56 protein-coding genes (1 of these 56 only partly in view) are annotated in these 53,478 nt (G+C 71.7%); 25 read left to right on the top strand and 31 right to left on the bottom strand.

The window, feature by feature from the left end:
- A protein-coding gene (locus QZV97_RS06300) for a fumarylacetoacetate hydrolase family protein (RefSeq protein WP_295640201.1) crosses the window boundary here: on the bottom strand, positions 1 to 584 show its 5' portion. Its footprint begins 181 nt before the window's first position; only the first 584 of its 765 coding nucleotides appear in the window; the start codon lies at positions 582 to 584; its stop codon lies beyond the left edge, outside the window.
- On the bottom strand, positions 581 to 1,747 hold the full coding sequence (locus QZV97_RS06295; RefSeq protein WP_295640198.1) for a substrate-binding domain-containing protein: 1,167 nt from the start codon (positions 1,745 to 1,747) through the stop codon (positions 581 to 583). The genes QZV97_RS06300 and QZV97_RS06295 overlap by 4 nt, the downstream gene beginning before the upstream one ends.
- A 101-nt stretch (positions 1,748 to 1,848) precedes the next feature.
- On the opposite strand from QZV97_RS06295, the gene QZV97_RS06290 reads away from it, so the two are divergent.
- Genes QZV97_RS06290 through QZV97_RS06275 form a run of 4 tightly spaced genes read left to right on the top strand, consistent with a single transcriptional unit; the run spans position 1,849 to position 4,961 of the window.
- The gene (locus QZV97_RS06290) at positions 1,849 to 2,610 is read left to right on the top strand and encodes an ABC transporter permease (protein ID WP_295640195.1); all 762 of its coding nucleotides are present in this window, start codon (positions 1,849 to 1,851) and stop codon (positions 2,608 to 2,610) included.
- Positions 2,603 to 3,316, top strand: a complete 714-nt coding sequence (locus QZV97_RS06285) for a phosphate ABC transporter ATP-binding protein (RefSeq protein ID WP_295640192.1) — start codon at positions 2,603 to 2,605, stop codon at positions 3,314 to 3,316. The genes QZV97_RS06290 and QZV97_RS06285 overlap by 8 nt, the downstream gene beginning before the upstream one ends.
- 29 nt (positions 3,317 to 3,345) lie before the next feature.
- The gene (locus QZV97_RS06280) at positions 3,346 to 4,146 is read left to right on the top strand and encodes a substrate-binding domain-containing protein (protein WP_295640342.1); all 801 of its coding nucleotides are present in this window, start codon (positions 3,346 to 3,348) and stop codon (positions 4,144 to 4,146) included.
- The gene (locus tag QZV97_RS06275; RefSeq protein ID WP_295640188.1) at positions 4,143 to 4,961 is read left to right on the top strand and encodes a molybdate ABC transporter substrate-binding protein; all 819 of its coding nucleotides are present in this window, start codon (positions 4,143 to 4,145) and stop codon (positions 4,959 to 4,961) included. Before QZV97_RS06280 ends, QZV97_RS06275 begins: the two co-directional genes overlap by 4 nt.
- A gap of 13 nt (positions 4,962 to 4,974) precedes the next feature.
- Here QZV97_RS06275 and QZV97_RS06270 read toward each other — a convergent pair whose 3' ends face one another.
- Entirely contained in the window at positions 4,975 to 6,213 is a 1,239-nt protein-coding gene (locus tag QZV97_RS06270) for a GGDEF domain-containing protein (RefSeq protein ID WP_295640185.1), read from the bottom strand.
- 174 nt (positions 6,214 to 6,387) lie between these two features.
- On the opposite strand from QZV97_RS06270, the gene QZV97_RS06265 reads away from it, so the two are divergent.
- Entirely contained in the window at positions 6,388 to 7,200 is an 813-nt protein-coding gene (locus QZV97_RS06265) for a TIGR00266 family protein (RefSeq protein ID WP_295640183.1), read from the top strand.
- A gap of 15 nt (positions 7,201 to 7,215) precedes the next feature.
- On the opposite strand, the gene QZV97_RS06260 is transcribed toward QZV97_RS06265, so the two are convergent.
- Positions 7,216 to 8,556, bottom strand: a complete 1,341-nt coding sequence (locus tag QZV97_RS06260) for an ATP-binding protein (protein ID WP_295640180.1) — start codon at positions 8,554 to 8,556, stop codon at positions 7,216 to 7,218.
- Positions 8,557 to 8,788: 232 nt separating this feature from the next.
- Here QZV97_RS06260 and QZV97_RS06255 point away from each other — a divergent pair, with 232 nt between their 5' ends.
- Positions 8,789 to 9,472, top strand: coding sequence for a hypothetical protein (locus QZV97_RS06255; RefSeq protein ID WP_295640177.1), 684 nt, complete (start codon positions 8,789 to 8,791; stop codon positions 9,470 to 9,472).
- An 11-nt stretch (positions 9,473 to 9,483) separates the two neighbouring features.
- On the opposite strand, the gene QZV97_RS06250 is transcribed toward QZV97_RS06255, so the two are convergent.
- The 6 genes from QZV97_RS06250 to QZV97_RS06225 form a co-directional block, all read right to left on the bottom strand.
- Positions 9,484 to 11,301 carry an aminopeptidase P family protein gene (locus QZV97_RS06250; RefSeq protein WP_295640174.1) on the bottom strand — a complete coding sequence of 606 codons (1,818 nt, stop codon included), beginning with the start codon at positions 11,299 to 11,301 and terminating at the stop codon, positions 9,484 to 9,486.
- A gap of 87 nt (positions 11,302 to 11,388) precedes the next feature.
- A complete protein-coding gene (locus tag QZV97_RS06245; RefSeq protein WP_295640171.1) occupies positions 11,389 to 12,741 on the bottom strand; it encodes an NAD(P)/FAD-dependent oxidoreductase in 1,353 nt (450 codons plus the stop codon).
- Between the two features lie 63 nt (positions 12,742 to 12,804).
- Positions 12,805 to 14,169, bottom strand: a complete 1,365-nt coding sequence (locus tag QZV97_RS06240; RefSeq protein ID WP_295640168.1) for a TAXI family TRAP transporter solute-binding subunit — start codon at positions 14,167 to 14,169, stop codon at positions 12,805 to 12,807.
- A 60-nt stretch (positions 14,170 to 14,229) separates the two neighbouring features.
- A complete protein-coding gene (locus tag QZV97_RS06235) occupies positions 14,230 to 16,851 on the bottom strand; it encodes a diguanylate cyclase (RefSeq protein WP_295640165.1) in 2,622 nt (873 codons plus the stop codon).
- Between the two features lie 80 nt (positions 16,852 to 16,931).
- Positions 16,932 to 17,282: an FKBP-type peptidyl-prolyl cis-trans isomerase gene (locus QZV97_RS06230; protein WP_295640162.1), complete on the bottom strand. Its 351-nt coding sequence runs from the start codon at positions 17,280 to 17,282 to the stop codon at positions 16,932 to 16,934.
- Between the two features lie 61 nt (positions 17,283 to 17,343).
- A complete protein-coding gene (locus QZV97_RS06225; RefSeq protein WP_295640159.1) occupies positions 17,344 to 17,865 on the bottom strand; it encodes a hypothetical protein in 522 nt (173 codons plus the stop codon).
- Between the two features lie 207 nt (positions 17,866 to 18,072).
- Between QZV97_RS06225 and QZV97_RS06220 the strand changes: the two genes are divergently transcribed.
- Positions 18,073 to 19,809 carry a long-chain fatty acid--CoA ligase gene (locus QZV97_RS06220; protein WP_295640155.1) on the top strand — a complete coding sequence of 579 codons (1,737 nt, stop codon included), beginning with the start codon at positions 18,073 to 18,075 and terminating at the stop codon, positions 19,807 to 19,809.
- Positions 19,810 to 20,634 carry an alpha/beta hydrolase gene (locus QZV97_RS06215; protein ID WP_295640152.1) on the top strand — a complete coding sequence of 275 codons (825 nt, stop codon included), beginning with the start codon at positions 19,810 to 19,812 and terminating at the stop codon, positions 20,632 to 20,634.
- A 6-nt stretch (positions 20,635 to 20,640) separates the two neighbouring features.
- On the opposite strand, the gene QZV97_RS06210 is transcribed toward QZV97_RS06215, so the two are convergent.
- Both QZV97_RS06210 and QZV97_RS06205 read right to left on the bottom strand, forming a co-directional pair.
- Positions 20,641 to 21,033 (bottom strand): PPC domain-containing DNA-binding protein, encoded by a 393-nt coding sequence (locus QZV97_RS06210; RefSeq protein ID WP_295640148.1) that lies wholly within the window; start codon positions 21,031 to 21,033, stop codon positions 20,641 to 20,643.
- Between the two features lie 21 nt (positions 21,034 to 21,054).
- Entirely contained in the window at positions 21,055 to 21,588 is a 534-nt protein-coding gene (locus tag QZV97_RS06205; RefSeq protein ID WP_295640145.1) for a hypothetical protein, read from the bottom strand.
- Between the two features lie 55 nt (positions 21,589 to 21,643).
- Here QZV97_RS06205 and QZV97_RS06200 point away from each other — a divergent pair, with 55 nt between their 5' ends.
- A complete protein-coding gene (locus QZV97_RS06200) occupies positions 21,644 to 22,945 on the top strand; it encodes a hemolysin family protein (protein ID WP_295640142.1) in 1,302 nt (433 codons plus the stop codon).
- 251 nt (positions 22,946 to 23,196) lie between these two features.
- Here QZV97_RS06200 and QZV97_RS06195 read toward each other — a convergent pair whose 3' ends face one another.
- The 4 genes from QZV97_RS06195 to QZV97_RS06180 are packed head-to-tail and all read right to left on the bottom strand — an operon-like array spanning position 23,197 to position 25,105.
- The gene (locus tag QZV97_RS06195; RefSeq protein ID WP_295640139.1) at positions 23,197 to 23,475 is read right to left on the bottom strand and encodes a GNAT family N-acetyltransferase; all 279 of its coding nucleotides are present in this window, start codon (positions 23,473 to 23,475) and stop codon (positions 23,197 to 23,199) included.
- Between the two features lie 7 nt (positions 23,476 to 23,482).
- Complete coding sequence (locus QZV97_RS06190; RefSeq protein WP_295640136.1) at positions 23,483 to 24,016, bottom strand: chromate transporter; 534 nt, start codon at positions 24,014 to 24,016, stop codon at positions 23,483 to 23,485.
- 58 nt (positions 24,017 to 24,074) lie between these two features.
- Entirely contained in the window at positions 24,075 to 24,668 is a 594-nt protein-coding gene (locus tag QZV97_RS06185) for a chromate transporter (protein WP_295640133.1), read from the bottom strand.
- Positions 24,669 to 24,703: 35 nt separating this feature from the next.
- Positions 24,704 to 25,105 (bottom strand): DoxX family protein, encoded by a 402-nt coding sequence (locus tag QZV97_RS06180; RefSeq protein ID WP_295640130.1) that lies wholly within the window; start codon positions 25,103 to 25,105, stop codon positions 24,704 to 24,706.
- A gap of 179 nt (positions 25,106 to 25,284) precedes the next feature.
- On the opposite strand from QZV97_RS06180, the gene QZV97_RS06175 reads away from it, so the two are divergent.
- Positions 25,285 to 25,812, top strand: a complete 528-nt coding sequence (locus QZV97_RS06175; protein WP_295640127.1) for a hypothetical protein — start codon at positions 25,285 to 25,287, stop codon at positions 25,810 to 25,812.
- Positions 25,813 to 25,834: 22 nt separating this feature from the next.
- Here the strand turns inward: QZV97_RS06175 and QZV97_RS06170 are convergent, their stop codons facing one another.
- Positions 25,835 to 26,371: an SRPBCC family protein gene (locus QZV97_RS06170; protein WP_295640124.1), complete on the bottom strand. Its 537-nt coding sequence runs from the start codon at positions 26,369 to 26,371 to the stop codon at positions 25,835 to 25,837.
- A 133-nt stretch (positions 26,372 to 26,504) separates the two neighbouring features.
- Between QZV97_RS06170 and QZV97_RS06165 the strand changes: the two genes are divergently transcribed.
- A complete protein-coding gene (locus QZV97_RS06165) occupies positions 26,505 to 27,524 on the top strand; it encodes a methionine synthase (RefSeq protein ID WP_295640338.1) in 1,020 nt (339 codons plus the stop codon).
- Between the two features lie 67 nt (positions 27,525 to 27,591).
- Here QZV97_RS06165 and QZV97_RS06160 read toward each other — a convergent pair whose 3' ends face one another.
- Positions 27,592 to 27,801 (bottom strand): cold-shock protein, encoded by a 210-nt coding sequence (locus QZV97_RS06160; RefSeq protein WP_295640334.1) that lies wholly within the window; start codon positions 27,799 to 27,801, stop codon positions 27,592 to 27,594.
- 247 nt (positions 27,802 to 28,048) lie between these two features.
- Here QZV97_RS06160 and QZV97_RS06155 point away from each other — a divergent pair, with 247 nt between their 5' ends.
- A complete protein-coding gene (locus tag QZV97_RS06155; RefSeq protein ID WP_295640121.1) occupies positions 28,049 to 28,525 on the top strand; it encodes a cupin domain-containing protein in 477 nt (158 codons plus the stop codon).
- A 9-nt stretch (positions 28,526 to 28,534) separates the two neighbouring features.
- Here QZV97_RS06155 and QZV97_RS06150 read toward each other — a convergent pair whose 3' ends face one another.
- Positions 28,535 to 29,281 carry a Crp/Fnr family transcriptional regulator gene (locus QZV97_RS06150; RefSeq protein ID WP_295640118.1) on the bottom strand — a complete coding sequence of 249 codons (747 nt, stop codon included), beginning with the start codon at positions 29,279 to 29,281 and terminating at the stop codon, positions 28,535 to 28,537.
- 90 nt (positions 29,282 to 29,371) lie between these two features.
- Here QZV97_RS06150 and QZV97_RS06145 point away from each other — a divergent pair, with 90 nt between their 5' ends.
- On the top strand, positions 29,372 to 29,770 hold the full coding sequence (locus tag QZV97_RS06145) for a BLUF domain-containing protein (protein ID WP_295640116.1): 399 nt from the start codon (positions 29,372 to 29,374) through the stop codon (positions 29,768 to 29,770).
- A gap of 9 nt (positions 29,771 to 29,779) precedes the next feature.
- Here the strand turns inward: QZV97_RS06145 and mnmH are convergent, their stop codons facing one another.
- Together mnmH and QZV97_RS06135 are read right to left on the bottom strand one after the other, a co-directional pair.
- Positions 29,780 to 30,823, bottom strand: a complete 1,044-nt coding sequence (gene mnmH, locus QZV97_RS06140; protein ID WP_295640113.1) for a tRNA 2-selenouridine(34) synthase MnmH — start codon at positions 30,821 to 30,823, stop codon at positions 29,780 to 29,782.
- A gap of 10 nt (positions 30,824 to 30,833) precedes the next feature.
- Positions 30,834 to 31,409, bottom strand: a complete 576-nt coding sequence (locus tag QZV97_RS06135; protein ID WP_295640109.1) for an SRPBCC domain-containing protein — start codon at positions 31,407 to 31,409, stop codon at positions 30,834 to 30,836.
- Between the two features lie 128 nt (positions 31,410 to 31,537).
- Here QZV97_RS06135 and QZV97_RS06130 point away from each other — a divergent pair, with 128 nt between their 5' ends.
- From QZV97_RS06130 to rsgA, 4 genes are all read left to right on the top strand, one after another.
- Positions 31,538 to 32,713, top strand: a complete 1,176-nt coding sequence (locus QZV97_RS06130) for a glycerophosphodiester phosphodiesterase (protein WP_295640106.1) — start codon at positions 31,538 to 31,540, stop codon at positions 32,711 to 32,713.
- 117 nt (positions 32,714 to 32,830) lie between these two features.
- Positions 32,831 to 33,136, top strand: a complete 306-nt coding sequence (locus tag QZV97_RS06125) for a high-potential iron-sulfur protein (protein ID WP_295640103.1) — start codon at positions 32,831 to 32,833, stop codon at positions 33,134 to 33,136.
- Positions 33,137 to 33,342: 206 nt separating this feature from the next.
- Positions 33,343 to 33,573, top strand: coding sequence for a hypothetical protein (locus QZV97_RS06120; protein WP_295640100.1), 231 nt, complete (start codon positions 33,343 to 33,345; stop codon positions 33,571 to 33,573).
- Between the two features lie 386 nt (positions 33,574 to 33,959).
- Positions 33,960 to 35,072 (top strand): ribosome small subunit-dependent GTPase A, encoded by a 1,113-nt coding sequence (gene rsgA, locus QZV97_RS06115; protein WP_295640097.1) that lies wholly within the window; start codon positions 33,960 to 33,962, stop codon positions 35,070 to 35,072.
- A gap of 19 nt (positions 35,073 to 35,091) precedes the next feature.
- Here the strand turns inward: rsgA and QZV97_RS06110 are convergent, their stop codons facing one another.
- Entirely contained in the window at positions 35,092 to 35,832 is a 741-nt protein-coding gene (locus QZV97_RS06110) for an SDR family NAD(P)-dependent oxidoreductase (RefSeq protein WP_295640094.1), read from the bottom strand.
- Positions 35,832 to 37,049 carry an MFS transporter gene (locus QZV97_RS06105; RefSeq protein ID WP_295640091.1) on the bottom strand — a complete coding sequence of 406 codons (1,218 nt, stop codon included), beginning with the start codon at positions 37,047 to 37,049 and terminating at the stop codon, positions 35,832 to 35,834. The genes QZV97_RS06110 and QZV97_RS06105 overlap by 1 nt, the downstream gene beginning before the upstream one ends.
- Before the next feature lie 73 nt (positions 37,050 to 37,122).
- On the opposite strand from QZV97_RS06105, the gene QZV97_RS06100 reads away from it, so the two are divergent.
- Complete coding sequence (locus tag QZV97_RS06100) at positions 37,123 to 38,160, top strand: phospholipase A (protein WP_295640088.1); 1,038 nt, start codon at positions 37,123 to 37,125, stop codon at positions 38,158 to 38,160.
- An 18-nt stretch (positions 38,161 to 38,178) separates the two neighbouring features.
- On the opposite strand, the gene QZV97_RS06095 is transcribed toward QZV97_RS06100, so the two are convergent.
- Positions 38,179 to 38,904 (bottom strand): Crp/Fnr family transcriptional regulator, encoded by a 726-nt coding sequence (locus QZV97_RS06095; RefSeq protein WP_295640331.1) that lies wholly within the window; start codon positions 38,902 to 38,904, stop codon positions 38,179 to 38,181.
- Positions 38,905 to 39,104: 200 nt separating this feature from the next.
- On the opposite strand from QZV97_RS06095, the gene QZV97_RS06090 reads away from it, so the two are divergent.
- The 3 genes from QZV97_RS06090 (at position 39,105) to thpR (ending at position 42,555) form a co-directional block, all read left to right on the top strand.
- Entirely contained in the window at positions 39,105 to 41,318 is a 2,214-nt protein-coding gene (locus tag QZV97_RS06090; RefSeq protein ID WP_295640084.1) for a molybdopterin cofactor-binding domain-containing protein, read from the top strand.
- 11 nt (positions 41,319 to 41,329) lie between these two features.
- Positions 41,330 to 41,788 (top strand): (2Fe-2S)-binding protein, encoded by a 459-nt coding sequence (locus tag QZV97_RS06085; protein WP_295640080.1) that lies wholly within the window; start codon positions 41,330 to 41,332, stop codon positions 41,786 to 41,788.
- 233 nt (positions 41,789 to 42,021) lie between these two features.
- On the top strand, positions 42,022 to 42,555 hold the full coding sequence (gene thpR / locus QZV97_RS06080) for an RNA 2',3'-cyclic phosphodiesterase (protein WP_295640077.1): 534 nt from the start codon (positions 42,022 to 42,024) through the stop codon (positions 42,553 to 42,555).
- On the opposite strand, the gene QZV97_RS06075 is transcribed toward thpR, so the two are convergent.
- From QZV97_RS06075 to QZV97_RS06050, 6 genes are all read right to left on the bottom strand, one after another.
- Positions 42,540 to 43,142: a flavin reductase family protein gene (locus tag QZV97_RS06075; RefSeq protein WP_295640074.1), complete on the bottom strand. Its 603-nt coding sequence runs from the start codon at positions 43,140 to 43,142 to the stop codon at positions 42,540 to 42,542. The two genes, thpR and QZV97_RS06075, sit on opposite strands and share 16 nt — an antisense overlap.
- Before the next feature lie 14 nt (positions 43,143 to 43,156).
- Positions 43,157 to 43,801 (bottom strand): RluA family pseudouridine synthase, encoded by a 645-nt coding sequence (locus QZV97_RS06070; RefSeq protein ID WP_295640071.1) that lies wholly within the window; start codon positions 43,799 to 43,801, stop codon positions 43,157 to 43,159.
- Positions 43,798 to 44,445 carry a protocatechuate 3,4-dioxygenase gene (locus QZV97_RS06065; RefSeq protein ID WP_295640068.1) on the bottom strand — a complete coding sequence of 216 codons (648 nt, stop codon included), beginning with the start codon at positions 44,443 to 44,445 and terminating at the stop codon, positions 43,798 to 43,800. The genes QZV97_RS06070 and QZV97_RS06065 overlap by 4 nt, the downstream gene beginning before the upstream one ends.
- Positions 44,446 to 44,512: 67 nt before the next feature.
- Entirely contained in the window at positions 44,513 to 45,331 is an 819-nt protein-coding gene (locus QZV97_RS06060; RefSeq protein WP_295640066.1) for a PhnD/SsuA/transferrin family substrate-binding protein, read from the bottom strand.
- A gap of 139 nt (positions 45,332 to 45,470) precedes the next feature.
- A complete protein-coding gene (locus QZV97_RS06055; protein ID WP_295640063.1) occupies positions 45,471 to 47,483 on the bottom strand; it encodes a prolyl oligopeptidase family serine peptidase in 2,013 nt (670 codons plus the stop codon).
- An 84-nt stretch (positions 47,484 to 47,567) separates the two neighbouring features.
- Positions 47,568 to 48,038 (bottom strand): tyrosine-protein phosphatase, encoded by a 471-nt coding sequence (locus QZV97_RS06050; protein ID WP_295640060.1) that lies wholly within the window; start codon positions 48,036 to 48,038, stop codon positions 47,568 to 47,570.
- A 149-nt stretch (positions 48,039 to 48,187) separates the two neighbouring features.
- Between QZV97_RS06050 and QZV97_RS06045 the strand changes: the two genes are divergently transcribed.
- Genes QZV97_RS06045 through QZV97_RS06035 form a run of 3 tightly spaced genes read left to right on the top strand, consistent with a single transcriptional unit; the run spans position 48,188 to position 50,542 of the window.
- Positions 48,188 to 49,150 (top strand): MBL fold metallo-hydrolase, encoded by a 963-nt coding sequence (locus tag QZV97_RS06045; RefSeq protein WP_295640057.1) that lies wholly within the window; start codon positions 48,188 to 48,190, stop codon positions 49,148 to 49,150.
- Positions 49,151 to 49,169: 19 nt separating this feature from the next.
- Positions 49,170 to 50,015, top strand: coding sequence for a quinoprotein dehydrogenase-associated SoxYZ-like carrier (locus QZV97_RS06040; protein ID WP_295640054.1), 846 nt, complete (start codon positions 49,170 to 49,172; stop codon positions 50,013 to 50,015).
- Positions 50,012 to 50,542, top strand: a complete 531-nt coding sequence (locus QZV97_RS06035) for a thioredoxin family protein (protein ID WP_295640051.1) — start codon at positions 50,012 to 50,014, stop codon at positions 50,540 to 50,542. The genes QZV97_RS06040 and QZV97_RS06035 overlap by 4 nt, the downstream gene beginning before the upstream one ends.
- A gap of 14 nt (positions 50,543 to 50,556) precedes the next feature.
- Here the strand turns inward: QZV97_RS06035 and QZV97_RS06030 are convergent, their stop codons facing one another.
- Positions 50,557 to 51,564: a metal-dependent hydrolase gene (locus tag QZV97_RS06030; RefSeq protein ID WP_295640048.1), complete on the bottom strand. Its 1,008-nt coding sequence runs from the start codon at positions 51,562 to 51,564 to the stop codon at positions 50,557 to 50,559.
- Positions 51,565 to 51,954: 390 nt separating this feature from the next.
- Between QZV97_RS06030 and QZV97_RS06025 the strand changes: the two genes are divergently transcribed.
- Positions 51,955 to 53,478, top strand: a 1,524-nt coding sequence (locus QZV97_RS06025; protein WP_295640044.1) for an ABC transporter ATP-binding protein, incomplete at its 3' end; no start/stop codon positions are given.

Here is a 53,478-nt window from a genome sequence, read left to right as displayed (position 1 = left end):
GCGTAGTTCTGCCGCTCGCGGCCGCCGACTCGCGTGCGCAGCGTCGCCCGCGCGAAGTCGAAGTCGGTCTCGATCACCGGACCGAAGACGCCGAACCCGTCGAAGCTCTTGGCGCGCGCCCATTGCGGGAAGCTCGGGTCGCGGCCGATCAGCTCCATGGCCGTCACGTCGTTGGCGCAGGTGTAGCCGAAGACATGCGACGCCGCGGCGTCGATCGACACGGCGCGTGCCGTGCGGCCGATCACGACGGCGAGTTCGCCTTCATAGGCGATGCGCCCCACGTCGCCGGCCGGCGCGCGGATCGTGGCGCCGTGTGCGGCGAAGCTGCTGGACGCCTTGAGGAAGTACAGCGGCTCGGCGGGTCGTGCCCAGCCGTTCTTCTCGGCCAGCGCCTGGAAGTTGTTCCACAGGCCGATCATCTTGCCGGGGCTGCAAGGCGTCAGCCACTCGACGTCGGACACGGGCAGTCGTTCGCCGGTGTCGCGCGGCGTAGCGAACAGGTCGCCCTCGTGGATGCGCACGTGCCCCTCGTCCAGGGTCCCGAAGCCCACCCGGTCCGCGTGCCGGAAGCGCAACCACTTCATGCCGATCTCCTTCGAGCGACGATGCCTGCGCCAGGGCGCTCGTTGCGATAGTTCCACCACGGCAGCACCTTGGTCAGCGCCAGCACCGCCCCGGGCTCGGTCGCCCGGTAGCCGGGCAGCGCCGACAGCGTCTGTGCCCAGGCGGTCGATCCGAGCAGCGCGACCAGCCGCTGCACGGCGGGCAGATCGAGGCTGCTCTTCAGCGTCACGAGGAAGTAGCGCTCGTGGGCCAGTGGCACGAAGTCCAGGCCGGCGCTGCGCGCCGCGGCCTCGAGGCCGAAGGCCACGTCGGCGGCGCCGCTGGCAACCGCCTGGGCGGCGGCGACGTGCGACGGTTCGATCAACGCATAGTCGGCGCCGAGGTCCAGGCCGTCGCGCTGCGCCAGCTCCTCGAGCAGGACTCGCGTGCCGGTGCCCTCGGGCCGGCCGACCCGGCGCAGGCCGGGCCGTACGAAGTCGGCCAGCGCGGCGAGGCCGAGCGGATTCCCCGCCGCCACCATCAGGCCCTGGGCGCGCTGCGCGAACCCGATCAGCTTGTGATGGCCCGGCCGCAGACGGGCCCGGTAGGCCCGGGCGCTGACCGAGCGACTGGCGACACCGTCCAGCACATGAAAGCCCGCGAGCAGGCAGCGGCCGGCATCCAGCGCACGCAAGGCGTCCAGGCTGCCGGCGAACTCGATGTCCAGGTGCAGTTGCTCGGCGAGCGCCAGCTCGCGCAGCAGCGGCAGCGCCTGGTCGTGGCTGGCGCAGACCGAGAGCACATCGACGCGGTCGTCGAAGGCGTCGGCAAAGGCGCGCTCCAGCTCCATCCGCAGCGCCTCGATCTGCGGAGCCAGCCGGGCCTGGGCGCGTCGTTCGGCCCACAGCAGCTTCTCGCCGAAAGGGGTCAGCAGCGCGCGCTGCCCCTTGTTCCAGACGATCAGTGAGCGGCCCAGGGTGGTCTCCCAGCGCTTCAGTTCGCCCCATACGTGGCGGTAGGACAGGCCCAGCGCCTTCGACGCCGCCAGCACCGAGCCGCCGCCGTGCAGCGCGTCCAGCAAGGCCAGCAAGGGGTGGTGGACCGGCTGCTGGCTGCCGTCGTCGCCCAGGCTGTAGGTCAGCTGGACGCGGTGCGCGGCGCGGCCGCGCAGGGGCAGGGGTCGGTGGGAGTCGTCGCTATGCATGCTTGTTCATATCGCCGGCGCTCGGGGGTCTCCATAGCATCGCGGGCGTCGCAGTGTGCCGCAAAGGCGTGAGCGCGAAGTCCGCAAGTCGAGTCCCCGGAATGGATGCCTTTGTCGAGAGTCTGCGCACGGCCTGGTTGCTGATCCTGCACGCCGATGCGCAATTGCTGCGGGTGGTCGGCCTGTCTCTCGGAGTCAGCGGCACGGCCTGCCTGCTGGCGGCGGGCCTGGGCCTGGCCGGCGGGGCCGCGCTCGCCGTGGCCCGCTTTCCCGGGCGGCGCAGCGTGCTGGTGGTCCTGAACACGCTGCTCGCGCTGCCCTCGGTGGTGGTCGGACTGGTGGTCTACCTGCTGCTGTCGCGATCGGGTCCGCTCGGGTCCTGGGGGCTGCTTTTCACGCCGGGCGCGATGGTGATCGCGCAGACGGTGCTGGTGGTGCCGGTCGTGGCCGCCCTGACGCGCGAGGCGATCGCCGACAGCTGGAAGCAGAACGGTGAGCAGCTCACGTCCCTCGGCGCGAGCCGCTGGACCGCCGGGCTGCTGCTGTTGTGGGACGAGCGCCTGGCGCTGCTGACGGTGCTGCTGGCGGCCTTCGGCCGGGCCATCTCCGAAGTCGGCGCGGTGATGATCGTCGGCGGCAACATCGACGGCCACACCCGCGTCATGACCACGGCCATCGCGCTCGAGACCAGCAAGGGCGACCTGCCGCTGGCGCTGGCGCTGGGCATGGTGCTGCTGGGCGTGGTGTTGCTGCTCAACGTGCTGATCGCGCTGGTGCGCTGGTGGGCGACCCACCACCCGGGCGGTTCGAGTGGCCCGGCGACCGACGCCGTGCCGGTGGCGGGAGGGGCGGCCAATGGCTGAGCCCTTGATTTCGCTCGACGCGGTCGGCTTGCGCTACGGCACGCTCGACGCGCTGCGCTCGGTCAACCTGCGCATACAGGCCGGCGAGCGAGTGGCCTTCATCGGTGCCAACGGATCGGGCAAGAGCACGCTGCTGCGCGTGCTGCACGGCCTGCTGCCGCCGACCAGCGGCGAGCGGCGCCAGGCAACGGGCGTCGACGGTCGGCCGTTGCGCATCGCGATGCTGTTCCAGCGGCCCTTCCTGCTGAGGCTCTCGGTCCTGGGCAACGTGAAGCTGGCCCTGTGGCTGGCGGGCGTGCGCGGTGACGCGGCCCGGACGCGCAGTGTCGAGGCCCTCCAGCGTGTCGGGCTGGCCGATCAGGCCCAGCGGCCCGCGCGCGCTCTCTCGGGCGGCCAGCAGCAGCGGCTGGCTCTGGCGCGGGCCTGGGCGCTGCAGCCCGACGTCCTGCTGCTCGACGAGCCGACCGCGAGCCTCGACCCCAGCGCCAAGCGCGAGGTCGAGCACCTGCTCGGCGAGTTCGCCGACCAGGGGCTCGCGCTGCTGATCGCATCGCACAACCTCGGCCAGGTCAAGCGCCTGGCGCAGCGCGTGGTCTATCTGGAGCAGGGGCGTGTGCTGGCCGACGTGCCGGCCACCCAGTTCTTCGACGGGGCGGTGCTGCCGCCCGAAGCCAAGTTGTTTCTCAAGGGAGAGTTGCCATGGTGAACGAGAACAGGCGCGCGGTGTGGCGCGTCATGGGTGCGGCGCTGACGGGTCTGGCGCTGTCGGGGGCAAGCTGGGCGCAGGACAGGAACATCGTCATGGCGTCGACCACCTCCACCGAGCAGTCCGGCCTGTTCGCACACCTGCTGCCGGCCTTCAAGAAGGCCAGCGGCATCGACGTGAAGGTGGTCGCGCTGGGGACCGGGCAGGCGCTGGACATGGGGCGGCGCGGCGATGCCGACGTGCTGTTCGTCCACGACCAGGCGGCCGAGGAGAAGTTCGTCGCCGACGGCTACGGCCTCAAGCGCCAGCCGGTCATGTACAACGACTTCGTGCTGGTCGGACCCAAGGCCGATCCGGCTGCGGTGAAGGGCACCGACATCGTCGCGGCACTCGGCAAGCTGGCCAAGGGCGGCAGCGCCTTCGTCTCGCGCGGCGACAAGAGCGGCACCCACGCGGCCGAGCTGCGCTACTGGAAGGCCGCCGGCATCGAGTCGCCCAAGGCCGGATACGCCGCCTACCAGGAGTGCGGCTGCGGCATGGGGCCGGCGCTCAACATCGCGGCGTCGAGCAATGCCTACGCGCTGGCCGATCGCGGCACCTGGCTGTCGTTCAAGAACCGCGGCGACCTGGCCATCCTGGTCGAAGGCGACCAGCGGCTGTTCAACCAGTACGGCGTGATCGTCGCCAATCCGGCCAAGCATCCGCACACGAAGACCGCGCTGGCGCAGGCCTTCGCCGACTGGGTCGTCTCCGCCGAAGGCCAGGCGACGATCGCGAGCTACCAGATCGGCGGTCAACAGCTGTTCTTCCCGAACGCGGGCACGAAGTGAGGCGCGGCGACCTCGCACGTGCGCTGGCGATGGCGATGGGCGTGGGGCTCGCGGGCGGGGCGGCGGCGCAACCGGCCGAGCTCGTCGTCTACGCTGCCGGCAGCCTGCGCGCCGCGCTGACCGAAGTCGGCCGGCGCTACGAGGCCCTGCCCGAGGTCGGCAAGGTCCGCTTCGTGTTCGGCGCGTCGGGCCTGCTCAAGGACCGGCTGGTGGCCGGCGAGGAGGCGGACCTGTTCGCGTCCGCCAACATGCAGCACCCGCAGGCCCTGGCCGATGCCGGCAAGGCGGGCGCGGTGCAGCGCTTTGCACGCAATCGCCTGTGCCTGCTGGCCCGCCCCGAGGCCCGGGTCACGACCGACAACCTGCTGGGGCGGCTGCTCGACCCGGCCGTGCGTGTCGGCACCTCCACGCCCAAGGCCGATCCGTCGGGCGACTACACTTGGGAGATGTTCCGCAAGCTCGCGGCGCGAGGCGGTCCCTACGCCGGGGCCTACGAGACGCTGGACCGCAAGGCGCTGCAGCTGACGGGCGGGCCGGGCTCGCCGCCCCCGCCCACCGGGCGCAGCGTGTACGGCGCGCTGCTGGAAGGCGGTCAGGCCGACGTCTTCGTCACCTACTGCACCAATGCCTTGCAGGCGCGGCAGGAGGTTCCGGGGCTGCAGCTGCACGACCTGCCGGACGACGTGAACGTGGCGGCCGACTACGGGGTGGTGCGGTTGGGCGCGTCGGGCGCCCGGGCGCAGCGCTTCCTCGATCTGCTGCTGGGCGCCGAGGGCCAGGCGATCCTGCGGCGCCAGGGCTTCGCCGAGCCCTAGAACCGCCGCGCCGTCACTGCGGCTCGAAACCCAGGGAGCGGCTCTCGCCGAACACCGTGTCCGGCCCGCGCAACGCGGCCGGCACGGCGCGGCGGCGGCCCTGGCGCTTGGCCTCGTAGAGCGCCTGGTCGGCGCGGTGCTGGGCCGACTCGAGCGCTTCGCTGGGTTCGATCTGCACGACACCGAAGCTCAGGCTCAGCGGCAGGGGCAGGTTGCTGCGCTGCGCATCGAGCCGGCGCGTGATGCGCTCGGCCACCAGCAGCGCGTCGTCGACGCTCGCGCCGGGCAACAGCAGCATGAACTCGTCGCCGCCGACGCGCCCCATCACGTCGCGGGTGCGCAGCGTCTCGCGCGTGCAGCGTGCGACCAGTCGCAGCGCCTCGTCGCCGACGGCGTGCCCGAGCGTGTCGTTGATGCGCTTGAAGTGGTCGATGTCGAACAGCACCAGCACGGCCGAGGGGGCCCCGCTGCGGCCGACGATCGCGGTGGCCAGCTCCTCGAAGTGACGACGGTTCGGCACCTGCGTCAGCATGTCGATGTCGGCCAGCACGCGCAGCTGGCGCTGCGTCTCGCGCAGGTCGCGCACCGTGCGCTCGTGCGTCAGCACGAGGCACAGGTAGACGGTGAACAGCATGCCGATCAGCAGCGGCAGCACCACGCCGGCCGCCACCAGCGGACGCGCCGGCAGGTCGCCGGCGCCGGCCATGCCGACCAGCGCCACCACGCGCAGCAGCGGCACGGCGGCCATCGCGATCATCAGCAGCACCAGCAGCTTGAGGGCCGGGCTGCGCCGGCGTTCCTCGATCCGGTAGAGGAAGACGGCCGCGTACAGGTAGAGCAGCAGCGAGGACAGGCTGAACGCCGTCGAGCGCACCAGCTGCGGCATGTCGCCGACCCAGCAGGCCAGCCAGGCCGCATAACAGAGCGCGAACGCGGTCGCGTCGATGGCCGGGCTGGAGAACAATCGGTCGCGTGCGAAGAAGCGCCGCACGCCGGTAACGATCAGCATCGGCCACACCAGCACCAGGAAGATGCCCGGCACCACGGCCTCGGGCCAGACGCCGCGCACCGCGTGCAGCACCGCGCCGGCCGCGGCCAGCCACATCGCGCCGGTCCACCACCAGTAGCCGCGGTAGACGCGCTGGCTGATGCCGAAGATGGTCATGATGGCCGCGGCCGCGCTCATGACCACGACCGACATGAGCATCAGCGTGGGCAGGTGCAGGGCGAAGGAGGCGGGGGAGTCCGGCATGGCGTCTGGAGGTCGACTCGATTCTCCGGGGCCGATCTTCGGGGGGATCCCCCCAAAGGTGGGTGAGGCCAACAGCGATTGTCGAAGAACGCCGCGCCGCGCAGAACTACGTCACGACGCTTCGTTACCATGCCGCGCTGGCAAACGTGCGCTATCGCACTGATGGAGATCGAGATGGCAATGGACGTGGTCGACTACGAGATCAAGGGCGCGGAGATGCAGTTCGTCGAGGTCGAGCTCGACCCCGGCGAAGCGGCGATCGGCGAGGCCGGCAGCATGATGTTCATGGACGCCGGCATCGGCATGGACACGGTGTTCGGCGACGCCTCGGCGCAGCAGGGCGGCATCTTCGGCAAGCTCCTGGGTGCCGGCAAGCGGCTGATCACCGGCGAGTCGCTGTTCACGACGGTCTACACCAACAACGCTGCCGCCAAGCAGCGCGTCGCCTTCGCGGCGCCCTATCCGGGCAAGATCCTCGCGATGGACCTCAAGGCGCTGGGCGGCACGCTGATCTGCCAGAAGGACGCCTTCCTGTGCGCGGCGCGCGGCGTGAGCCTGGGCATCGCGTTCCAGCGCAAGCTCGGTGTCGGCTTCTTCGGCGGCGAGGGCTTCATCATGCAGAAGCTCGACGGCGACGGTCTCGCCTTCGTGCACGCCGGCGGCAGCATCCTCAAGCGCGAGCTGCAGCCCGGCCAGACCCTGATGGTCGATACCGGCTGCGTGGTGGCCTACACGCAGCACACCGCCTTCGACATCCAGTACGTCGGCAAGATCAAGACCGCGCTGTTCGGCGGCGAGGGCCTGTTCTTCGCCAGGCTGACCGGACCCGGCACGGTGTGGCTGCAGAGCCTGCCGTTCTCGCGCCTGGCGAGCCGCGTGTTCGCTGCCGCGCCGCAGCGTGGCGGTTCGCGCGAGGAGGGCTCGGTGCTCGGCGGCTTCGGCGCGGGTGGCCTGCTCGGTTCGGTGCTGGGCGGCGACGAGGAGTGAAGTCTCCCCGGCGGGCTAGCGCGTGCCTTGCGCTGCCGGACAGAGCCGTCGATCGATCTCGCGCAGCAGCATGTCGACCGCGAGCGGCTTGACCAGGTAGCCGTCGAATCCCGCCCGCATCGCTGCGTCGATCTCCTCGGGCATGGCGTTGGCCGAGATCGCGATGCAGGGCAGGCCGCGCAGCGTCTCGTCGGCCCGCACCGCGGCCAGAACGTCGAGCCCGCTCATGCCCGGCATCATCATGTCGATGAGCAGCAGGTCCGGCGGCGCTGCGCGCGCCATCGCGATGCCCTCGTGCCCCGAGCCGGTCGACTGCAGACGGACGGCGGGGCGGGCCGCGAGGTAGGCTTGCATCAGGATGCGATTGGTCTCCTCGTCGTCGATGTAGATCACCGCGCCGGCGCCGGGAGGTGCCGCGGCCTGGGGAGCCGGCTCCGGGCCGCCGGAATGCTCGCCCGCGGCCTCGCGCGACGGCGACAGCGGCAGTTCGACGTGGAAGTCGGTGCCGACGCCCGGCGCGCTCACCACCTCGAGCCGCCCGGCCATCAGCTCGACGAGGCTGCGCGTGATGATCAGGCCGATGCCGGTGCCCGGGATGTCGCCGCCTTCACGGCCCAGCCGGTTGAAGGGCTGGAACAGCTGTTCGACCTGCTGCGGCGTCAGTCCCGGTCCGGTGTCGGTGACCCGCAGGTGCAGCATGCCGTCGCCGGCGCTCAGGGTGAGCGTGACGCGGCCGCCCGGGCGGTTGTACTTGACCGCGTTCGACAGCAGGTTCAGCACCACCTGCCGCAGGCGCGTGCGGTCGGCGTGCACCGCGGGCAGGGCTTGCGCCGGGACCTCGAGCTCGATGGAGATTCGACGCGCCTCGGCCTGCGCCGCCATCTGCCGCATCGCATCGCGCACGACGTCGGCGGCATCGACCTCGGTCAGGTCGAGGCGCAGCGTGCCCGCCTCGACGCGGGACAGGTCCAGCAGGTCGTCGATCAGCGACAGCAGGTGATGACCCGCGTGCAGCACGTGCTCCAGCTCGCGCTGCTGCGCCGGGACCAGCGTGCCGGGCGTGTCGCGCTGCAGGATCTGCGTGAAGCCGAGGATGGCGCTCAGCGGCGTGCGCAGCTCGTGGCTCATCCGCGCCATGAACTCGGTCTTGGTGCGGTTCGCATGCTCGGCCAGACGCTTCTCGACCATGGCGGCCTCGGCGCGGCGGCGCTCGGCTTCGAGCGCGAGCTGGCGGGTGCGCAGCACGCGCTGGGCGGTCGCGCCGGCGACCGCCAGCAGGGCGAGCAGCAGGAAGGGCACCCGCACGGCAGCCCACCAGCCCTGCCAGTAGACCGAGAGCGGCGTGGCGACGAACATCGTCAGCGGGTAGTTCTCCAGCCGCTGGAAGGCATAGCCGCCCGCCAGGCCGAGGATCGACGACTCGCCCTGCGCGTAGCCGCTGCGCGTAGCCGCTGCGCGAGGCTCCGCTGCCGCCGCGCGGCACGACCCCCGTGCGCGGACTGCCGTAGATGCTGTCCTGCGTCGACTGGGGCGGCGCCGGGAACAGGCTGATGAGGTAGCCGTCGTCGCGGATCATGCCCAGCGACGAATGGGCGACCACCGGCGCGTCGCTCCAGAAGCGCTGCAGCACGTCGGCCGGCAGCGTGGCCGAGATGAAGGCGACCGGCCGGCCGTCCGCGCCGCGCAGGACGTGGCGCATCGGGACGAACCAGCCGGGCGCGACGGTCGCACGCAGGGGTCGCCCGAGGTCGAACTTGGTCTGCGGCGTCAGGCTCTCGAGGAACTCGACCCACGATGGCCCGCGCACGCGCGTCACGCGCGGCAGCATCGCGCGATCCGGCGAAACCGCCGCAGCGACGATCCGGCCGTCGACGTCCAGCAGGTTGATCGCCGTGAAGGTGGGGTGCAGGTCGCGAAAGCGCCGGATCAGGGTCGACGCGCGGGGCATGTCCTCGAGGCCGGGGCCGGCCTGCAGCGCGTCGCCCAGTCCTTCGATGGACGCCTCGAGCTCGACGAAGTAGCTGTTGGTGGCTTTCTGCGCGATCTCCAGCACGGTCTGCATGCGGGCGATCTGCTCGGCGCGCACCGCGTTCCACGCGAGCACGCCGTAGACCAGTGCGCCGACGCACAGGACCCCCCCACCGATGGCGGCGAGAGGGTGGCTGGTCGGCAATCGCAGCGGTGTCATGGCGAGGCGCGCCCGGCAGGCGTCGCTTCCGTTGTAACCCGGATTGCCGCGCGCCGGAGTGGTGGAACCACCCCGGATCGCTGACGGTTGGCGCGCTACAAGGCCTCGGTGCGGGCCTCCAGCCACGCTCGGGCGCTGCCGTGCGTCAGCGGCGCCAGTCGCTCGCGCACCCGTGCGTGGTAGCCGTTCAGCCAGGCGATCTCGTCCTCGCGCAGCAGGCTGCGGTCGATGCAGCGGGTGTCGATCGGGCACAGGCTCAGGGTCTCGAACTCGAGGAAGTCGCCGAACTCGTCGGCCGGCGCGGCGACGTTCATCACCAGGTTCTCGATCCGCACGCCCCAGCGGCCCGGCCGGTACAGGCCCGGTTCGATGCTGGTGACCATGCCGGCTTCCATCGCCATCTCGGGCGCGGGCACGGCCTTGCTGATGGACTGCGGGCCTTCGTGCACGTTGAGGAAGTAGCCGACGCCGTGGCCGGTGCCGTGACCGAACTCCAGGCTCTCGGCCCACAGCGGCGCGCGCGCCAGCGCGTCCAGCATGGGGCTGGGCGTGCCGCGCGGAAAGCGCGCGCGCGACAGCGCGATCGTGCCCTTGAGCACCAGCGTGACGTCGCGCTTCATGGCGGCGCTCGGCGTGCCGATCGGCCACACGCGCGTGATGTCGGTGGTGCCGCCGAGGTACTGCGCGCCGGAGTCGATCAGCAGCAGGCCGTCGGCCGCGACTCCGTCGGGGCGGGAGACGATGGCGTGCGAGTCCGGCGTGGCGCGGTAGTGCGGCATCGCACCGTTGGCATTGAAGCCGGCGATCACCGGGAAGCTCAGGCTGACGTAGCCGGGCTGCTTCTGGCGTTCCGCGCTCAGGCGCTCGGCGATCGTCAGCTCGGTGATCGTCTCGCGGCCGAGCGCCTGCTCGAACCAGGCGTAGAAGGCGCACATCGCGGCGCCGTCGCGCGCCATGGCTTCGCGGATGAAGCCGGCTTCGGCGGCGGTCTTGCGGCTCTTGGCCAGCGTCGACGGGTTGATCGACTCGACGATGCGCACGCCGACCGCCACCGCCTCGCGCAGGCCGAGGGTGACGCGTCGCGGGTCGATCAGCAGCGTCGCGTCGGCGGGCAGCGCGCCGAGCGTCGCGCGGGCCGCGTCGTAGGGCCGCAACTGCACGCCGTCGGCGGCCAGCGTCGCGGCCAGTGCCGCGTCGATCTTGCCGTCGCCGACGAAGAGCTGCACGCCGCCCGGCGCGACGATCGCGTGTGCCAGGAACACCGGGTTGTAGTCGACGTCCGCGCCGCGCAGGTTGAAGAGCCAGGCGATGTCGTCGAGCGTCGAGACCAGGTGGTGGCTCGCGCCGTGCTGCGCCATGGCCGTCCGCAACAGTGACAGCTTGTCGGCGCGGGAGGTCGGTGCCTCGGGCGCGCGGTGCTCGTAGACGCCGGCCGTCGGCAGGGTCGGCCGCTCGGGCCAGGCGCCGGCCAGCGGGTCGGTGTCGGTGCGCAGCGCGATGCCGGCTGTCGCCAGCGCGGCGCGCAGCGACTGCGCCGCCGCCAGGCCCAGCACCGCGCCGTCGACCGCGAGCGTCTGCCCGGGCTTCAGCTGCGCGACCAGCCAGTCGACATGCGCGGCCGAACTGCCGGTCGCGATCTTCACGAGCTCGACGCTGCTGCCGGTGAGCTCGGCCTCGGCCTGGACCCAGTAGCGGCTGTCGGCGAACAGGGCGGCGCGATCGGCCAGCACGACCAGCGTGCCCATCGAGCCGGTGAAGCCCGAGAACCATTCGCGGCCCTGCCAGTGGCCGGGCAGGTACTCCGACAGGTGCGGGTCGCTGGACGGCAGCAGCACGGCGTCGAAGCCGTTCGCGGCCATGCGGGTGCGCAGCTGCTCGAGCCGCAGGCGGGCGGGGTGGGTGCGGGTGTCCATCGGCTTCCTGGGTCGGGAGGGACGCGACGCTGCCGGGTCGGCGGCGCCGTGCGATGGCCCGATTCTAGGAAGTCGACGCCGCGGCGCTCAAGCCACGGTCTTGGCCGGCGGCACCTCGGGGTCGGCCACCACCCGGGCCTGGCGTTCGAAGCTGAAGTAGGCCCAGGCCCAGTCGCTCAGCACCACCAGGCGGTTGCGGAAGCCGATCAGGAAGTAGATGTGCACGAACAGCCAGAACAGCCAGGCGAAGGCGCCGCTGAACTTGACCGTGCCGAGCACCGGCACGTCGACCGAGGCGATCGCGGCACGACGGCCGATGGTGGCGAGCGCACCGTAGTCGAGGTAGCGGAACGGCAGCGTCGGCTCGCCGCGCAGGCGGCGCAGGAGGTTCTGTGCGGCCTGGCGGCCCATCTGCTTGGCGGCCGGGCTGACGCCGGGCACCGGCGTCGGCTCGCCCTTCTTCGGATGGCTCTTCGCCGCGGCGAGGTCGCCGACCACCGAGATCTCCGGATGGCCGGGAATCGTCAGGTCGGCCTGCACGACGACGCGGCCGGCGCGGTCGGTCTCGCAGCCGCTGCTGCCGGCCAGCGACCGTCCCAGCGGCGAGGCTGCCACGCCGGCGGCCCAGACGATGGTCTGGCTGTCGATGCGGCGCGGGCCGTCGGGGCTGTCGTAGTCCAGGCCTTCGGCGTCGATGCCCGTCACCCTGGCGTTCGTCAGGACTTCGACGCCGAGCATGTCGAGTTGCGCCTTCGCCCGACCCGACATCTCCTCGGTGAAGGCCGACAGCACGCGCGGCCCGCCCTCGATCAGCAGGACGCGCGCGCGGCGCGAGTCGATGCGGCGGTACTCGTCGGGCAGCGTGTGGTGGGCGATCTCGGCCAGCTGGCCGGCCATCTCGACGCCGGTCGGGCCGGCGCCGACGACCGCGAACGTCAGGCACTTCATGCGCTGGGCCTCGTCGTGCTTGCGCTCGGCGCGCTCGAAGGCCATCAGCACGCGGCGGCGGATCGTGAAGGCATCGGCCAGGGTCTTGAGGCCCGGCGCGTGCTGGGCCCACTGGTCGTTGCCGAAGTAGCTGTGCGTCGCGCCGGCGGCGACGATCAGGTGGTCGTAGGGGATGCGCTCCTTGCCGCCGTCGAGCTCGACGCTGCGGGCCGCGGTGTCGATGGCCGTGACTTCGCCGAGCAGGATCGTCAGCCGGCCGCGCTGCATCTCCTTGCGCAGGATGTGGCGGATCGGCCCCGAGATCGCCGGCGCCGACAGGTTGGCCGTGGCCACCTGGTAGAGCAGCGGCTGGAACAGGTGGTGGTTGGTGCGGTCGATCAGCGTGATCTCGACCTCGGCCCGGGCCAGGGCGCGCACCGCCTCGATGCCGCCGAAGCCGCAGCCGATGATGACGACGCGGGGACGGACAGGGGAGTCGGGAGCGTGGCTCATGGTGATGCGGACTGTGGCACGCCGTGCCCGCGCGAATAGGAAAGGCAGGTTCGTTGCCGCCGCTCAGGCGGCCGCGCCCGGGGTCTGTGCCCCCAGCGCGCGCAGCTTCTTGCGCACCAGGTCGATGTGGCTGCGCAGCGCATACAGCTCGTCGGCGTGCGACAGCGGCACCTGCAGCTGCTTGACGCGGGCGTCGAGCTGGTCCAGCTGCTCCATCAGCGGCTGGGCCCCTTCGGTCTGCCCGGCCAGGCTCTCCTCGATCTGCCGCAGCTTCGCGTACCAGCGGAACACGCGCGAGCGGATGCGCAGCTCGTACAGCGGCGGCAGCACGCGCGACAGCGGCAGCAGCACGACGATGATCGACGCCAGCACCACCCACATGCGGTCGATCAGATTGGCCAGCCAGAACGGCAGGTAGCGCTGCAGGAAGGGCGGGCCGGTGTCGAAGAATCGGTCCGCTTCCTTGGCCATCGGCAGCTCGGTGGCGCGCCGGTTCGGGAACTCGCGCCGCGTCTGGAACCAGCCGGCCTCGCTGTGGATGGTGTTCGCGGCCTGCACGAACAGGCGCTGCAGTGCCGGATGCGACGTGGGCTTCGCGACCAGCATCGCGGTCGGCGCCACCAGGTCGATGTCCTGCGGCGGCAGGTCGGCGTCGAGCTTGACGACGCCGCGCGGCAACCGCACGGCCGCCAGCATCGGCAGCCGGCGCGTGTAGGCCTCGGCCTGCGCGAAGTCCAGCAGGCGGATGCCCGGCGTCTGCAGCAGCAGCTGCACCATCGGGGCCTCCGGCGCCGAGACCAGCGCGAGCGCATCGATGCTGCCGTCCAGCAAGGCCATCACCGCGGGCGTCTGGCTCATGCGCTCGGCGACGATGTCCTCGGGCTCGAGGCCGCTCGCCGACAGCACGCGCTTCATCAGGTTGGTGATGCCGCTGCCCTTGGCACCGATGTTGACGCGCCAGCCCTTCAGCTCGGACAGCTTGTCGACGCGCTCGCGCTTCAGGCGCTGCTGCGCGCTGGCCTCGCGGTAGAAGATCCACAGCGGCTCGTAGAACAGGCTGCCCAGCGAGACCAGGTCGGGCGGCGCCTCGTCCTCGCCGCTGCGCAGCCGGCCCGCGCCGCCCTGGACGAAGGCGAAGTCGACGCCCGAGTCGGCGTCCTCGAGCAGCCGCAGGTTCTCGGACGAGCCTTCGGTGCCGCGCAGCTCGACCTGGATGCCGAACTTCCTGAGCTGGGCCTGGTAGCGCTGGCCGAACTCGGCGTAGGCGCCGTTGGCCGGGCCGGTCGCCAGCACCACCTTCTTCGGCGGCGTCGGATCCAGGGCCCAGTACGCCAGCCCCAGCAGCAGGGCGGCCAGCAGCACGAAGGGCCCGGCGGTGACCAGCAGGTCGCGGGTGCTCAGCAGGGTGTGGCGCAGGGCGGGAGGCATCGGCGGGGGCGTCGGGTCCGCCGCATTCTCGCCGCTGGCCGCGCGCGGCACCGCGGTGTTTCAGCCGCTTGCAGCCTCGGGGGCGACCCGCACGCAGGCCTTGCCGGCGCGCTTGGCCTCGTACATGGCGACGTCGGCGCGGCGGCGCAGGTTCTCGACGGTCTCGCCCGGCGCGTAGACCGCGATGCCGAGGCTGGGCGTCGACACGACCTGGCGTCCGCCCAGGGCATGCGGCAGCGACAGCGCCTGGACCAGACGCTCGCACTGCTGCAGCCGGTCGTCGGCGCCGCCGGCGTTCTCGAGCAGCACGGTGAACTCGTCGCCGCCGAGTCGCGCCACCAGGTCGGTGCCGCGCACCTGGGCCTTGAGACGGCGCGCCACCTCGATCAGCAGCAGGTCGCCGGCCTCGTGGCCGAGCGTGTCGTTGACGTGCTTGAAGCCGTCCAGATCGAGGTAGACCAGCGCCAGCGGCTGGCCCGAGCGGCGCGCGCGTGCGGTGGCCGCCTCGAGCTCCTCCTCGAAGTGACGGCGGTTGGGCAGGCCGGTCAGCGCGTCGCGCCGCGCCAGGTCGGCCAGCTGCTGCTTCTGGTCCTTGAAGACGGTGATGTCGGCGAACAGGCGCGCATGGTGGGTGACCACGCCGCGCTCGTCGGCGATCGCGATGACGTTGAGCCAGATGTCGAAGCGGCTGCCGTCGCGCCGCTGCTGGCGGCTCTCGCCGGTCCAGCGGCGATGCTCGCGCAGCGAGGACTCCACGCCAGGCAGGTCGGCATCGCTCAGGGCCGGCAGGCCGGCGTCGCCGGCCCAGCGGCCGATCAGGCCGTCGAGCGGCTGGCCGGTCATCGCCAGGAAGGCGGCGTTGACCTGGATGATGCGGTCGTCGCGGTCGCTCAGCACGATCGCATCGCCGGTCTCCTCGACGACCCGCGAGGTCAGGCGCAGCCGTTCGGCATCGGCGCGGCGCGCGGTCACGTCGTCGGCCACGACCAGGATGTGGTCGATCTCGCCGTCGGTGCCCAGCACCGGCGCCTTGCTGACGTCGAGGTAGCGGCGACCGTCGGGGCCGTCGTAGACCAGCTCGGGGTAGTGCGTCAGGCGCGGCTGGGCCAGCAGGGCCTCGACATGGGCGTCGCTGCGTGCGGCGACGTCGGCCGGCAGGAAGTCCTGGGCTCGCTGCCCGATCACGCGTTCTGCCGGGGCGTGGAAGGTCCGCTCGGCGGCGCGGTTCCAGTACATGAAGCGGCCGCGCGTCGCCGGCCGCACGCTCTTGGCGTAGACCGCCAGCGGCAGCATGTCGAGCAGGGTGCGGAAGAAGCTCTCGCGCTCGGCCAGGCGCTGCTCGGCCAGCTTGCGATCGGTGATGTCGCGCATGATCAGCGCCACGCCGTCGCCGACCGGCACGACCTGGTAGTGCAGCCAGCGATCGTGCACCTCGGCCGTCACGCCCAGCGCCTCGACGTCGATCGGGCGCTGCTGCGCCATGACCTTGCGCAGCAGCTCCATCAGGCCGTCGCTGCGCATCGACGGGACCAGCTCGCAGGCGCGCCGGCCGATCATCGCGTTGCGCTCCATCGCCAGCACCGATGCGGCACGGCGGTTGGCATCGGTGACGGTGAAGTCCTCGATCGCGCCGTCGGCGCCGCGCTCGGCGCGCAGCAGCCAGAAGGCGTCGAGGCTGCCGTCCAGCGTCGCCGCGTACAGCGCCTTCGCGTTGCGCTCGACCTCGCGGGTCGCGTCGAGGCGCCGTGCCTGCTTCCACAGCCCGCCTGCGGCGGCCAGGATCAGCAGCGCGATCGACGCCGCGCCGGCCAGCAGCTTGGCGCGTGTCGCCTCGTAGGCGGCGATCACCGGATCCGCGGCGATCGCGATCACGGCCAGCAGCGGGTGGCCGTCGACCGGTGCGGTGGCCACGAAGCGCCGCTGCAGGTCGACCGGGCTGACGGTGGCCGTCAGCGTCTCGCGCATCCGCAGCGCCAGCGCCTGCAGCCGCGTGGCGTCGATCCTGCCGCCGTAGGTCTGCTGGCCGTCGAGCAGCCGCGAGCGCACCAGGTTGTCGAGACCGAGCACGCTGATCGCGGTGCCTGGCGCCTCGCTGACGTGGAAGCCGCGCGTCAGCGCGGCGGGGTCGATCAGCGTGACGACGACGCCGTCGAAGTCGCTGCCGTCGCGCGTCAGGCCGCGCATCGCCGGCATCATCCAGCCCTGCGTCAAGGGATGCGGCTGCGGCAGGCCGATCGTCAGGCCGAGGTCGTTGTAGCGCAGATGGCGCTTGAAATCCTCGTCGTCGGCGATGTTGAGCGGCACGTCGATGGAACTGCTGTCGGTCACCATGCCGCGGCGGTCCGCCACGAAGACCGAGTGGGTCACCTCGAAGGCCAGCAGGCCGGCATGGCGCAGGTCCGTCAGGTCCATCGGGTTGCCGGTCTCCTGCAGCGCCTTGACCAGCAGCGTGGTCTGGTCGACCGAGTGCAGCACCTCGCGGACGCGCACGGCGAGCTTCTGGGCGCTGCGGTCGGCGTCGCGCAGGGCGCGCTGCATCTCGTCGCGGTGGGCTTCCTGCAGCGTGATCCGCGTCGCCACGCCGAGCGCGAGCAGCAACAGCGCCGCCACCGCCAGCAGGGCGCTGTGCAGCGGGAGCGGCCGGCGACGCGGCGCGGCGGTGGAAGGGGCGGCGGTGACCATCGAACGTCAGGCGCGCCGCAGCCGCGGCGCAGGGTTGCGCCTCGTTATCGGCGGCCGCCGCGGATTCTTCAGCCGACGATTCAGCCGACCGCCAGCAGGTCGACCTCGAACAGCAGCGTCGCGTTGGGCGGGATCACGCCGCCGGCGCCGCGGGCCCCGTAGCCCAGGGCCGCGGGGATCACCAGCCGGCGCGTGCCGCCGACCTGCATGCCGGCCACGCCCTCGTCCCAGCCGCGGATCACCATGCCGGCGCCGAGCGAGAACTCGAAGGGGTCGCCGCGGTCCTTGCTGGAGTCGAACTTCTTGCCGGCGACGCCGTCGTTGTAGAGCCAGCCGGTGTAGTGCACGCGCACGTCCTGGCCGGCCTGCGCGGTGGCGCCGCTGCCGACGGTCGTGTCTTCGTACTGCAGGCCGGAAGCGGTGGTTTGCATGGTGCTGCGCCTTCTGGAAGTGGAAAAGCGCGCAGCATAGCCGCGCGCCGCCGCCCCGGCGCTAGTCGACGCGGGCCTGCAGGCGCAGCACGGCCTGCTGCAGCAGGCGCGCGTCGGTGCTGGCGCGATGACGCTGCTGCGGACCGGCCTCGGCCACCGCCTGCTGCCTGGCGCCCGGCAGGCGCTGCGCCGCGTCGTCGTCGAGCAGGCTGCGCAGGTGGTCGAGACGGAACGCCGGCGTCATGTCGGCCGCGTCGAACAGCCGGGCCAGCCAGGCGTAGTCGTGGGCCCAGCCGTCGCAGTAGACGATCTGCCCGCGCAGCCGCTCGTTCAGCGTGGCCGCCACCTCGCGCGCGCTGCGCCCGTGCTGCAGCGCCAGCTCGCGCGGGATGTGGTGCAGCGCCTCGGCAGCGGCGTCCCAGTGCTGCCAGTCCGGCTCGGGCCGGACCAGCGTGCACCAGCCCTTGCCGTCGGGCAGCACGAAGCCGATCTCGATCGGATAGCTGCCGCGGCCGAAGCCCGACGCCTCGATGTCGAGGATGGTCGGCGCCGCGCGGCGACGGGGGCTGGGCGGGGGCAGCATGGTGGCCGGTGGCATGCAATACGCGCGCCCAGGGCGGGCCGGGCGCTGTCGCCTAGGCGACGTTCCCTCGGGCCGAGCCCCACTGCCCAAGCATCGGCGCGAGGCGTAAGGTGCCGGGCTCGACCGCCGCTGGAGACCTTGCCCGTGAGCCCTGTGAGTCCCGTCAGCCCCCCGAGCCCCCCGAGCCCCACGAGCCCCACGAGCCCCGTGCCCGCCGACCGGCCGCATCTCAAGGTCTGGCCGGCACGCCTGCCGCGCGAACTGGTGATCCCCGACACGACCCTGTGGTTCAACCTGGAGGTGACGGCGCGGCGCTATCCGGACAAGGCCGCCTACGTGTTCCTCGGCCGCACGCTGAGCTACCGCGAACTGCAGCGCCAGGCCGAGGCGCTGGCCGGCTGGCTGCAGCGGGTGGCCGGCGTGAAGGCCGGCGAGCGCGTGGCGCTGTACCTGCAGAACTGTCCGCAGTACATCGTGGCGTACTACGCGATCCTGCGCGCCGACGCCGTCGTCGTACCGGTCAACCCGATGAACAAGGCCGACGAGGTCGGTCACTACATCACCGATCCGCAGACGCGGGTGGTCGTTGCCAGCGCGGACCTGGCCGTCAACGTCGCCACCGCCGATGCCGCGCTGCCGCCGGCGCAGCGCCTGCAGCACCTGCTGGTGACGCGCTATGCCGACGCCCTGCCGGATCGCTATCCCGAGGGCCTGTCGGTGGCGCCGGCGATGGACCAGTGGCTGCGCGCCGACCCGCCCCTGCCGACCAGCGTGTCGCCCGACCTGCCGGTCACGCGCTGGCCCGATGCGATCGCGGCCGGTCATGCCCCCGGACCGCACACCGCGCAGCCCGACGACCTGGCGCTGCTGCCCTACACGTCCGGCACCACCGGCCTGCCCAAGGGCTGCATGCACACCCACCGCACGCTGATGAGCAACGCCGTCGGCGGCGGGCAGTGGGGCTACGGCGGCCCCGAGTCGGTGTCGCTGGGCGTGGTGCCGCTGTTCCACGTCACCGGGATGATGTATTCGGTGCTGGGCTCGGTCTACCTGGGCGGCACGGTCGTGCTGATGCCGCGCTGGGACCGCGAGCTGGCCGGCACGCTGATCTCGCGGCATCGCGTGACGCACTGGACCTGCATCCCGACGATGATCATCGACCTGTTCGGCAGCCCGAACTACAAGGCCTTCGACCTCTCGAGCCTGCGCTACATCAGCGGCGGCGGCGCGGCGATGCCGCACGCGGTGGCGCAGCGCCTGCTGGACGAGTTCGGCCTGACCTTCGCCGAAGGCTACGGCCTGACCGAGACCGCCGCGCCCAGCCATGGCAACCCGCCCGAGCGCGCCAAGCTGCAGTGCCTGGGCATCCCGATCTACGGCGTCGACTCGCGCGTCGTCAATCCGGACACGCTGGAGGAGCTGCTGCCCGGCGAGACCGGCGAGATCGTCACCCACGGCCCGATGGTCTTCAAGGGCTACTGGCGCCACCCGGAGGCCACGGCCGCGGCCTTCGTGAAGATCAAGGGCGACGACAAGCTCTTCTTCCGCACCGGCGACCTGGGCCGCATGGACGAGGAAGGCTACTTCTTCCTGACCGACCGGCTCAAGCGGATGATCAACGCCAGCGGCTTCAAGGTCTGGCCCGCCGAGGTCGAGCTGATGCTCTACAAGCATCCGGCGGTGCAGGAGGCCTGCATCATCGCGACCCACGATGCCTACCGCGGCGAGTCGGTCAAGGCGGTGATCGTCAAGCGCCACGACCGCCAGGACGTGACCGCCGAGCAGATCGTCGAGTGGGCGCGCGAGCAGATGGCCGCGTACAAGTACCCGCGCGACGTGGAGTTCGTCGACGCGCTGCCCAAGTCCGGCGCCGGCAAGGTGCTGTGGCGCGTGCTGCAGGAGCGCGAGGACGCCAAGACGCGCGCGCCGACCCGGGGCGGCTGAGTGGCGCGGCTCGAGGTCCGGCGCGCCGCGGCGACCCTGGTCGCCGAGCACGAGTCGCGACCCGGCGCCAGCGGCGTGCCGCTGGTCTTCCTGCATGCCGGCGTGGCCGACCGGCGCATGTGGCAGGCGCAGCTGGCGAGCTTTGCGCCGGCCCACCCGGTGCTGGCCTACGACCGCCGCGGCTTCGGCGAGACCCGCGTCGCGCAGGCCCAGACCTATGCCCAGGTCGATGACCTGTGGGCCGCGATGGACGCGGCGGGCCTGCGCAGTGCGGTGCTCGTCGGCTGCTCGCAGGGCGGGCGCATCGCGCTCGACGCTGCGCTGGCGCAGCCGCGCCGCGTGCTCGGCCTGGTGCTGGTGGCGCCGGCGGTCAGCGGCGCGCCTGAGCCCGAGGCCTTCGCGCCGGCGATCCGGCAGCTGGTCGATGCCTGCGAAGCGGCCGAGGCGAGCGGCGATGCGGATCGCCTCAACGAGGTCGAGGCCCGCCTCTGGCTCGACGGCGTGTCCGGCGAGGCGGGTCGCGTGCAGGGGCCGGCCCGCGAACTCTTCCTCTCGATGAACGGCATCGCGCTGCGTGCCGGCGACGTGGGCCGCGCGCTCGATCCGCCGCCGGCCTGGGAGCGGCTCGATCGCCTGCGCCAGCCGACGCTGGTCGCCTGGGGCACGCTCGACTTTCCTCATCTGCAGGAGCGCTGCGCGGCGCTCGTCGCGGCGATCGCCGGCGCGCAGCCGCTCGTCTTGGACGGCGCCGGGCATCTGCCCAACCTGGACGAGCCCCAGGCCTTCGATGCCGCCCTCGCGGCCTTTGTCGGCGGGCGCGGCTGAGCCGCCTCAGCGCGCGTCGATCTTCAGCTCGGCGTAGCCGGTCTGCGCATCGAAGGCCCGCGTGAAGGCCTGCTGCTCGAGCAGCTCGACCAGCAGTTCCACGGTCGTGCGCACTTCGCAGCCGGCCGCGACGTGGCCACCGGTCACGCGTCCCTGCGCGTCGGCCACGCTGGCGTGCAGGTGGGCGCCGTCCGGCGACAGCGAGCCCGCGAGCGTCAGCAGCTCGACCGGCCCGTGCAGCCAGGTCGGCTCGGCGGCGTCGGCCAGGCGCAGGGCCGTGACGCGCAGGCTGCCGATGCCGGCGACGACGAAAGCCGCCGGCCAGCCGCGATCGCGCGCCAGCGCTTCCAGGCCGAGCCGCAGGTCGGTGCCGGGTTCGAGGCGGAGCGCGAGGCGCATCGGGGTCGGCATCGGCGGCGATCAGCGCAGCGGCCGCACCTGCAGCGCGCACAGGTTGCGCACGTGGCGGGCTCCGGGGCGCAGGTCGGCCAGCGAGCGCAGCGACAGCGGGCCGGCGACCGCATCGAGCGGCTTGCCGTCCTGCGAGCCGATCACGTAGACCTGGTCGCCGAGCGCGCTGTTGTAGAGCTCGCCCCACGAGAACACGGCCCGGTAGCCGTCGGTCGCGACCGCCTCGACCACCCAGGTGCGCGCGCCGCGCTGGCCATCGCCGAAGCCGGCGCGCGCCAGCACGTCGCGCAGCAGCCAGCCGCCGTAGACCAGCGTCTGCTCGTCGCGCGCGCCGTTGCGCTCGATCACGCGCTTGCTGCTGACGCTCTGCGGCGGCAGCGACTCGAGGTCGGCGCGCCGCAGCGCCAGGGGTGCGGCATCGCTGACCTGGGCCGACAGCAGGACGCCCGCCTCGCGCGGCGACGGGTCGCTCGGGCAGGCGATCGTGCCGGCAGTCAGCAGCGCCAGCAGCAGCGGGACGAAGGGGCGGGGGCACAGGCGCATCGGGCAGCTCCGGAAGCTCGCGACGATGCTACCGCTGGCTACACTGCCCGGCAGCATGGACGCCGGCACCAGCCTCATCGTCATCGTCGCCCTGATCGGCGCCAGCGCCTTCTTCTCGATGGCCGAGCTGTCGCTGGCGGCGGCGCGACGCCAGCGGCTGCGGCAGATGGCCGACGACGGCGATGGGCGCGCGCTGCAGGTGCTGGCCGTGCAGGAGCAGCCGGGCCACTACGTGACGGTGGTGCAGATCGGGCTGAACGCGGTGGCGATCCTCGGCGGCATCGTCGGCGAAGGCGCGCTGACGCCGACGCTGACGCGCTGGCTCGGCGCGGTGATGGCGCCCGAGACCGCGCAGACCGCCGGTTTCCTGCTGTCCTTCCTGGCCATCACGGCGGTGTTCATCCTGTTCGCCGATCTCTTCCCCAAGCGGCTGGGGCTCAGCAATCCGGAAGCGGTGGCGCTCCAGCTGATCGGGCCGATGCGCGCACTGACGGGTCTGCTCAAGCCGGTGGTCTGGGTCTTCGACAAGGCGGCCGACGCGCTGTTCGCGCTGTTCGGCATCAAGACGACGCGCGACGACCGCGTCACGCACGCCGACATCCTGGCGATGGCGGAGGCCGGCGCCGCCGGCGGGCTGCTGGCGCACGAGGAGCAGCAGCTGATCGCCAACGTCTTCGAGCTCGACACGCGCACGGTCGAGAGCGCGATGACCGCGCGCGACCGCATCGTGCACTTCCTGCGCGACGACCCGCCGGAGCTGATCCGCGCGCGCATCACCTCGAACCCGCACTCCACCTACCTGGTCTGCGACGGCGACATCGACCACGTGCTGGGCTACGTCGACGCGAAGGACCTGCTGATCCGCGTGCTGAACCAGCAGTCGATCGAGCTCGACGCCGAGGGCGTGCTGCACAAGGTGCTGGTGATCCCGGACCGGCTCACGCTGTCGGAGGTGATCGAGCAGTTCCGTACCGCGCACGACGACTTCGCGGTCATCATGAACGAGTACAGCCTGGTGGTCGGCGTGATCACGCTCAACGACGTGATGAGCACGGTGATGGGCGACCTGGTCTCGCCCTGGGCCGAGGAGCAGATCGTCCGGCGCGACCAGAACTCCTGGCTGATCGACGGCCTGACGCCGATCCCCGACGTGCTGCGCGCGCTGGAACTGGACGAACTGCCGCACCAGGGCCAGTACGACACGCTGGCGGGCTTCCTGATGGTGATGCTGCGGCGCATCCCGCGCCGCACCGACTGCGTCAGCGTCGCCGGGCACCGCTTCGAGGTGCTCGACGTCGACAACCACAAGATCGACCAGGTGATGGTGACGCGCCTGCCCGGCGAGACCGGGGCCTGAATGTGGGAAGCCCCTGCCGCCGGTGACGGGGGCAGGGGCCTCGATTGGTGCTCCTGTTGGTGGACTCCCCGCAGGGAGCCCAGGGCCCGGAAGCTCGACCCGTCGTCTGCGCTCCGTCGCCGTCGCCTGGGGGGCGGGGCAGCGGGGCCTCGACGCTTTGCATTCTCGGCACGGATGATCGCGCGGCTATGCCGCGAACGGGGGGTCCCGCCCCCTCATTCCGGTCGGATTGCTCGGTGACAGGGCCGGTTTCAAACCGACGCAATCAGGTCCCGGGTCTCCGGGTGGCGGCGCACGTAGCTCGACACGTACGAGCATTGCGGCCGGATCCTGAGTCCCTGCGAAGCCGCGTACGCGAAAGCTTCGCGCACCAGCGCGGCCGCCAGGCCCCGGTCGCGCAGCGCGGCAGGCACGTAGGTGTGATGCATCACCATCACGCCGCGCCGCAGCTCGTAGTCGGCGACGCACTGCAGTCCGTCGACCAGCGCCTCGAAGCGCGAGGCCGCGGCGTTGTGGACGACGGTCGTCATGCGGCTCTCACACCCAGCCCGCCATGCCCAGCGCGGCGCCGGCGCCGATCAGCCACAGCAGGTGCAGCCGGGTGCGCCAGACCAGCAGCGCCGCGGCGGCGGTCAGCAGCAAGGGACGCCATTCGCCCCACGGGGCGGCGAGCAGCCAACCGGTCGCGGCGATCAGCGCCAGCGTGATCGGTGCCATGCCGGTCTTGAAGGCTCGCACCGCGCGCCAGTCCTGGCGCGCGTGGCCCCAGCGGGTCGCCAGCAGCGCCAGGGTCGCCGAGGGCAGCATGATGCCGACGAGCGTCGCCACCGCCCCGGCGAGCCCCGCGGCCTGAAAGCCGAGCAGGGGCACGAACAGCACGTTGGGGCCGGGGGCGGCCTGCGCGATCGCGATGGCCGACGCGAACTGCGGATCGGTCAGCATGTGCTGCTCGGCCACCATCCAGCGGTGCATGTCCGGCGCCACCGTGATGGCGCCGCCGATCGACAGCAGCGACAGCAGCAGGAAGTGGCCGAACAGCGACAGCAGCGTCGACGCCTCTGGGCCGCTCATGGGTCGACCCTCCGCGCAGAGCGCTCCGGGATTCGCGCTCGAGAGCGGCCCGGCGCGCTCATGCGCCGCGCTCCGCCGACGGCGCCAGGCGCCGCCACGCCAGCCCGCAGGCCAGCAGGCCGAGCCCCAGCAGCACCCACACCAGCGGCCAGCGCAGCAGCGCGACCGCCGCGAAGCAGGCGCCGCCCAGCAAGGCGACAACCGGCAGTCCGAGCGGGCTGGCGCGCAGCGGGCCGGCCAGCTTGACAGCCGTGCCGACGATCATCCCGGCCGCCACGGCGCCCATGCCGCGCAGCGCCCCGGCGACCAGCGGGTGACTGGCGAACTGTGCGTACAGCGCGATCGCGGCCAGGACGATCAGCAGGGGCACGGCCATCATCCCGGCGAGCGCGGCGAAGGCACCGCGCGTGCCGAACCAGCGGTCACCGACCATCAGCGACAGGTTGCAGACGTTGGGCCCGGGCAGCACCTGCGCCAGCGCCAGCATCTCGAGGAACTCGGCCTTGCTCAGCCAGCGCCGGTCTTCGCACAGCACGCGCTGGGCGACCGCCAGCACGCCGCCGAAACCCTGCAGCGCCAGGGCGGTGAAGGCCGTGAACAGCTCGGTGCAGGAGGCCGGGCGCGCCAGCGGCGCCGCGTCGTCGTCGGTCATGCGGCGATGGTAGTCGCCGCATGCCGGATGCCGGGTCAGCCCTCCCGGTCGAGCGACTTCGGTCCGGCGCCGTAGGCCACGACGAACAGCAGGCCGCCGGCGATCGCGAGGTTCTTGAAGAAGTTGATCTGCTGCGCCATCTGCTGGTCGGCCGGCATGGCCCAGAAGTTGTGGAACAGCACGGCCGCGACGACGGTGAACAGCGCCAGGATCAACGCGGCCCAGCGCGCCTTGAAGCCGACCAGCAGCGCCAGCGCCACGCCGACCTCGACGACGATGGTGCCGGCCGCCGCCACCTCGGGCAACGGTAGCCCCTTCGAGGCGATGTAGCCGGCCGTGCCCTGGAAGCCCGCGATCTTGCCGATGCCGGCGGGGATGAACAGCAGGGCGATCAGCGCGCGGCCGAGCAGGGGGCCGAACTGACGGAAGAAGCTCATGGTGGTTCCTTGGAGTGGTGGGAGTCCCCGCAACGGCACCGAGGCGAGCGAGGCTAGCACCGGCCGGCGCGGCGCGGCAAGGCGGTGTCGGCCGATGGCATCATGCGCGCCTCGCCGCCACCCGCGGCGTCCGGGCACCCTGGCCGCGTACGGCGCGGCGCACCTCGCGAGGATCGACGATGACGACGAAGTACCTGCTGCTCGCCGCGGCGCTGCTGCTGCTGCCGCCGGCGGCCGGGGCGGCCGACCCGGCCCCGAAGAAGGGCAACACGCTGAGCCTGGGCAGCGGCAAGCCGACCGGCAAGCTGCTGACGCGCGACCAGCTCCGCCAGTGCCTCGCGAAGCAGAAGGCGCTGAAGGAACAGGACGCCGAAACGGCGCAGGCGCAGGCCGCGCTGGATGCCGACAAGGCGGCGATCGCGCGGGCTGATGCCGAGCTGGAGAGCGAAGCGACGGCGCTGCAGGCCGAGCGCGCAGCGGTCGACACCACCAAGGAAGAGGCGATCGCGGCCTTCAACGCCAAGCTGGCCCAGCGCGCCGAACGCGAACGGGCGCGCGACCAGCGCGTCGCCGACTACAACACGCGGCTGCCGGCCTTCAATGCGCGCGTGCAGGCCGGCAACCAGGTGCGGCAGGGCTGGCAGGCCGACTGCGCCGACCGCGCCTACGACGAGGCGGACTACTTCGCCATCCAGCGCGGCAAGTGACGCGCCGCCGCGCGCCGGGCCATCAGGGCCGCTCGGCCACGGCCTTGAGGTTCGCCAGGCCTTCCGAGAAGTCCTTGCCGATCATCTGGTCGGAGAACAGCGCGAACCAGCGGTACAGCGGGTTGCCGCCCATGTCGCCGTCCATGCGCCAGGTCACCTCGGTGCCGTCGCCTGCCGCCTTGAAGCGCAGTTCGCCCGTCGACACGCTGCTGAAGCCCTCGAAGCGGATCTCGTAGGCGACGCGCAGCGGCGGCTCGGCCGCGGTGAGGCGCATGCCGCCGTTGCCCTGGCTCGTGCTCTTCCAGTCCCAGGCGGCGCCGGTGCCGCTGTCCGGGCCGCTGTAGGCGATGGTCATCGCCGGGTCGCGCCGGTTCCATGCCGACCACTGAGCCCACGCGCGCGGCGCAACGACGAGGGCGTAGACCTTGTCGGGTGGCGCCTTGACCTGCTGCGTGCGCGTGACCTGGAACTTCGGCGACAGCAGCATGCCGCCGACGGCGATCACCAGCACCAGGGCCAGGATCAGCGCCACCAGCCACTTCAGGGCCCGGATCAGCATCGTGCGCTCCTCGGCGGCATGGCACGCCGCTCGCCGGGAAGCCTAAGACCGGCCAGCGGCACTGTCCATCGCGGCTATCGATAATCGTCCGGCACCCGACCACGAGGAGACGACGATGGCCCAGGATCGACCGCTGTTCCCGACGACGCTGGCCGGCAGCCTGCCCAAGCCGGGCTGGCTGGCCGAGACCAACAAGCTGTGGCCGCAATGGAAGGCGCAGGGCGCCGAGCTCGACCAGGCCAAGTGCGATGCGACGCTGTTGTGGATCAAGGCCCAGGAGGATGCCGGCCTGGACATCGTCGGCGACGGCGAGCAGGCGCGGCAGCACTTCGTGCACGGCTTCCTCGAGAAGGTCGACGGCATCGACTTCGAGCACAAGGTCGAGATGGGCATCCGCAACGACCGCTACAAGGCGATGGTGCCCCAGGTGGTCGCGCCGCTGAAGCTCCGAGGCCGGGTGCATGCGATGGAGGCGCGTTTCGCGCGGGCCCACACCACGAAGAAGCTGAAGTTCACGTTGCCGGGACCGATGACCATCGTCGACACGGTGGCCGACCGCCACTACGGCGACCGCGTGAAGATGGCCTTTGCGTTCGCCGAACTGCTGAACCAGGAGGCGCTGGCGCTGCAGGCCGACGGCGTGGACATCATCCAGTTCGACGAGCCGGCCTTCAACGTCTACATGGCCGAGGCGGCCGACTGGGGCGTGAAGGCGCTGGAGCGTGCGGCGCAGGGCCTCACCTGCACGACCGCCGTGCACATCTGCTACGGCTACGGCATCCAGGCCAACATCGACTGGAAGAACGCGCTCGGCGACGAGTGGCGCCAGTACGAGCAGGTGTTCCCGGCGCTCGCGAAGAGCTCGATCGACCAGGTGAGCCTCGAGTGCTACCACTCGCACGTGCCGCCCGACCTGATGAAGCTGCTGGACGGCAAGGACGTGCTGGTCGGCGTGATCGATGTCGCCAGCGCCGAGATCGAGACGCCCGAGCAGGTCGCCGATACCATCGGTCGCGCGCTGCAGTTCGTCCGCAAGGAGAGGCTCTTCCCCTGCACCAACTGCGGCCTGGCGCCGATGGACCGCGAGGTGGCGCTGAAGAAGCTGCAGGCCCTGGCGGCCGGGGCGGCGCTGGCGCGCCGGCGCTACGCCTGAGGTCCGCGCAGGCACAAAAAAACGCGGCCGAGGCCGCGTTTCTTCAGGCGCTTCAGCGCTCGCTGGATTACAGCGGGCGGATGTTCGCGGCTTGCGGGCCCTTCTGGCCTTGCTTCACCTCGAATTCGACGCGCTGGTTCTCCTGCAGGGTCTTGAAGCCCGTGCCGGTGATGTCGCGGAAATGCGCGAAGACATCGGCGCCACCGCCGTCCTGGGCGATGAATCCAAAGCCCTTGGCTTCGTTGAACCACTTCACGGTGCCGGTTTGCACGCTCATAACATTCCTATCGATCGAACAAAGATGCAGGCGCGGCGACATGCCATGCCCGTGCAGAGACACTCAAGAAACGCTACCTGGGGGAGACGAACCAGACGGCCTTCGGAACCGAAGACCGGATCGAACCGAGACACCTAAGAACCACGGTCTTGCGCATATCTACGGGTCGCAGTGTAGCCGATCGATGCGCGCAAGCAGGCCGAGCCGGGAATGCGTGACACTCGCGCAACAGACCGGAGAGCCCCGAATGAGCACGACGCACGACCCTGAGCACGACCGCTGGAAGCACGACGGCGTGCGCGTCATCCCGGCCGGCCAGCTCGATCCGAACACCGCGCAGACGCCGGGCATGGACCGCCAGGCCGCGATCACCTTCGCGCGTGTCGGCGCGCAGAAGCTGTGGGCCGGCACCGTGCACATCCATCCCGACGCGAAGACCGGCGCCCACCATCATGGTCCGCTCGAGAGCGTGATCTTCGTCGTCAAGGGCCATGCGCGCATGCGCTGGGGCGAGCAGCTGCAGTTCACCGCCGAAGCCGGCCCGGGCGACTTCATCTACGTGCCGCCCTTCGTGCCGCACCAGGAGATCAATGCCAGCCGCGACGAGAAGCTCGAATGCGTGCTGGTGCGCAGCGACGGCGAGGCGACGGCCGTCAACCTGGACATCGAGCCGGTCGAGAAGCCGGAGACCGTGCTCTGGGTCGACCCCATCCACCGCGGCTGAGGCCGCGGTTCAGAGCAGGGGAATGGCGCGCATCGGCCGCTCGGCGTAGTCGGCCAGCCGCTGCAGCGCCCGCGGATTGAGCAGGCGCAGTCGCCCGTCGGCGATCTCGTGCAGGCCCAGCCGGTGCAGCTTGCGCAGGGTCTTGTTGGTGTGCACCAGCGACAGGCCCAGCGCGTCGGCCACATGCTGCTGGCTGACCGGGAACACGACGCCGCGGTCGTCGCGCAGCCCGACGCGCTCGGCGCGACGGAACAGGTGGATCAGCAGCATGGCGATGCGTTCGCTGGCGCTGCGGCGGCCGACCGACAGCAGCGTCTCGTCGGTCATGTTCTCCTCGCGCGCCGACAGCCAGGTGATGTCGTAGCCGAGGCTCGGGAACTCGCGGTACAGCGACCACAGCCGGTCCTTCGGGAAGCGGCACAGGGTCACCTCGGTCAGGGCCTCGACGCCGTGCGGCGCGCCGTCGGCGAACTGCTCCTGCAGGCCGATGAAGTCGCCGGGCAGCAGGAAATTGAGGATCTGCCGCCGACCGTCGCTGAGGGTCTTGAAGCGGAAGGCCCAGCCCGAGAACACCGTGTAGAGCGAGTCGCTCGCCGCATGCTCGCGCAGGACTTCGCCGCCGGGATCGGCGCGCACCATGCCCTGGCGAAACTGCTCGATGAAGACCTGCTCGGGCTCGGTGGTCGGCGCGAACGCCGGCAGGGCGCGCAGCGGGCAGTGGGCGCAGGGCACGGAGGCGGGGCAGGGCTTCGGCACGCGGGACCTCGCTATGTGAAATGACATTGTGGCGCCGCCGGGCGGCCCTTAAGGTCTCGCCCGTCGCAAATCAAACCGCACACGGACCGCATGGAGCCTCTTGTTCAGTTCCTCTACCTCAGCCGCATCGCGGGCGAGAAGCCCTTCGAGGTGGTCGCCGAGGTCGCCGTCCAGGCCCGCCGCAACAATGCGCGCGTCGGGATCACCGGCGTGCTGGTGTTCGACGGGGCCCACGTGTGCCAGTACGTGGAGGGCTCGCTCGCCGAGATCGATGGCCTGATCGAACGTCTGAAGCGCGACCCGCGCCACGAGGCCCTGCAGGTGCTGCACCACGGCCCGTCGGAGGGCGAGCGCCTGTTCGCGCGCTGGCGCATGGGCTACCTGCTGCTGGACGACGGCCAGGAGCTCACGCGCTTCGCCGCGTTGCGCGGTCCGGCGGCGGTCCGTGCCGTGCTCGACCAGTTGCCGCTCGTCGATCTGGAACCCTGAGCACGGCGATCAGCCGGCCGCGAGCCGGCGCGCCAGCGCAGCGACTCCGGCCTCCGAGAGGTTGTCCGTCTCGAAGCGCGGCGCGGCGCCGAGGCGGGCGAAGTGCTGGCCTTGCGAGCGGGCGTACAGCGGGTCGTAGTGCTCGCGCATCAGCGCCTCGAACAGCGGCGGCAGGGCGCGCGCCCGGGCCCAGTCCTGCCACTGCGCCAGGGTCTCGTTGGCCTGCAGGCCCTTCAGCAGGCCGAGCTTGTCGACGAGTCGCTGCGGGTCGTCACCCAGCCAGTCGTAGTCGCGCAGCAGGTAGGCCAGGCGTGCGGCAGGCGTCGCGGCGATCTCGACCGCCGGGCTGTCGCGCAGCCTCAGCAGCAGGGCATCGGGCAGGCCGATGCGGCCGATCTTGCGGCTCTCGGCTTCGACCCAGACCGTGCGCCCGAGGTCGAAGCCGGCCAATGCGGTCGCCAACCGGGTCTCGAAGGCCTTCTGCGTCGGCTGTTCGGTGCCGGGCAGGGCGCCGAGGACGGAGCCCCGGTGCGCGGCCAGCGCCTCCAGGTCCAGCACCTGTTCGCCCTGCTCGGCCAGGGCCTGCAGCACGCGCGTCTTGGCGCTGCCGGTCGGCCCGCACAGCACGCGCAGCGGCAGGCGTGGTGCGAGCGTCGCGATGCGCTCGATCACGTGGGCGCGCCAGGACTTGTAGCCACCCTGCAGCTGCTGGGCATCCCAGCCGACGAGTCGCATCCACGTCACGAAGCTGCCGCTGCGCATGCCGCCGCGCCAGCAGTACAGCAGCGGGCGCCAGGTCTTCGGGTGGTCGCGGAACTGCGTCTCCAGGTGGCGCGCGATGTTGCGCGCGACCATCGCGCCGCCGATCCGGCGTGCCTCGAAGGGCGACACCTGCACGTAGATCGTGCCGACGATGCGCCGCTCCTCGTCGTCGAGCACCGGGCAGTTGATCGCGCCGGGGATGTGATCGAGCGCGAACTCGGCCGGCGAGCGGACGTCGATGACGGCGTCGAAGGCGGGCAGGTCGTCGACCCGGGTCGGGCGGGGGTGCATGCGGGGCGGCTCAGGGCTTTCTGGCGGCGTCCTCGCGCGCCTTCTTCAGCATGGCCAGCCACTCCGTCCAGTCGACCGGGCCGCTGTCGAAGCGCTTCTGCAGGTTGGCGAGGACATGGCCCCAGGCGCGGTCGAAGTAGGCATAGGCCTGGTCCCATTCGCCACCGTCGCCCCAGCCGGTGTGGTGGAGCGTGAGCCGGCTGCGACGCTCGTCCAGCGCCTCGAAGCGCAGCACGACGAAGCTGCGCTGCTGCCGCACGCCCGGCAGGCTGGGCGGCGCGTTCCAGTCGAAGGACAGCATGCGCTTCGGCTGCAGGGCCATGTAGCGCATGTCGTCGGCGCCCTTCGAGCCCGGCGGAGCGCCCGGGTCGATGTGGATGTGGAAGGCGCCGCCGACGCGCGCATCGATCACCGCGTCGGGGGCGAAGAAGCCGACGATCCCCTCGCGCGTGGTCCAGGCCGCCCACAGCTGGTCCAGCGTCGCGTTGACGACGACCTGCTTGTCGATGCTGCGCTCGGCCGCGCGCAGGGGCATGGCCGCCAGGCCCAGCAGCAGCAGCGGCACCAGCCAGCGTGCGATCCTCATGGCCATTTCCTCGGAGATCACGGATGGTCGCGATGTTGCCGCAGCCGGCGCTTCACGGGAACGTCATGCGCGGGTCACGACGCCCGCCTAGCGTACGCGTCCATTGCGCCACCCCCTGGAGTCTCTGCATGCGAATCGCTTCCCTGCTCACCGCCGCGCTGCTTCTGGCCGCCGGCAGCGCCTGCGCCGTGTCCGCGGGCCACCGTCCCGGTCCGCCGCCCTCGACGGCCGAACCGCTGGTCATCGGCCACCGCGGCGCCAGCGGCTACGTGCCCGAGCACACGCTGGCCGCCTACTGGCTGGCGATCGAGCAGGGTGCCGACTTCGTCGAGCCCGACCTCGTCAGCACCAAGGATGGCGTGCTGGTCGCGCGGCACGAGAACGCGATCGCGATCCTCAATGCCGACGGCAGCCTGCGCGAGGCCACGACCGACGTGGCCGAGCGCCCGGAGTTCGCGTCGCGCCGCACCACCCGGTCGATCGACGGCGTCGCCATCACCGGCTGGTTCACCGAGGACTTCACGCTGGCCGAGCTGAAGACCCTGCGCGCGCGCGAGCGCATCCCGGCGCTGCGCCCGGCCAACGCGCGCTTCAACGACATGTTCGAGGTGCCGACCTTCGAGGAGGTGCTGCAGCTGGTGGAGCGGGCCAACGAGCGCCGTCGCCAGGAAGCGCGTGCCGACGGTGTCAAGGCCCGCAAGGCGAAGCCGGTCGGCGTCTACCCCGAGACCAAGCATCCGAGCTACTTCCAGGGCATCGGCCTGGCGCTCGAGGAGCCGCTGGTGCGCCTGCTCGACCGCTACGGCTACAAGCGCGCCGACTCGCCGGTCTTCGTGCAGTCCTTCGAGACGGCGAACCTGAAGAAGCTGCGCAGCATGACGCGCGTGCCGCTGGTGCAGCTGTACGGCGGCGCGGCGGCGCGGCCCTGGGACTTCGTGGTCGCCGGCGACGTGCGCACCTACGGCGACCTGGCTCGCCCGGCCGGCCTGGCCGAGGTGGCCGGCTACGCCAACGGCATCGGCCCGGCCTCGACGCTGATCGTGCCGCTGGTCGGCGGGCGGCTCGGCACGCCCACGACCCTGATCGCCGACGCGCACGCGGCCGGGCTGCTGGTGCACCCCTACACCTTCCGTGCCGAGAACGGCTTCCTGCCCGACGAGTTCGATGCCGGCAGCGATCCGGCGTCACTGGGCGACATGGGCGCCTGGGTGCGCGCCTTCCTGCAGCTCGGCATGGATGGCTTCTTCACCGATCACCCCTTCATCGGCAAGCGGGCGCGCGACGCCTTCGTCGGCCGACGCTGAGCGCGGCGGTCGGGTATCCGGCGCCGTGGGCGAACTGTCAGCGCCGCGACGCATCATGGGTCGTCGGCCCGCCGTGGCCCGGCGTTGTACAGCCACCCACTTCCACAGGAGACCCCGATGACAGCCCGTCGCCAGTTCATCCAATGGATTCCCGCCGCCGGCCTGGCCGTGCTGGGCGCCCGCAGCGCGCACGCCCAGGCCAGGGTCGACGAGAAGGACGCCCAGGCCGCTGCACTCGGCTATGTCCACGATGCCACCAAGGCCGACAAGGCCAAGTTCAAGAACTACGCCGCCGGCCAGAACTGCGGCAGCTGCGCGCTGTTCCAGGGCAAGGCCGGCGATGCGGCGGGCGGCTGCCCGCTGTTCACGGGCAAGCAGGTCGCTGCCGCAGGATGGTGCAGCGCCTACGCCAAGAAGGCCTGAGCCGAGGTCCCGCAGGTGCGTTTCGACGGGGGCCGCGAGGCCCCCGTCGGCTTTTCGGCGCTGCCGGCGCTGCGGTTCGTCGCGCTGCAGCGCCGTTCATCCCGCACTCCGCCCCGTTGATCGCATGTGCGTGGCGTGCCGGTCCGGCGCTGCCGATACTGCTTTCCATCGAGGCCCGATCCGGGTCTCTGGAACGGGAGCCAGACATGAACAGCCTCTTCTCCACCCACCACGCCGCCGCCGCTGCCGTCGCCCTCGCGCTGACCGCCGGCCAGCTGGTCGGTGTCGACGCGCTGGCTCAGCATCGCACCGTGTCGCCGCATGCGCAGGTCGTGCAGCTCGAGCGCGTGGTCGTCACCGCCCATCGCAGCGCGGCGGCGCCGGCCGACACGCAGCTGGCCGCCGCCTGCACGGCGACCGCAGCGCGCAGCTGCTGATCGCGCAACGCTTGCATACCGGCGGGCTACAAGACTCCCCCGCTGTTCGGCCGCGCCGGGCTCTGGCCCCGCGCGGCCTTTTTCATGCCGGGTCGCGTTGACGCGGCACTCCGGCGCTGCGACACTCGCGCCCTCGCTGCGGTCCGACCGGGCCGCCCCTCAACCGACGCAAGGAGACGTGACATGAGCCAGACCGACATTGCCGTCCTCCCGTCGGCTGCCGCCTGAAGCCCGGGCGCTCGAAGTCCCCTTCGATCTTCGACCCGCCGCGCGCCTCCGCCCGCGGCCGACTCCTGACCTGATGCCCTGCCGCGCGCGCTGCGCGGGCAGATTGCTGCGCATTCGCTTCGGCGAAAGCGTCATCACGCCCGAGAGTCCGAACCATCATGATCGAGATCGATTTCGAGCCCCTGCTCCCCATCGGCTGGAGCCTGGCGCTCGCCCCGGCGCTGCATGCAGCGCTCGGCACGCTGGAGCCTGACCCGGCCCCGCGCGCCATGTGGCTGCTGCGCCTGGTCGAGGTGCACCGCGAGACCCTGAAACTCCACGACGGCCACGCCGAGCACGTCGGCCGTGCCTTGCCGCGGCTGGTGCGCGAGCTGTCCGAGGCCGGCGCCGCGCTGGCGGTCGGCGACTGGCTGCTGTGCGCGCGCGACTCGCAGGGCGGGCTGTGGGTCGAGCGGCGGCTCGAGCCGCTGAACCACGTCGCGCGCCGCGATGCCGATGGCCGCCGCCACGCGGTGGTCAGCAACGTCGACACGGCACTGTTCGTCATGGGCCTGGACGCGGACTTCAATCCGCGCCGGCTCGAACGCTTCCTGCTGCTGGCGCAGCACGGCGTGCAGCCGGTCGTCGTGTTGACCAAGGCCGACCTCGTCGCGCCCGAGCCGGCGACGCGCGAGGCGCTGGTCGCCGACGAGATCGATGCGCTGCGCGCGCGCGTCGGGCCCGCCGTGCCGGTGCTGGCGGTCGACGCGACCTCGCCGCAGGCAGCGCTGACGCTCGCGCCCTGGCTCGTGCCGGGGCAGACGGTCGTGCTGCTGGGCTCGTCCGGCGCCGGCAAGTCCACGCTGACCAACACGCTGGCGGCGCGCAGCCTGCAGGACACCGGGCCGGTGCGTGCCCATGACCACCGCGGCCAGCACACGACGACCTCGCGCTCGCTGCACCGCCTGCCGGGCGGCGCCTGCGTGATCGACACACCGGGCCTGCGCGCGCTGCGGCCCGACATCGACGAGGCCGCGCTGGCGCGGGGCTTCGAGGACGTCGAGGCCCTCAGCCTGCGCTGCCGCTTCCGCGACTGCCGGCACGGCGACGAGCCCGGCTGCGCGGTGCACGAGGGCGTGACGCCGGACCGGCTGCGCAACTACCTCAAGCTGCAGCGCGAGCTGCGGCGCGACACGATGAGCGCGCTCGAGCGGCAGCGCCAGCTGTCGGAGTGGAAGGCACGGGGCCGCGCCGGCGAACTGCGCGCGCGCATGAAGCGCGGCGAGGCGTGATGCGGCGCGACGCGGCGCCTCAGGTCCGGACGTCGGCCACCGGCTCGCGCCCGAAGTCCGGTCGTGCCAGGAAGGCCAGCACCCTGGCTGCGGCCTGCGCCGGCGTGTCGAGCTGGCCGTCGGCCTTGAGCGCGACGAAGCGCGCATGGTCGGGGAAGCCTCGCGGGTCGCTGTCGCGCAGGTGCACCTGCATGTCGGTGTCGATCACGCCGGGCGCCAGCGACACGACACGCGCCCCGTCGAGCGCCATCGCGCGCGAGGCATGGTCCAGGCCGGCCTTGATCGCGCAGTAGGCCGTCGACCCGGCCATCGCGCGGCGGCCGAGGCCCGAGGAGATGTTGAGGATGCGGCGGTCGGCGGACCAGGCGCGCGTGGCGCGCAGGAAGGCCGCGCTCAGCAGCAGCGGCGCCTCGAGCCCGACGCGCAGCGTGCGGGCGAGCTCGCCGGCCTCGCTGTCCTCCAGCGGCCCGACGCGCGGCAGCGTCGCCGCGTTGTTGATCAGCGTCGCGCTGGCGAAGGCGCTGTCGTCGAGACCGGCCAGCCAGGCTTCGAGCCGCGCGGCGACCGGCGCAGGCTCGGCCAGGTCGACCGCCCACTGCTCGGCCTGCGCACCGGCCGCAGCGGCCAGCGCCGCGAGCGTCGGGTGCTCGCGACGCGACAGGCAGAGCAGCCGCGCGCCGGGGCGCAGCGATTGCTCGGCGAGCGCCGCGCCGAGTCCGCGCGAGGCGCCGGTGAGGATGCACAACTGCGTCGTCTTCATCAGGGCGAGAGTAGCCGTTCGCGCCGCGCCAGGTCGGGAAAGAGCTTCATCCACAGGCCGGCCACCAGCAGGCAGCCGGCGCCGCCCAGTACGACCGAGCCGACCGGTCCCAGCCAGGCGGCGGTCGCGCCCGACTCGAACTCGCCGAGCTGGTTGCTGGCGCCGATGAAGATGGCATTCACGGCGCTGACGCGGCCGCGCATCTCGTTGGGCGTCTCCAGCTGCACCAGCGACTGGCGGATCACGACGCTGACCATGTCGGACGCGCCGGCCACGGCCAGTGCGGCCATCGACAGCCAGAAGTGCGTGGACAGGCCGAACACCAGCGTCGCCAGCCCGTAGACCGCGACCGCACCGAACATGCGGCGTCCGACGCGTCGCGTGATCGGCCAGCGCGACAGCCCGATCGACATCGCCAGCGCGCCGACGGCCGGCGCCGCGCGCAGCAGGCCCAGGCCCCAGGGGCCGACGTGCAGGATGTCCTTCGCGAAGATCGGCAGCAGGGCGGTCGCGCCACCGAGCAGTACCGCGAACAGGTCGAGCGAGATCGCGCCCAGCACCGCCGGCCGGCCGCGAATGAAGCGCACGCCGGCCAGCATCGTCGCCAGGCGCACGGGCTCGGTGCTGGGCGGCACCGGTGCATGCCGCACGCCGGCGAACAGCCACACCGCGACGGCGAACAGCAGCGCGCACACCGCATGCACCGTGCCGGCACCGGCGGCGAAGATGAAACCGCCGAGCGCCGGCCCGCCGATGATCGCGGCCTGCATGCCGGCCGAGCTGAAGGCCAGCGCCCGCGGCAGCACCTCGGGCGGCACGAGCAGCGGCACGATGGCCTGCTGCGCCGGCATCTGGAAGGCCTTGGCGAAGCCGATCGCCACCGACAGGCCGAGCAGCAGGCCGCGGCTCGCCCAGCCGCCCTGCGTGGCCGCCAGCAGCGTCAGCGCGATCGCCACCTGCACCGTCATGCACAGCGCGAGGATGCGGCGGCGCTCGTGCCGGTCGGCCGCCTGCCCGGCGACCAGCACCAGCAGCAGGGCGGGCGCGAACTGGTAGAGGCCGACGAGGCCCAGGTCCCAGGCGCTGCCGGTCAGCTCGTACATCTGCCAGCCGACGGCCACCATCAGCATCTGGTTGGCCATGGTCCCGGCGAGGCGGCCGAACCAGAAGCGCATGAAGGGGCGGAAGCTGCGCAGCGGGGCGTCGGCGTCGGGCATCGAGCGAGGATAGCGGCGGCCGCGTCGACGATGGGCGAGACTTCACCCGTCCACGGTCCGCAAGGAGTCGCGCTTGCCCTCGATCTCTCGCTTCCTGCTGCCGCTGCTGCTGGGCGTCGCACTGCGGCCCGCCGCGGGTGCCGAGGCCGACGTGTCGGCCTGCCTCGCGACGGCCGACCCGATGGCTCGGCTGGCCTGCTACGACCGCGTCCATGGGCGTGTCGACGTGCCGCCTGCGGCGGCCCGTGCCGCGGCCGCCGCCGCGCCGACGCCCGATCCGCTGGCGGTGCCGCCGCAGACCTCGGTCTTCGACGATCGCTGGGACCTCGACGGTCGCCGCCGCGGCGAGCTGTTCGTGCCGCGTCCCTACAAGCCGGTCTACCTGCTGCCCGCGACCTGGACCGATCGCGTGAATCGCACGCCGTCGTCGCCGGCGCCCGACCATGGCGTGCCGTTTCCGCTGGACCTGCGGTCGGTCGAGGCCAAGTACCAGATCAGCTTCAAGTCCAAGCTCTGGGAGCACGTGCTGGGATCGCCGGGCACGCTGTGGGCCGGCTACACGCAGTCCTCGCGCTGGCAGGTCTACAGCAGCTCGGTGTCGCGGCCCTTCCGCGAGACCAACTACGAGCCCGAGATCATGTTCGGCTGGCCGCTCGAGGCGCAGCTGCTGGGCTGGCGCCTTCGCCAGGCCTCGCTGTCGCTGAACCACCAGTCCAATGGCCGCACCCTGCCGCTGTCGCGCAGCTGGAACCGCATCGTCGGCGAGCTGCGCTTCGAGCGCGGCGACTGGACGGCGGAGCTGCGACCCTGGTGGCGGCTGCGCGAGGACGCCAGCGACGACGACAACCCGGACATCGAGGACTACGTGGGCCGCGCCGAGCTGCTGCTGACGCGGCAGTGGGGCGAGCATGTCGTCGCGCTGCAGCTGCGGCATTCGCTGCGCGGCGGCGACCGCTCGCGCGGCTCGGGACAGATCGAGTGGGCCTTCCCGGTCGACGGCGCGCTGCGCGGCTACCTGCAGTGGTTCAGCGGCTACGGCGAGAGCCTGATCGACTACAACCTGCGGCAGAACAAGCTCGGCCTCGGCATCCTGATCGTCGGCTGGCGTTGAATTCCGGGCGCCGTCGGCTCAGGCGCCGGCCGTGACCGGGCGCGATCGCGGTGCTGGCCGCGCGTCCGGCGTGCCGCAGTAGCCGCGCAGTCCGGGCACGTCGAGCACCGTGACGCCGCCGAACTCGACGCGCAGCAGGCCGGCATGCTCGAGCTGGTGCAGCGATTCGTTGGTGCGCTGCCGCGACACCGCCGACAGCAGACCGATCTCCTCCTGGCTCAGCCGCACGAAGTTGCCGGCGCGCGGGTAGAGGTCGGGATCGAAGAGGCTGGCGAGGCAGCGCGCGACACGCGCATCGGGCCCGAGCAGGCGGTCGTACTCGACCAGGCCGATGAACAGACTCAGGCGCGCATTCAGTTGTGACAGCAGGAAACGGTTGAAAGCGAGGTTGGTGGAGACCAGCCGCTCGAAGCTGTGCCGCGGGATGCAGGCCAGCCGCGTCTGCCGCACCGCCACGCCGTCGTAGCGCCAGGTGCCGGCCTTCAGCAGCGAGCCTTCGCCGGCCCAGCCGCCAGCCGTCACGCCGGTGAAGGTGGACACGCGGCCGTCGGGCTGCGACACGGACATCTTGATGAGGCCGTCCATCACGCCGAACCAGCTGTCGGCCGGCTCGCCGCGTCGCACCGCGTAGCCGCCGATCGCGACTCGTCGCTCGAAGGCTTCGCGCACGACCTGGTCGAGTTCGGCGGCGCTCAACGTGTCGGCCCACACGCTCTCGCGAAGCATGGACTCCAGGGACTGCATCACGGTGGTCTCCTCGCGGGCCGTGCAGGAGCCGGCCCGTCGCATTGCGGTGTCGTTACGTGCACTACGCGCGCGCGAACAGGCCGGATGCTTGGGGAAAACACCAGTCAGAGATGTCGTTGCAACGACAACCCCGATGACGGGCCCTGGCGACGATGCGTCCGGACCGGCACACGGCTCACCACAGACAGGAGACAACGATGAAAGACACGAACGCGACGCCCGACGACCTGGCGACCGCCGAGGCGTCGGCACCGGCGGCGCTGAGTCGCCGCAGCCTGCTGACCTACGCGGCCTCGACGCCGGTGGTCACCGCGACGGCCGGCCTGACGGTCGCGCCGTCGACCGCCCAGGCGCTGCCGCTGCCGCTGACGCCGCCCGACACCGTCGACTACTACGACGTCGGCGACTCGCTCGTGCAGACGGGCGCGCTGACGATGGCGCTCGTGAAGCTCGACATCGACAGCAACGGCGTCTACACGATGGCGCTGCCGCGCCTCGAGCAAGGCACCGGCATCGCGACCGCGCTGGCGATGATGATCGCCGACCTGGCGAACGTGCCGCTGTCGAAGGTGCGCGTCACCTCGGCCGACGCACAGCCGGAACTGCTCTACAACCAGATCACCGGCGGCTCGTGCTCGGTGCGTGCCTTCGAGCCGGTGCTGCCGGCGCTGGTCGCCGCAGCGCGGCTGAAGGCGGGCCTGCCGCCGCTGGCGGGAACGCCGGCCGATCCGGTGGTCGGCAAGCGCATCGGCAAGCTCGACGCGCGCGACATCGTGACCGGCAAGAAGAAGTTCACGATGGACCTGGACGTCCCGGGCGCCAAGCCGACGATGTGCCGCATGCCGTCGACGATCCGCGGCTCGGTGGTCAGCGTCAACAACCGCGCGGCGGTGCTGGCGATGCCCGGCGTGCTGGCGGTCGAGACCATCCCCGGCGGCGGTACCGTGGTCGGCATCCCGCCCGGCGTCGCCGTGATGGCCGAGACCTTCGGCCAGGCCTATGACGCCTGCCGCGCGCTCGACATCACCTGGGGCCCCGGCACGATGGCCGGCGAGAACGACGCGACGATCCGCGACAAGCTGCGCGCCGCGATCCCGCCGCAGCTGCCGGCGCCGCTGGGCACGATCGCGATCGACGCCGAGTTCACCTGGAAGACCGCGACGGCCTGCCCGCTGGAGGTCGAGTGCGCAATCGTCGACGCCACCCGGCCCGACCGCGCCGAGATCTGGGCCGGCCTGCAGAGCCCGATCGTGACCGCGCAGGCGGTCGCGCTGGACCTCGGCCTGCTGCCGACGCAGGTCAGCTGCCACGTCATCCCGAGTGGCGGCGCCTTCGGCCGTCGCCTGTTCTGGGACCCGGTGCAGGTGGCGGCGCAGATCTCCAAGAAGACCGGCTTCGTCTGCAAGCTGATGTACCACCGCAGCGACGACATCCGCCACACGCGGCATCGTCCGCCGCAGGTGCACAAGGTGCGCGCGGCGCTGTTGCCGGCGACGCTGCTGACGCCGGGCAACGTGCTGAGCTACCAGCAGAGCATCGCGGCCGTGCGGCTCGACGCGCGCCACGGCTACGGCGAGATCGGCACGGCGCTGGGCGGCTCGCTGCCGCCGCTGGTGACGCAGACCGTCGGCAACCTCGGCTACGAGCAGTTCTTCTTCAAGACCATGGTCGCGTCGCCGTACAACTTCGGCGTCAGCGCCAAGCTGCTGTTCCCGGTGGCGCTGGAGATGAACACCGTGTCCTACCGGTCGGTGCACATCCAGCCGGCGCGCACGGTCGAGGAGATCGTCGCCGACGAGATCGCCGCGCGCCTGGGCAAGGATCCGGTCGCCTTCCGCATGGAGTTCCTGCGGCTCGATCGCGTCAAGGCCTGCCTGCAGCGCGTGGCGACGGCGGCGCAGTGGGGCAAGTCGATGCCGGCGGGCTTTGCCCAGGGCGTCGCGGTGCATCAGGAGTCGCGCTCCTTCTCGGCCTGCATCGTCGAGCTGGACTGCCGCGACCGCAACAACTGCAAGGTCACGAAGGTGACGATGGCGATCGACGTCGGTCGCGTCATCAATCCGTCGGGCGTCGAGCAGCAGTGCCACGGCGGCATCGCCGAGGCGATCGCCCTGGTGCTGAAGACCGGCCTGAACATCAAGGACGGCCTGCCGCAGGAGGCCAGCTACAACCAGTACGTGTTCACGAGGATGCGCGACTTCCCGAAGGACGTGCAGATCATCGTCATGCCGAACACCAGCAACTCGCCGGCCGCGGGCATGGGCGAGGTCGCGATGTCCGCGCCGGCCGGTGCCATCGCCAACGCCTACGCGCGTGCAACCGGCATCAAGCCGCGCAACTTCCCCCTCAACGCGCAGCCGGTGTTCACGCCCACGCCCGCCGGTCAGCTGCCGCCCCCCGCCGTCGCCTAAGGAGAGCCTCCATGCCCATCTACAACCTCAACGTGAACAACCAGCCGGTCTCGGTCGATGCGCCGGCCGGCATGGCCTTGCTCTGGGTGCTGCGCGACAAGCTCGGCATCACCGGCCCGAAGTACGGCTGCGGCGTCGACGCCTGCAAGGCCTGCACCTGCCTGGTCAACGGCAAGGCGCAGACCACCTGCTCGATCAAGGTGTCGGACGTGCAGGGCAAGCAGATCACGACGATCGAAGGCCTGGCCAACGGCGACACGCTGCACCCGGTGCAGCAGGCCTGGCTGGATCTCGACGTGCCGCAATGCGGCTTCTGCCAGCCCGGCCAGATCATGGCCGCGGTCGACCTGCTGAAGCGCACCAAGAACCCGAGCGATGCCGACATCGACGCGATCGAGAACATGTGCCGCTGCGGCACCTACGGCCGCATCCGCAACGCGATCAAGCGTGCCGCGACGATGATGCCCTGAGGCCTCGCCGGATCGTCGGTGTGCTGGCGAGCGCCGGCTCCTGCAAGGGGGCCGGCGCTTTTTCCTTGATGCCGAGCCGGCGCAGCGGCCGGGCGGTCCCGGCGGCCGCGGCAACGGCTTGCAGGTCGTCGGCGTCGGCAGTACAACGCGGCAGGCGAGCCAGCGGTTCGGCATCGATGCTTCCCCGGGAGGCGGCATCGATCCAGCATGGCAGGGCCGAAGGAGTGCGAGCGATGGGACATGCATCGGCACATCCGCAGCGCGTCCGGCTGTTCGTCGGTCTGTGGCCGGGAGAAGCCGTGCGCGACGAGATCGTCGATCACGCGCGTGCCTGGGTGTGGCCGCCCCAGGCACGGCTCACGCACCGCGAGCGACTGCACCTGACGCTGTGCTTCCTGGGCGAACTGCCGGCGCAGCGGATTCCCGAGGTCGTCGAGCGCCTGCCGGTCCGTTTCGAGGCCTTCGAGCTGCGTCTCGGCCGGGCCGAGGTGTGGTCGGGCGGGCAGGCGGTGCTGCGGCCGCTGGCGGTGCCCGGCGCGCTGCAGATGCTCCACGACCGCCTGGGCCGGGCCTTGCGCTGGCATGCGGCGCCCTGGTTGCCGCGGCGCAGCAGCTTCGCGCCTCACGTGACCCTGGCCCGCGACGTGCGCGCGGCCCTGCCGCCGCCGCACGTGCTGCCGATCGCCTGGCCGGTGACGGGCTACACGCTGATCGAGTCGGACCTGCGGCCGCCGGCTCGCTACCGCGTGCTCTACGAATACCCCTGAGGCGCCGGCAGCGGCTGCGCCTCGAAGGCGTCGCCGATCGCGAAGAAGTGGCCGCCGGCCACGTAGTGCAGGGTGTGCAGGGCCGGGTCGGTCTCGGGCCCGATGCGCCAGTGGCCGTCGGCGAACACGCGCGAGTCGGCCCAGGCCGCCACGACCTCGCCGATGAACAGGTCGTACTTCTGCTGGTTGTGCACTTCATCGAGGACGCGGCACTCGAGCCAGGCCACGCAGCCGTCGAGCAGCGGCGCGTCGATGCGGCTGGCCGCGAAGTGGCTCAGGCCGTGCGCCGCGAACTTGTCCTGCTCCGCCGGCAGGTCGCGGCCCGACCGCTGGCCCAGCGCCAGCGTGGCCGCGGCCTGGGCGCGGCAGGGCACGTTGAGCGCGAACTGGCCCGAGGCCTCGACCAGCTCGCGCGTCCAGGTGCTCTTGTCGATCACGACAGCGACCTTCGGCGGCGCGAAGTCGAGCGCCATGTTCCAGGCCGCGGCCATGATGTTGCGGCGGCCGCCGTGCGCCGCGCTGACCAGCACCGTCGGTCCGTGGTTGAGCAGGCGATAGGCCCTGGGCAGGTCGACGGCGGTGCGCATCGCGCGAGCATGCCCTAGAAGTCTGGCGGCGACACGAGGTGCAAGGCTTGTCCGGTCTGCGGATGGGCGAAGGCCAGCTCGCTGGCATGCAGCAGCAGGCGCGGCGACCGTGCCCGCACCGCCGGCGGCGCATACAGCGCGTCGCCGAGGATCGGGTGGCCGATGGCCTGCAGGTGCACGCGAAGCTGATGGGTGCGCCCGGTCTCGGGATCGAGTTCGAGGCGGCTGGTGTCGCCGGCCAGGTCGCGCGCCAGCATGCGCCAGCGGGTCAGCGCCGCCTGGCCGCCTTCGGCATCGACGCGTCGCAGCGGCCGGTTCGGCCAGTCGACGGCGATCGGCCGTTCGATGCGCCCGCTCTCGTCCACGACGCAGCCGGCCACGACCGCGACGTAGCGCTTGTCGACCTGGCGCAGCTCGAACAGGCGGCCGAGCTGGCGCTGCAGGTCGGCGCCGCGCGCGAACAGCATCAGGCCCGAGGTCGCCTGGTCGAGCCGGTGCACGACCCGCGCATCCGGCCACTGCGCCTGCACGCGCCGCGCCAGGCAGTCCTGCTTGTCGGCGCCGCGGCCCGGCACGGCCAGCAGCCCGGCCGGCTTGTCGACGACCAGCAGGTGCGCGTCGGCGTAGCGCGGCTCGATCGGGGCGATCGTGTCGCTCAAGCGGCGACGACGATCGGGAACTCGGCGCGCAGCCCGTCGGCCCCGGCCACGAAAGGCCGGGTCAGGGCCGCACGGTCCACCGGATCGCGCAACTGGCGCCACAGGAAGTCGCGCGCATTGCCCGGGTCGCCGTCGACATAGAGCTGGGTCGTCAGCAGTTCGCGGCGCGCGAGCCTCACCTTGACGTGGATGTGCGGCGTGCGCCCGTCGTAGGCGGCGGGCCGCAGCGTGCGGAAGCGATAGTGCCCCTGCGCGTCGACCTCGACGCGACCGAAGCCCTGGAAGTCGGGATCGGCACGCCCGCCGTCGCCCGGATGGTGATAGTGGCCCTGCTGGTCGCACTGCCAGATCTCGACCTGCGCGCCGCGTACCGGCCGCCCGGCGAGATCGACGACGCGGCCGTCCAGCCACACCGGCTGGCCCGCACCGTAGCGGCGCGCGCCGTTATGCAGCAGGTCGGCGTCGTGGTCGTCGGGCAACTGCACGGGGTAGAACGGCCCTTCGGTCTGCGCCGGCGTCGGGCGCGCTGCGGCGGCCGGCGCGGCGCGCACGCCGAGCTGCAGTGCCGGGCAGGCGATCAGCGCGATGCCGCTCGCGGCCTGGCGCAGCAGCCGACGGCGGGTCGGGGCGGGAGGTGGGGGCATGGGCGCCTCCGGGGGGATGCGGAGGCGCGAGTGTGCGCCGAAGGGCAGGGCCCCGGCGCGTCGACGCTCAAAGGCCGAGCCAGGCGCCGATCTTCAGCATCTCCGCTTCGTCGTAGGCGGCGAAGCCGGTGAACTTGCTGGGCTCCAGCTTCTTCTTGCCTTCGTCGGTGGTGTCGAGCGCGAGCAGGTAGTCGCGGACGGCGCTGATCTGCTCGGGCGACAGCTTCGGGCTGGCGATCAGGTGCTTGATGGGCACCTGCTTGGACTTGAACAGGATCTTGCCGCCCTTGGCCTGCCAGGCCTTGATGACGGCGCCGGAAGCCGTGGCACCGGCGTGCGTGAGGTTGTTCTCGACGAAGAAGGGGACGGCATCCTGGTAGCGGGTGTAGGTCAGTGCGACCTGCTTGGGGTCGCCCATCGCGTCGCGCAGCGTCGCACGCACCATCCACGAGGTGATGGAGTCCTCGTCCGGGGCGCCGAGCCGCAGCCCCTTCAGGTCGGCGACCGACTTCAGCGGCGAGTCCGCATTGACCAGGAAGTTGGCGCTGTACTGCTGGTAGCCCTTGGTGACCGCCATCAGCTTGTAGCCGGAGTTCTTGATGGCCAGGATCGACAGGTGCGCCGGGTGCACCATCGCCAGGTCGTAGGCCCGCTCGGCCAGCTTGGCGCGCAGCGTCGGGTAGTCGCCGACCGGCAGGATCGTGACCGGCTGCTTCAGCAGCTTGGTCAGGTCGGCCGCGATGGCGGCATAGCGCGCCGCGATCTGCTCGGCCGGGACGCGGTAGGTGACACCCTCGTTGACGGCGAACACCAGGTCGGCCTTCGCCAGCGGTGTGAGCAGGGCGAAGCTCAACGCAACGATCGAACGCCAGGCCAGTCGCTTCATGCAGGGGTCTCCTCGGGCTCGTCCCTGCGACATTGTCCTGCGCGGGCAGGTCCCTGGGCCATCGCTGTCGCCCCGCTGCGACGCTGTCGTCGGCCGCGGCGTGACGGGCTGCTCGCCGCTGTTCCAGGAAGGAACAGGCCTACTTCAGCAGCGTCTGTTCCATGAAGCGCAGCATCGCGTAGAACTGGAAGTCGGCGTTCTCCTTGCGACGGAAGCCGTGCCCCTCGTTCTCGGCGCGCAGGTACCAGACGGGCGTGCCGTTCTCGCGGACCTTCTTCACGATCTGCTCGGCCTCGGTCCACGGCACGCGCGGATCGTTGCGGCCCTGCACGACGAACAGCGGCCGCGTGATGCGCTGTGCGTTGTTGAGCGGCGAGATGCGGTCGAGGAATTCGCGCATCGCGGGCTCGCGCTCGTCGCCGTACTCGACGCGACGCAGGTCGCGGCGGTAGCTTTCGGTGTTGGCGAGGAAGGTGGTGAAGCTGGAGATGCCGACGACGTCGATCGCGCCGGCGATGCGGTCGGCGTAGTGCACGCTGGCCGCCAGGCTCATGTAGCCGCCGTAGCTGCCGCCCACCACCAGCACGCGCGACGGATCGAGACCGGGCTGGGTGGCGATCCAGTCGAACAGGCTGCCGAGGTCCTTGACGGAGTCCTCGCGCTTCATGCCGTTGTCCAGCGTCAGGAAGGTCTTGCCGTAACCGGCCGAGCCGCGCACGTTGGGTTCGATCATCGCGATGCCCAGCTCGTTGACGAGGTAGCTCCAGCGCCCCAGGAAGCCCATCGTCGCCTGCGACTCGGGTCCCCCGTGGACGCGCACGACCACCGGCCGCCGGCCGGTGAAGCGGGCCGGCGGCGGGGTCAGGATCGCCGACATCGCCAGGCCGTCGAAGCTGGTCCAGCGCACGATGCCCTGGTCGGGAAACGCGCGCGTGTCCACAGCGGCCGGGATGTAGGCCTGGGTCCATGCCTGCCAGCGGCCGTCGGCGTCGAGCGCGCGGATGCGTCCAGGCTCGCGGCTGCTGTCGATGGTGATCGCGAGCGTCCCGAGGCGCGGGTGGAAGGACGGCTGGCCGGCGCTGCCAGGCGGCAGCGCCGGCAGCGGCTGCTCGGCCAGCGTCCTGGCGTCGAACAGCCGGAGTTCCTGGCGACCGTCGACGTTGACCTGGACCGCCAGCCGGTGACCGTCGCCGCTGAGGCCGACCGCGCCGACATCCCAGGGGATGTGCCCGGTCACGCGTTGCAGCGTGCGCTGGTCGAGGTCGTAGCGCATCAGCTCGACGAACTCGCCGGCGCGGTCGCTGAAGACGAAGAGTCCGCGGCCGTCGGGCTGGAAGGCGACCGGCTTGTGCGTGGCCTTCAGCGTTTCGCCGGCCGCGGGCAGCAGCTGCGTCGGCGTGCCGTTGGCCAGGTCGATCAGCCAGACCTCGGACTCGTTGACCGAGCGGTAGCGCGTGATCGCGAGCTGGCGGTCGTCGCGCGAGACGTCGCCGCCGAGCCAGCCCGTGCCGGGCAGCTCGGCCAGCTTGCGCCGCGACTCGGGCCGCAGGGGATCGACGATCCACAGCGTCGTGCCCGGATCGGCGCGCGTGCCCCCCGCCGCGGTGCGGTCCAGCGGGACGGCGCTGTAGATCAGCTCCGAGCGGCCGCGCAGCCAGGCCAGCGCCTCGTGGCGCTCGTCGGGGTGGGTCAGCAGCGTCGTGCTGCGGGTCGCTGGATCCAGGCGGTACAGCTGGTGCGCCTCGTTGCCGCCGCTGCTGCGCGCGAACACGATGTAGCGACCGTCGCGCGGCTCGTAGCTGGCACTGGTGACCGGATCGGCGAAGTCGGTCAGCGCCTCCGGCGCGGCCAGCGGCCCCGCGACGCGGAACAGCTGCGCGGTGCTGCCGCCGGCCTGGCGGTGCGAGACCAGCATCTCGGGTCGCGTCGGATGCCAGTCGACGAAGCCGTGGCCGCGGAAGTCGGTGTACCGGTCGGCCCGGGCCACCAGCGCCATCGGGATCGGCGGGAGGCCTTCGACGTGGAGGTTCTCGTTGGGCAGCAGCGTGCCGGCGGCCGGCGAGGTGGCCGGACCGGCGCAGGCCGCCAGCAGCAGGCTCAGGCCGAGGGCGGACGCGGCCAGCGCGGGATGGATCGGACGGAGTGGGTGCATCGTCATCGGGAGTCGTGGCGGGCTCGTGGCCCGGATCGCACGATTCTGGCCGACCGGCCCGTGCGAGATCCCGAGCAAGCGCGCTCAGAACCGGTCGATCAGGCCCGACTGCAACGCGGACTCCGGGTTCGAGCCGGCTTCCCGCACGCGCTTCAGCGCCTCCTCGGCCGGCAGGCCCAGGCGCTTGAGCAGGCAGGCCGCGGTGGTGCCGGTGCGGCCGATGCCGGCGGCGCAGTGCAGCAGCAGCACCTCGCCGGCCGCCAGCGCGTCGACCATCGCGGCGATGCCGTCCTGGTAGGCGCGCAGGCTGTCGGCCAGGCCGAAATTGCGCATCGCCAGCGGCTGCCAGTGCCACGGCAGGCGGCCAGCCACCACGGCGGCGTGGTAGTCGGGCGAGAGCTCGGCGACCTCGTCCAGCGGCGTCAGGCAGACGATGCGCGTCAGGCCGCGCCGGCGGGCGTCGGCCTCGAAGTGCGACCAGGGCTGCAGGCGACCCGGCATGGCCGACAGCCAGACCTGGCCGGGCGTGGACGGAGGCAGGGACAGGGGACGCATGGCGGGGCGGACCTGCGGATTCTGCGACGCCCGCCGCCGCGCCGGCGACGACCCCACGCCACGCTCGGCGCGGCCCTGCCGCTACATTGCGCCAAGGAGACAAGGCGTGCGGGCTCATGCCGCCGGCACCGATCACGAGACACATCGACATGGGGTCCTGCGCCCGCACCTTCCGGCTGCTCGTCGCGCCGCTGCTGCTGATGCTCGTCACGGCCTGCACCGGCGTCGCCAACGTGGGTGCGGCGCCGTCCGGGCGCGCGACCGAGGTCGGGCCCGGCGTCTACATGATCCGCGGCGCCGACGGCGAGCTCGACGCCATCAACCTCGGCCGGCTCGGCAACGCCGGCTTCATCGTCGGCGAGCGCGGCGTCGTCGCCGTCGATGCCGGCGTTTCCTACCGGCACGGCCAGGCGCTGCTGGCCGAGATCGCGCGCGTCACCGACAAGCCGGTGCGGCTGCTGGTCATCACGCACGCGAGACAGGAGTTCCTGTTCGGCGCCACCGCCTTCCGCGAGCGCGGCATCCCGATCCTGATGCAGCGGCGCGTGTCGCGGCTCATGACCGCCCGCTGCGAAGGCTGCCTGAAGACGCTGAACCGCGTGCTGGGCGAGGACGCGATGCGCGGCACGGCGATGTTCGTGCCCGACCGCGAGTTCGATACGGCCGAGACCCTGGACCTGATCGGCCGGCCGATCCGGCTGCTGTCCTACGGCCACTCCAGCGGCCCCGGCGACACGGCCGTGCTCGACCTGTCGAGCGGCGTGATGTTCGCCGGCGGACTGGCCGATGCCGGCCGCATTCCCGATATCCAGGACGGCGAGCTGCCGGGCTGGCGCGACGCCCTCTCGGCGCTGCAGCGCTTGCCGCTGAAGGCCGTCGTGCCCGGTCACGGCCCGGCGGCATCGCCCGACGTGCTGGCGCGCGTGCAGCGCTACCTCGACCGCCTCGAGGCCCGGCTGCTAGAGTTGAGCCGCGCCGACGTCGCGCTCAGCGAGGTGCCCGACGCCGCCGAGCTGCCCGAGTTCCGGGACTGGGACCAGTACCAGATCATTCACCGTCGCAACGCCTCGATCCTGTTCGTGCGCATGGAACGAGAGCTGCTCTTCAAGTAGGCACGGCGAGCGAGGCAGCATGGATCGAAAGACTTTCATCGGACGCGCGCTTTTCAGCGGCGTGATCGCGGGCGGACTGCTCGCTGCCTTGCCGGCGCTGGCGGCGCCCGGCGGGTTGCCCACCAACGTGCAGCACACCGACTCGTCGCCGCAGTGGGAGGCCCTGCGTGCCCGGCTGTTCGGTACGCGCAAGATCGACGCCGGCTCGGGCCAGGTGCAGCTGACCGTGCCGCTGCGCGCGGCCTACGGCGCCTCGGTGCCGGTGAAGATCGTGTCGCGCCAGGCCCAGAAGCCCGAGCTCTACGTGAAGAAGATGTTCGTGCTGGTCGACAAGAACCCGTCGCCGGTGGCCGCCGTGCTGGATCTCGGCACCGAGCTCGGCCAGGCCGATTTCGAGACCCGGCTGCGCGTCGACGAGTACAGCCACGTGCGCGTCGTCGCCGAACTGTCCGACGGCTCGCTGCACATGGATTCGCGCTACGTCAAGACTTCGGGCGGTTGCTCGGCCCCGCCCAACCGCGACAACCCGCACCTGATCGGCAAGACCCTCTTCAAGCTGCCCGAAGGCGTGAAGCCCGGCCTGCCGACCGTGGCCGACATCACCGTGCTGCATCCCAACGACACCGGCTTCGAGCTGAACAACCAGACGGTGATGTTCATCCCGCCCTTCTTCGTGCGGACCGTGAAGGTGACCTACGGCGATCAGACGCTGTTCACGTCCGAGCAGGACTTCTCGGTCAGCGAGAACCCGACCTGGCGCTTCAAGTTCGTGCCGCGCGCCGGTGGCGAGCTGAAGGCCGAGGTCGAGGACTCGAAGGAAGGCCACTTCTCCGGCCGCCTGGCCGTGGGCGGCGCCGGGCTGTGAGCGCGGCAGGCCGGCTGCTCGCGGCGTTCTGGCTCGCGCTGGCGACGACGCTGGCCGGCGCGGCCGGCCTGCCGGCGGCCTACGACGCCATCGTGGTCCAGCCCGCCGGCGGCCCGGCGCGCAGCGAGTTCGACCTGACCCCGGCCCTGAACCGCGCCCGCGCCGAGAACAAGCGCCTCTACGTCTACCTGGGTGCGAACGACTGCCGCTACTGCCGGCAGTACGAAGCCTTCCTCGACAAGAACGCCAAGGAACTGCTGCCGCACTTCCGGGCGAAGTACCTCGTGGTGGACCTGCGCAGTTCGCTGTCGGTGCTGGCCAAGGACGTCTACATCCGCGCCGGCGCCAGCAGCCTGCCGTACGCCGAGTTCCAGCGCTCGATCGGCGACGAGCGCGCGCGCCAGCTGATCTATCCGAACGTCTGGCTGTTCGACGCCGACCTGAAGCCGCTGATGCAGATGCCCTCGGGGGCCGGGACCTTCCTGACGGTGCCGGACCAGATCGAGATCCTGCAACTGGTGCAGTAGCCGGACGTCGCCGCTCAGCGCGGCGGCGGCAGCGGCTCGCCGAGCAGGCGGCGCCACAGCCAGGGCAGCGTGCGATCCACGTCCGGACGGATGCCGACGGTGAACGCCGGCACCTCGGTCCAGGTGTCGCCGCGCCGCTCGGCGACCACGAAGCGGAAGAAGTAGCTGGGCTCCTGCCCCATGCGCAGGTCGGTCAGCAGCAGCCGGCCGTCGCGCTCGACGAGACTGTAGAAGCCGTGCGTGAAGGCGGCGATGCGCCTGACGGCGTCGCGTTCGCCGTGCGCGGCGATCAGGGCCTCGCCGCGGTCGAAGCGATCGAAGGCCATGCCGCGTCCGTCGTCCAGCAGCGAGCGGTAGCCCTCGACGTAGCCCTGCGGCGTGATCGCCAGCACGCGCCACAGGACCGAGTTGAACGGCGTGGGCGTGACCAGCAGGGCGCGGGTCTCGACGCCCTGGGCCGCGAGCGCCTCGCGCGCCACCGCGCTGACCTGCTGCTGCGCGGCCACGCCCCAGGCGAGGTAGGCGGTGCTGAGCGCCAGGCCGGCCGCGTTCCAGCGCAGGCCGCGCGTCGGTGCGGCCGCCAGCGCGACGCCGACCCCGGCCAGCAGCGGCAGCGTGTACAGCGGATCGATGATGAAGATGCTGCCGACGCCGTAGGGCTCGCTGGTGAAGGGCCGGGCGATCTGCGTGCCGTAGACCGTCATCAGGTCCAGCAGCGGGTGGGTGATCAGGGCCAGCCACACCGCGAGCCACCAGCGCCCGAAGAGGCCGGGCTGGCCGTGGATGCGGTGGATCAGCGCGGCGATCGCCGGGGCCGCCAGCGTCAGCCAGAACAGCGCATGGCTGTTGGCGCGGTGCAGGGTCATGTCGGCGATCGCGTCGCCATGGTCGATGAAGGCGTCGAGGTCGGGCAGCGTGCCGCACACGCCGCCCCAGAGCGCCGCCTTCCAGAGCGCGGTGCGCCGACCCATCACGGCGATGCCGACGGCCGCGCCGAGCGCTAGTTGGGAGAGGGAGTCCATGCAGGCGGCCGGGGCGAGTCGAAACTGGCGCGGATGCTAGCGGCGGTCGCCGCGCGGCGCCGACGACACCGCAGGATGCGCCCCAAAAGCGAAGGGCCACCCCAGGGTGGCCCTCTGTGCTTCCGGACACTGCAACGGGTGCAGAGACGGGATCTGGCGCCGGTGACGGGTTCCGGGCTCCGCCCAATCGTGCGGTCGGTCTTTCGCCTTGATGAAGTGGATTGTGGCGGCTGCGACGCAGCGTGATCGACGGAACAAGGCCGTCGAATCGCCGCTGTTCGGCCGATCGACGTCCCCGTCGGGCGTGGGGGCGCCGTCATCGGCTAACCTCGCCGGCCCAGGCGGCCGCCACCGTGGCTGCAACGGACCCCTGCCAACCGGAGACACCGCGTGTTCGGCCGTTTCGAGAAGCTGCTGCATCCCTATCCCGACGCCGAGCCGACCACGCCGCCGCGCGGCCTGTTCCGCTTCCTCTGGGATTGCACGCGCGGCATGCGCCCCTGGCTGCTCGCGATGACGCTGCTGACGGCGGGGATCGGTGCCTTCGAGGCCTTGCTGTTCAGCATGCTGGGCCGCATCGTCGACTGGCTGGCGGCCGTGCCGCCGGCCGAGCTGCTGGCACGCGAGGGCTCGACCCTGCTGCTGCTGGCGGCGGTGCTGGTCGGCAGCACCGTGCTGATCGCGTTGCAGTCGCTGATCAAGCAGCAGGGCCTCGCGGGCAACTTCCCGATGCTGCTGCGCTGGAACTTCCACCGGCTGATGCTCGGCCAGAGCATGGGCTTCTACCAGGACGAGTTCGCCGGCCGCATCGCGACCAAGGTGATGCAGACGGCCCTGGCCGTGCGCGACACCTGGATGATCCTGGCCGAGCTGCTGGTCTTCGTGATCATCTACTTCGTGACGCTGCTGCTGGTGCTGGGCGGCTTCGACCTGTGGCTGATGGCGCCCTTCGTGGCCTGGGTGGCGCTGTATGTCGCGGCCCTGCGCTACTTCGTCCCGCGTCTGGCCAAGGTGGCGCAGTCGCAGGCCGACGCGCGCTCGCTGATGACCGGGCGCATCACCGATGCCTACACCAACGTCGCGACCGTCAAGCTGTTCTCGCACGCCGGGCGCGAGGCCGGCTATGCGCGCAGCGCGATGCAGGAGTTCCTGTCCACCGTGCATGCGCAGATGCGGCTGGTGACCGGCTTCGAGATCGTCAACCACGTGCTCAGCATGGGGCTGATCCTCTCGACCGCCGGCGGCGCGCTGTGGCTGTGGACGCAGGGCCAGGTCGGCGCCGGTGCGCTGGCCGCGGCCACGGCGATGGCCTTGCGGCTGAACGGCATCTCGCACTGGGTGATGTGGGAGATGGCGGCGCTGTTCGAGCACATCGGCACCGTGCAGGACGGCATGAACACGCTGGCGCGGCCGCACACCGTGGTCGATCGTCCCGACGCGCAGCCGCTGAAGGTGACTCGCGGCGAGGTCCGCTTCGACGACGTGAGCTTCGCCTACGGCGGCGACCGGCCGGTGGTCGACCGGCTCAAGCTGCACATCCGGCCGGGCGAGAAGATCGGCCTGGTGGGCCGCTCGGGCGCCGGCAAGTCGACGGTGGTGAACCTGCTGCTGCGCTTCTACGAGCTGGAGCGCGGCCGCGTGCTGATCGACGGCCAGGACGTCGCGCATGTCACGCAGGACAGCCTGCGCGCCCAGGTGGGCATGGTCACGCAGGACACCTCGCTGCTGCATCGCTCGGTGCGCGAGAACATCGTCTACGGCCGCCCCGGCGCGACCGACGAGCAGATGATCGCGGCCGCACGCCGCGCCGAGGCGCACGACTTCATCCAGGGCCTGACCGACCCGAAGGGCCGCAGCGCCTACGACGCCCATGTCGGCGAGCGCGGCGTCAAGCTCTCGGGCGGCCAGCGCCAG

Origin of the sequence: uncultured Methylibium sp. (assembly GCF_902826655.1) — a bacterium.
Classification (GTDB): Bacteria; Pseudomonadota; Gammaproteobacteria; order Burkholderiales; family Burkholderiaceae_C; genus Methylibium.
This window is presented reverse-complemented; position numbering and strand designations above follow the sequence as displayed.

Excerpts from the sequence above, each read along its gene's own strand:
- QZV97_RS06225 (WP_295640159.1), bottom strand. The coding sequence starts at position 17,865 with ATGCTGCCCCCGCCCAGCCCCCGTCGCCGCGCGGCGCCGACCATCCTC.
- QZV97_RS06145 (WP_295640116.1), top strand. The coding sequence starts at position 29,372 with ATGGAGCCTCTTGTTCAGTTCCTCTACCTCAGCCGCATCGCGGGCGAG.
- QZV97_RS06055 (WP_295640063.1), bottom strand. The coding sequence starts at position 47,483 with ATGCACCCACTCCGTCCGATCCATCCCGCGCTGGCCGCGTCCGCCCTC.
- QZV97_RS06180 (WP_295640130.1), bottom strand. The coding sequence starts at position 25,105 with ATGAGCTTCTTCCGTCAGTTCGGCCCCCTGCTCGGCCGCGCGCTGATC.
- QZV97_RS06105 (WP_295640091.1), bottom strand. The coding sequence starts at position 37,049 with ATGCCCGACGCCGACGCCCCGCTGCGCAGCTTCCGCCCCTTCATGCGC.
- QZV97_RS06075 (WP_295640074.1), bottom strand. The coding sequence starts at position 43,142 with ATGCGCACCGCCGTCGACCTGCCCAGGGCCTATCGCCTGCTCAACCAC.
- QZV97_RS06200 (WP_295640142.1), top strand. The coding sequence starts at position 21,644 with ATGGACGCCGGCACCAGCCTCATCGTCATCGTCGCCCTGATCGGCGCC.
- QZV97_RS06230 (WP_295640162.1), bottom strand. The coding sequence starts at position 17,282 with ATGCAAACCACCGCTTCCGGCCTGCAGTACGAAGACACGACCGTCGGC.
- QZV97_RS06205 (WP_295640145.1), bottom strand. The coding sequence starts at position 21,588 with ATGCGCCTGTGCCCCCGCCCCTTCGTCCCGCTGCTGCTGGCGCTGCTG.
- QZV97_RS06170 (WP_295640124.1), bottom strand. The coding sequence starts at position 26,371 with ATGCTGATCCGGGCCCTGAAGTGGCTGGTGGCGCTGATCCTGGCCCTG.
- QZV97_RS06285 (WP_295640192.1), top strand. The coding sequence starts at position 2,603 with ATGGCTGAGCCCTTGATTTCGCTCGACGCGGTCGGCTTGCGCTACGGC.
- QZV97_RS06265 (WP_295640183.1), top strand. The coding sequence starts at position 6,388 with ATGGCAATGGACGTGGTCGACTACGAGATCAAGGGCGCGGAGATGCAG.
- QZV97_RS06095 (WP_295640331.1), bottom strand. The coding sequence starts at position 38,904 with ATGCAGTCCCTGGAGTCCATGCTTCGCGAGAGCGTGTGGGCCGACACG.
- QZV97_RS06045 (WP_295640057.1), top strand. The coding sequence starts at position 48,188 with ATGGGGTCCTGCGCCCGCACCTTCCGGCTGCTCGTCGCGCCGCTGCTG.
- QZV97_RS06195 (WP_295640139.1), bottom strand. The coding sequence starts at position 23,475 with ATGACGACCGTCGTCCACAACGCCGCGGCCTCGCGCTTCGAGGCGCTG.
- QZV97_RS06210 (WP_295640148.1), bottom strand. The coding sequence starts at position 21,033 with ATGCGCCTCGCGCTCCGCCTCGAACCCGGCACCGACCTGCGGCTCGGC.
- QZV97_RS06030 (WP_295640048.1), bottom strand. The coding sequence starts at position 51,564 with ATGGACTCCCTCTCCCAACTAGCGCTCGGCGCGGCCGTCGGCATCGCC.
- QZV97_RS06185 (WP_295640133.1), bottom strand. The coding sequence starts at position 24,668 with ATGACCGACGACGACGCGGCGCCGCTGGCGCGCCCGGCCTCCTGCACC.
- QZV97_RS06270 (WP_295640185.1), bottom strand. The coding sequence starts at position 6,213 with ATGCCGGACTCCCCCGCCTCCTTCGCCCTGCACCTGCCCACGCTGATG.
- QZV97_RS06190 (WP_295640136.1), bottom strand. The coding sequence starts at position 24,016 with ATGAGCGGCCCAGAGGCGTCGACGCTGCTGTCGCTGTTCGGCCACTTC.
- QZV97_RS06290 (WP_295640195.1), top strand. The coding sequence starts at position 1,849 with ATGGATGCCTTTGTCGAGAGTCTGCGCACGGCCTGGTTGCTGATCCTG.
- QZV97_RS06245 (WP_295640171.1), bottom strand. The coding sequence starts at position 12,741 with ATGAGCCACGCTCCCGACTCCCCTGTCCGTCCCCGCGTCGTCATCATC.
- QZV97_RS06250 (WP_295640174.1), bottom strand. The coding sequence starts at position 11,301 with ATGGACACCCGCACCCACCCCGCCCGCCTGCGGCTCGAGCAGCTGCGC.
- QZV97_RS06155 (WP_295640121.1), top strand. The coding sequence starts at position 28,049 with ATGAGCACGACGCACGACCCTGAGCACGACCGCTGGAAGCACGACGGC.
- QZV97_RS06085 (WP_295640080.1), top strand. The coding sequence starts at position 41,330 with ATGCCCATCTACAACCTCAACGTGAACAACCAGCCGGTCTCGGTCGAT.
- QZV97_RS06260 (WP_295640180.1), bottom strand. The coding sequence starts at position 8,556 with ATGTTCGTCGCCACGCCGCTCTCGGTCTACTGGCAGGGCTGGTGGGCT.
- QZV97_RS06160 (WP_295640334.1), bottom strand. The coding sequence starts at position 27,801 with ATGAGCGTGCAAACCGGCACCGTGAAGTGGTTCAACGAAGCCAAGGGC.
- QZV97_RS06240 (WP_295640168.1), bottom strand. The coding sequence starts at position 14,169 with ATGCCTCCCGCCCTGCGCCACACCCTGCTGAGCACCCGCGACCTGCTG.
- mnmH (WP_295640113.1), bottom strand. The coding sequence starts at position 30,823 with ATGCACCCCCGCCCGACCCGGGTCGACGACCTGCCCGCCTTCGACGCC.
- QZV97_RS06040 (WP_295640054.1), top strand. The coding sequence starts at position 49,170 with ATGGATCGAAAGACTTTCATCGGACGCGCGCTTTTCAGCGGCGTGATC.
- QZV97_RS06125 (WP_295640103.1), top strand. The coding sequence starts at position 32,831 with ATGACAGCCCGTCGCCAGTTCATCCAATGGATTCCCGCCGCCGGCCTG.
- QZV97_RS06110 (WP_295640094.1), bottom strand. The coding sequence starts at position 35,832 with ATGAAGACGACGCAGTTGTGCATCCTCACCGGCGCCTCGCGCGGACTC.
- QZV97_RS06255 (WP_295640177.1), top strand. The coding sequence starts at position 8,789 with ATGGGCGACCACCGGCGCGTCGCTCCAGAAGCGCTGCAGCACGTCGGC.
- QZV97_RS06065 (WP_295640068.1), bottom strand. The coding sequence starts at position 44,445 with ATGCCCCCACCTCCCGCCCCGACCCGCCGTCGGCTGCTGCGCCAGGCC.
- QZV97_RS06295 (WP_295640198.1), bottom strand. The coding sequence starts at position 1,747 with ATGCATAGCGACGACTCCCACCGACCCCTGCCCCTGCGCGGCCGCGCC.
- QZV97_RS06135 (WP_295640109.1), bottom strand. The coding sequence starts at position 31,409 with ATGAGGATCGCACGCTGGCTGGTGCCGCTGCTGCTGCTGGGCCTGGCG.
- QZV97_RS06130 (WP_295640106.1), top strand. The coding sequence starts at position 31,538 with ATGCGAATCGCTTCCCTGCTCACCGCCGCGCTGCTTCTGGCCGCCGGC.
- QZV97_RS06090 (WP_295640084.1), top strand. The coding sequence starts at position 39,105 with ATGAAAGACACGAACGCGACGCCCGACGACCTGGCGACCGCCGAGGCG.
- QZV97_RS06050 (WP_295640060.1), bottom strand. The coding sequence starts at position 48,038 with ATGCGTCCCCTGTCCCTGCCTCCGTCCACGCCCGGCCAGGTCTGGCTG.
- rsgA (WP_295640097.1), top strand. The coding sequence starts at position 33,960 with ATGATCGAGATCGATTTCGAGCCCCTGCTCCCCATCGGCTGGAGCCTG.
- thpR (WP_295640077.1), top strand. The coding sequence starts at position 42,022 with ATGGGACATGCATCGGCACATCCGCAGCGCGTCCGGCTGTTCGTCGGT.
- QZV97_RS06060 (WP_295640066.1), bottom strand. The coding sequence starts at position 45,331 with ATGAAGCGACTGGCCTGGCGTTCGATCGTTGCGTTGAGCTTCGCCCTG.
- QZV97_RS06235 (WP_295640165.1), bottom strand. The coding sequence starts at position 16,851 with ATGGTCACCGCCGCCCCTTCCACCGCCGCGCCGCGTCGCCGGCCGCTC.
- QZV97_RS06120 (WP_295640100.1), top strand. The coding sequence starts at position 33,343 with ATGAACAGCCTCTTCTCCACCCACCACGCCGCCGCCGCTGCCGTCGCC.
- QZV97_RS06280 (WP_295640342.1), top strand. The coding sequence starts at position 3,346 with ATGGGTGCGGCGCTGACGGGTCTGGCGCTGTCGGGGGCAAGCTGGGCG.
- QZV97_RS06175 (WP_295640127.1), top strand. The coding sequence starts at position 25,285 with ATGACGACGAAGTACCTGCTGCTCGCCGCGGCGCTGCTGCTGCTGCCG.